Here is a 57,671-nt window from a genome sequence, read left to right as displayed (position 1 = left end):
CTTTTACCTGAAGTAAAAGTTGGTGATTATGTTTTAATCCATGCTGGTTTTGCAATAGAAAAATTAACCGAAGAAGCAGCTAAAGAATCTTTAGAAGCTTGGGAAGAACTTATGGAAATTCTTGAAGAAGAAGATAGGGAAATGGAAAAAGCGAGAAGTGCTAATTTAAATCAATAAATAGACACTCTTGTTACTCCTTTTATTTTTAAAAATTCGTTTATTAAATTACCTTTAACAGGTTTTTCAGTAATTATTGTTAGTATTGGATTTCTTTGAAGTTCGGTGTCTTCAGCATAAGCTTGTCTAATGCTTATACCTTTTTTTGAAATTAAACTAGTAATATTGGCTAGTATGCCTTCATTTTCAGATCCAACTTCAATCTCAATTACGCCTAGTTCAAGGTTTTTGGCAATGTTTTTTAAAAGTGTTCCGGCAGGGGTGATATTACAGAATATATTGTTTAATTCTGGATCTTCTTGAATTACTTCAATTGTAGATTTGATTGCACGTCTGTCAACATTTGCTGCTGTTGCCAATGATTTATCGCTTATTTTTAAATTTCCACAATAAACTTTACCGTCTTCACCTAGAGACAATCCAAGTTCAATCATTTTTTCTGCAACTCTTAGTCTTGCAGGGTATTTTTTAAATTTTTCATTAACTTTTTCCCACATTTTAATCATCATTCCAACTTTTTGTCCATTTAAGTTAATATTTTTAGAATTAGGTATTTAATAATTTCTAAAAAATCACGATAAAACTCTTAAGTTATAAAAAAATTCTAGAAAATCAGTAATTAGTAGGCTAGATGGGATTCGAACCCATGACCTCCCGGTTATCAGCCGAGCGCGCTAACCAAGCTGTGCCACTAGCCTATAAGATTGGTGTGACAGTTAACTGTCAACACTTATATATTTGTTAATTACTATTATATAACTGTTTCGGTTATAAAGGTAATTAATTAAATTTTTTAAAATTTCATCTATTAATCATTTCGTTAATAGAATCTGCCATAGCATGTCCTTCAACATTAATGATAACTTTTTCGATACCTTCCACGTTTTCAGCTCTGATTTTAGCATCAGCAGCAATACGGGTAATGCTCATACAACCTGGATTGGTTGGTTTAAGAATAATTTCTGCTTGGTTGCCGTCAACGGTAATATTTTGTACAATACCCATATCTACAATACTAATTCCCATGTGAGGGTCATTAATTGGAGTGATTGCGTCTTTAATATCCTTTACTAAATCTTCTGACATTTTAAATCTCCTATAATTTATGTATTTATTATTATATAACAATGATATTTATATATGTTTTTATTTTGACTCTTTCAAAAACTTTGTTGATTTTCAAAATCCTTTTTGCGATTGTCATTCCAAATTAAATCTCTGCGATAGATTCGTTTTAAAACACCTCGTTTGGTCTTGAATGTTCTTTTTCTAGATTTTGGCATTGTTTTTTGGAAGGCATTTTCAATTTTGTTACTTGTTTTTTCAATTCGTTTATCTTTTAAGTGATGAATAAAGCTTTTATATCGAGGAGTGATTGATTTTCTGATTATTTTGTAAATAACTGGATGAAAATCATCTTTGCGATAAATTAAAGATTGTACTTCATTTTTGAATTCATCGTAATCATTTAAATCGAATAAATCTTTGATTATTTTCAGTTGTTTGCGGCATTCTTGATATTCTTCGTCAGAAATGAGATTTTTATCTTTAAAAGTTTTTAATTGTTTATTTAAACTTTTTTTAGTATGGAAAATACATAATTGGTGTTTAAAACCTAGTTTTGGTATAATTGAGGCATATTTTTTATCTAAATCTGTTGTGATTGCAATTTTATTTTTATTTACTGTAGATTCTCTTAAAAACTTCTCAACAGTGTTTTCATCTTCAGTATCGTAAATTGCATCGGCTACGATGCAATTTGAAATTGAATCAAGTAATGTGTGTCGATATTTCCATTCTCCATTGATTTTTATCCATTCTACATCAAAGACATAATATCCCGAGCAACGACCTAAATCAAATTCTAAAATGTTTTCATCAACAAAAAGCCAATTTTCAATCGTTTGATGTGAAACTGTTATTCCAAAGAATTTTTTAAAAGATTTACAAACATTTTTCAAGCTTCCCAGATAATCTGAAATTAAATGCTCTGATTTACTTTTCAATTCATTCGTAAAATTACTGTTTTTATCAACAAGACTTGTTAAATCAGTTTGAAAGGTTTTACCACAACGTTTACAAATATAACGCTGAACTTTCACCTTAGTTTTGCCTATTTCTTTAAATACTAATGTTCTTTTTGTAAAACCATATTTAACTACATGACGAGTTCCACAATGAGGGCATCGAGCTAAACTCATTTTAAAATACGGAACATCCTTCTTAAAACTCAAATCAAAAGATTTCAGAGCCTTTTGACAGGATTTAAAAATTTTCACAAAACGAGGATCTGAAAGGACAAATCCATCATTAAAATCACAAAATATATATTGTTTAACATCTAAAATACTATTTGGAGTATTTGTTTTTTGATTAGGCATAATAAAAACTTTTACTCCACCTATTTATTAAATTTAACTATTTTTAGACAAAATTAAAAATTCCAAACTAATTTTCATCAAAAAATTTCAAATCAACAAAGTTTTTGAAAGAGCCCAAAATTAAGTTAATTTTAATAATAATCACTAATATAATTATAAATAGTTATTTTATTTGAGGATTAAATATGATACCAGGTATGAACAAAAAACAAATGAAACAAATGGAAAGACAAATGAGAAAAATGGGTATGAAAATGGAGGATCTTCCAGGTGCTATTGAGGTCATTATCCGTTTTGAAGATAAGGAATTAATTATTGACAATCCTAATGTAAGTTTAATGAATGTAATGGGACAAGAAACTTATCAGATTGATGGTAAAGCTCGTGAAGTTGAATTAGAATATAAAATTGAAATTCCTGATGAAGATATTGAGATGGTAGCCAATAGTGCTAATGTGTCCCAAGATGAAGCAAGAGAGGCTCTTGAAGAATGCAAAGGGGACTTGGCTGAAGCTATTATGAAATTAAACCAATAGATAATATGATAGTAATTGCCCATATTTCTGATTTGCATATATCCAAGGATTCATTTGACGAAAAAGTATTTATGGATGCTGTAACTGAAATCAATCATCTACGGCCAGACATGATTATTTTAACTGGAGATATTACAGATAATGGTTATTATAAGGAGTATCAGCAAGCAACTAAATATTTGGCAATGTTTGATGCTCCATTATTTGCAGTTCCAGGAAACCATGATGCCCGTAATTTAGGTTATCAGACTTTTGAAGAGCTAATCGGTGAGAAAAGTTGGAAATTAACTATGGATGATGATTTTACTGTAATGGGCATTGACAGCAGTTCTCCTGATGAGAATAGTGGTCATATTGGAACGCCTCAGCATATGTGGTTGGAACATCAATTAGATGAATGCGTAATTAATGAGAAATTTTCTATAGTGGCATTACATCATCATGTTGTCTCGATTCCTAAAACCGGCCGTGAACGTAATGTTTTATCCGATGCAGGGGATATATTAAAAACTTTAACAACTCATGAGGTAGATTTAGTTTTATCCGGTCACAAACATGTGCCTAATGTTTGGAAGATAAACAATACTGTGATTGTAAATGCAGGTTCACTATGTTCTACTAAACTCAGAGGTAAAAATAAAAATTCATACAATGTTTACAATATTACAGAAGACGAAATCGAAATTTTCCTTAATGAAGTTAGTGGTGAAAAATTATTATTTGGAAAGTATCCAAGAAATGCAATATAAATTAAATTTAAATATTGAATAAAATAAATATAACAAACTGAATTAAATTAATTGTTTAGGTGATATTATGAAAGTGGTCGTTGATGCTTCTAATGTAGCTCATAATGTTAAAAATGAAAACGGACAACCTCAAATGGCTAATATTCTTGCTGTAGTAAAAGCATTAGAAGAAAGTGAAGATGAATTTGTAATTATTGCCGATGCATCATTACGTCATGATATTGATGATAAAGAAAAATTCTTAAAGTTATTGGAAAGTGAAAATGTGGAAGAGGTTCCCTCTGGAAATGATGCAGACCATTTCATATTAGAAATTGCTACTCGTGAAAAAGCAAAAGTATTGTCAAATGATAAATTCAGAGATTATGCTGCTGAATTTAGGAATATTTCATCAATTAGAATACCTTTCACTATTGATAACGGCAGACTCACCTTTGGAAAACCAAAAAAACCTAAAAAGGATAGGAACATATTACAACATATTTGTGATGAAATCATTAAAGAATTAAACTTCAAAAAATGGGAAATTTACACTGGTAAAGAAGGTTTGGAGATTTCTCCATTAAATATTGCTAAACAATCAATTATACGTATTGATAATGAAAATAATACAGAATCTAGGCTGGAGAATATTTTTGCAAAAATACCAATGTTTAATAAAATTGTAGAAATGGTTGATGATGTTGAAATAGCAGCTCCATATGTGATTTTTGTATTGGTTCATCCTAAAGATTATAAAATCGCTGTTAAAAATGCAGGAAACATTTCTGTTACTGTTGCAGATAGATTAGGGCTTGAGAAAAAACCTTTAATCGCTGTGCGTAATGATTTATTTACAAAACCCGGCACTTTTGAATTGAATATTTTATTAGCAGATGAGGTTACAGAAACCTCTCCATATAACATATTGATTCGCGTAAGTGAAAATGATGAAGTTTTCATTAAAAGAAATTCAAGAAATATTGCAAGCACTATTGCCGGAAGACTTGGATCTTGGAAATTCCCTTTTGTTTCTGTAAAACCAGATATGCTTTTAGAAAAACCGGGGGATTTTGAAATTGAGCTGGAAAAAGGAGGTAATTTAGATGGTTAATTTATTAACCAAATCAATTATCAAATCCGCTGCTAAACTCACTCCAATTGCTATTGGAACTAAGTTTTTCCCAACAAATTCTTTAGAAACAGAATATGTGGAGTTATTTAATTATACTCAAACCATTCTTTTTGAACTTGAAAAAGCAGAAATTACCTCAGATACTATTTTACAAAATCTTGTTCGTGATGTCGGTGCTGAAAATCTTCCAGACAATTATACATTTCATGAATTAAAACCTGCAGAAAATAAAATCGAAGAATATGCATTAGTGAGCAACATTATCATGGGAAGTGATCGCTACTTTTACATTGAACTTCCACATCCTTCCCGTTTAATTGACATTTTTGTTAAGATTATTGAAAATGAGAAGGGTGAAATTGTGGAAAAAACAGCAACGGAACTTGTTGCAAGAATGTTAAGTAAAAATGATGCAATACGTGTAGCTATTGAATTAATCGGCATTGGATTATCAGAAGGAATTCAGGTAATATCCGCTGTTGGAATGACTGGTGCTGCTTCAATAGAACGTGCAATTCACTATACTCAAAATGTTGGAAGTTTTCCAGGTATTGCGTTTACAAAATTAGGTGGGGAATATGCATTGGTATTTGATTCGCCTTTCTTACTTAAAGAATCCCGGCCAGTAGATTTGGAAAATTACTTATTCATCGATTTAATTGATTCTACTAAATTCATCAGTAAAAATGGTAGGAACCGATTGGTTGAGCTGATGACTGGCATTAAAAATTTCATTGAAACAGAATGTGATGGGGAAGTAGAGGGTTATCGTGAAGGTGGGGATGATTTTATTGCAAGATTCCCATCAAAAGATTTAGCAATCCGTGCGGGACTTGATGCAGCTTGGTTTGCATTAGATAATGGTGCTAAAATTAGAGCAGGGATAGGAAGAAGTAGACGTGAAGCTGGTGAAAGAGCTCAACTGGTTGATGATTTAGAATCAACTTCTCCATTATCATTAGTTGTTTTTGAGTTAGCTAATGGATTATATGCTTATAATATTCCATCTGAATTTACAAGAACTTTAATCAATTTAGTTGAAAATGAAAAACCAAAATTAATTGGTGTATTTCTATTTGTGTTTATATTTGCTTACTTATTGTCAATTTTAGGATTAGGAATGTTTAGTTTTATTGGTATTATTCTAGCATTGTTATATGCTTTTGTAGCTTAAATTAAATTTAATATGAGATAATATGAGACGAAAAAAAGAGAATAAAAGGGTATTGCGATCAGGCAATGGTCGCCAGCAAACTTCTGGAGGAAAACTAAGAAGGAATAAAAGTAATACTCGTCAATTTGCTCCGGTTAGACAACATAGTGATAGGGGAAATAGACATAAAAGAAAAACTAACATGTCTCTTGTTTTAATCATGATTATTGCATTGATTGCATTTGTTATCGGTGCTGGAATGGGTGTCTCCTTAAGTTTTGATGATAATGGTGATGCGGATGGACCTCATTTTAAAAATGTTACTAAAGAAATGACAAATAATTTAAATGATACTGATGAGGTTTATTATGATAAAACATTGGATAGTGTTGATTTCAACGAAAATAACACCTCCCCAATGATTAATCAGTATCAAACTAGTGAGAACTAACTTTTTGTGATATTTATGAATTTTATTAAAGAGCTAGATGGCGGATTTTCAGTAATTGAAAATCTAAAGGTATCCGGGGCTCGTGAAGGTAAATATGGCGTCAGTATTATTTTTTGTCCAAACAGTACTGCTTCAGCGGTTTTTACTTCAAATAAAGTAGTTGCGGCTCCTGTTGATTATACTAGAAATGTTTTAAAAAAAGGTATCGTTTCTGCTGTTTTTGTTAATAGTGGCAATGCTAATTGTTTTACAGGAAAACAGGGTTTTAAAGATTGTGAAACATTAGTTGAATTGGTGGCGAAAGATTTGAAATTGCCTAAAGATGAAATAGCTATTTCATCAACTGGAGTTATTGGCCGTGAAATGCCAATTGATATAATTTCTAAAGTTGCTTATGAATCCTTATCTAAATTAGGAAGCAATCCTGAAAATTCTCTAGCCGCTGCAAAAGCTATAATGACAACTGATACTTTTCCTAAAGAATGTGCCGTTGAAGTTACTTTAAAAACAGGTGAAAAAGTTAAAATCGCCGGAATCACTAAAGGAAGCGGAATGATTGCCCCTAATATGGGCACCATGTTGTCTTTTATTGTAACTGATGGAGTAATTGCTTCAGAAGATATTAAAAAAGCTTTAAAAACCTCAGCTGATATCAGTTTTAACATGATTGTTGTTGATGGGGATGAAAGCACTAATGATACTTGTTTAATGATGGCTAACGGCCAATCAGGTGTTGATATTGTTCGCGATGGCGAAATCGATTCAAATTTCCAGGAAGCTTTAAATTATTTATGCATTGATTTGGCTCGTAAAATGGCTCGTGATGGAGAAGGAGCTACTAAATTTATTGAAGCTAATGTAGTGGGCGCTAGAGATGATGAAGATGCACGTCTGGCAGCAAAATCAATTATTTCTTCGAATTTATTTAAATCTGCAGTATTTGGTGGAGATCCTAATTGGGGGAGAATTGTTTCTGCAATTGGATATTCTGGATGTGATTTAAACCCGGATATTGTAACAATAGCCATTGCTGATGGGGAAGATGAGGTTAACTTAGTTAAAAAAGGCGAAATATTAGCTTTTGAAGATACTCCTTATCTCAAAAGGGCTGAAAAGATAATGCAGTCAAAAAATATCAGGGTTAATATTGAGATGTATTTGGGCAATGGTGAAGCTACTGCCTGGGGCTGTGACTTAACATATGATTATGTTAAAATTAATGCAGAATATACCACTTAAAGAAAAGATTTAAATATATTTAAAACTAAATATTTTTTTGTTATAGATTTAATTCTAATACTGTAATTAATAAATTTTTAAGGAGGGGAAAATATGGCAAAAATTAAAGGAACTAACAAAAGAACCAGACAAAAAAGAAGTTATACTAAACCTGGTAGTAAAAGAGGGAGAGGAGTTAAACAAACTTGGAAAAAATAATCCTCTTATAACTTTTTTTTCTTATTATTAACTATTTTTAAGTGTTATTTATATTATTTCATATTGACAATAATTATATACTATTTTTTTCAAATCTATTATTCTAGGTGATAAATGATGATGCTAGAAAATGGACATAGGGCTCATGGATTTTCAAGTGCTAATTTTTTAGATTCCGATGAAATTATCAGGGAATTAAATTTAACTGGTGACGAAGTATTCATGGATGCCGGTTGTGGTGATGGTCATAATGCAATTAAGATAATTGAAGATTATAATCATAAAGGAACTGTTTATGCAGTAGATATTTATGATGCTTCAATTGAGGATATGGAAACATATAAAAAAGAGAATAATGTTGAAAATTTAATCAATATTGAAGCGAATATCACTGAAGGCATTCCCGGAGTTGAAGACGGATCAATTGATGTTGTTTTAATGGTTAATGTATTCCATGGATTTAAAGCTTCAAGAAAACTTGATGAAGTGGTTTCTGAATTAAATAGAATAATTAAAAATGACGGCAAGATTGCAATCATGGATTATAAAGCATGGGATGTTCCAAATGGCCCTCCTACAAAATTCAGATCTTCACCTGAGGATCTGGAAAAATTGTTCTTAAATCACGGGCTTAAAAAGAGTTATTTAAACGAAGAAATTGGTGAGGACATTCCTGAAGGCAAATCTCACTTTTTAATCATGTTTGAAAAGGAATGATTTTTTTAATTGAGAGTTTGAAACTCTCTTAAAACTTTTTTTATTTATTGAAAATCATTAAATACTATTTTTTAAAGATTATTAGTTAGGTGTAATTATGCAACATATACATCATGGTAAATCAAGTGCAAAATTTTTCAATGCTAATGATATTTTAGATGAATTAGAACTCAAAGATAATGATATTTTTAGATGTTGGTTGTGGTGAAGGTTATATTTCTATAAAAGCAGCAAGGGAATATCTTTCAAAAGGAGTTGTTTATGCAGTTGATTCTCATGTTGGATCAATTATGAGTTTAGAGGATTATATTCAAGAATATGATATTAAAAATATAATCAGCATAGAATCTGACATTATTAATGTTTCAGATATCGATGAGGAGTCTATTGATGTTGTTTTAATGGTTAATGTATTCCATGGATTTAAAGCATCTGGTGAGATGGACGAGGTTATTGAAATTCTAAAAAAACTTATCAAATCTGGAGGAAGGATTGTTATTGTTGATTTCAAAGCTATTGAAATGTCTATGGGTCCTCCAGTTGAAATTAGAAGTTCTCCTGAAGAGTTAGAAAACTTATTTTTAAATCATGGTCTTAAAAGGAGTCATTTAAACGAAAATATAGGTAATGAAAACTCTCATTATCTAATAATATTTGAAAAGGAGTAGAATTTCATGATTTTTGCAGCAATTTTGGCAGGTGGGATAGGTTCAAGAATGGGAGGTATGGATACTCCTAAACAATTCTTGACATTAGGAAATAAACCAGTTATTATTCATACCATTGAAAAATTTGTAATAAATAAGAATATTGATAAAACCATTGTGCTAATACCGAAAAAATTTATAAATCACACAAATGATTTGATTAAAGAGTATATTGGTGAAAATGAGGATATTATAGTTATTAAAGGTGGGGAAACAAGAAATGATACCATAATGAATAGCATTAAATATATTGAGGAAAATTTCGGTATTGATGATGAATCCATTATCATTACTCATGATTCAGTACGTCCTTTTGTAACCCATAGGATTATTAATGATAATATTGATGCTGCTAGAAAATATGGTGCTTGCGATACTGTTGTTCCGGCAACCGACACTATCGTTGAAAGTGTAAATGGTGAAACTATTGAAAGCATTCCTGTGAGGGATTATTATTACCAAGGCCAAACTCCACAGAGCTTCAATATAAAGAAACTTTTTAACTTGATTAATAGTTTAACAGAAGCTGAAACTAATATTCTCACTGATGCATGTAAAATATTCACACTTAAGGAAGAAGATGTACATCTAGTTAAGGGTGAACAGACAAATATTAAAATTACATATCCCTATGATTTAAAATTAGCAAATACAATACTTGAGGATGGAAATGATTAATGTTAGTTATAGATTGAAATCTCCAAAATTCTTTGAAGAGGATATTGATGAAATGGAACTTGATGGTGTAATAGTAAGGCCAACATATCTATCAATTTGTCAAGCAGACCAAAGATACTATCAAGGTTTAAGGCCTATTGAGGTTTTAGAAAAAAAATTGCCAATGGCTCTAATTCATGAAGGAATTGGTGAGGTAGTATTTGACTGTTCAAGCAATTTCAATGTTGGAGATAAGGTTGTAATGATTCCAAACACACCTCAGGGTGAAGATGTTTGCAGGGCTAATTATTCATATAAATCCAAATTTAGAGGGAGTGGTTTTGATGGATTCACATCAGATTTAGTTAAATTAGAACCTGATCGTCTTGTTAAATTGCCCGATGATTTTAATATGCATGTTTCTGCATTCATTGAATTGATGAGTGTAGCTTATCAAGGAATAACTAAGTTTTCAGAAATTGCAATTACTCCAAAAGAGGTTTTAGGAGTTTGGGGCGATGGCAATTTGGGTTTTATTACAGCATTATTTTTAAAAGAGAAATTTCCAGAATCTAAAATAATGGTTTTTGGAAAGCATTTGGAAAACTTAAATTCATTCTCCTTTGCAGATGCAATTTACCAGATACATAATGTTCCTCAGGGTTTAGTAATTGATCATGCCTTTGAATGTGTTGGTTCAAGTGCTTCTCAATCAGCTATTGATCAAATCATTGACTTAATCAATCCTCAAGGAACTATAAACTTATTTGGCGTTAGTGAATATCCAGTACCAATTAATACAAGAATGGTTTTAGAAAAAGGATTGACTATTCAGGGAAACAGTAGATCTGATAGGGAAGACTTTGTTGGAGTTGTTAAAACTCTCGAACAAAATTCTCAACTATTTGAATATCTAGAAAAGCTGATAACTAATATTTGCGAAATAAACACGTTAGATGACTTAAAAGATGCATTTAACAAAGATTATATTTCACGCTTTGGTAAAACTATTTTAAAATGGAATAAATAATTCATTGGATTTGATTAAGTATTTTCAATGTTTCCAGTCTAAAATAATTCCTTTCATTTTTTTTACACATCACTGGAAGTATCCGAACAACATCAATATCGTCGCTTTCAAGAGGAATATTGTTTTTAAGTTTATCCTTAACGGTTTCAAGGATGATATGGCATGGATCGAATTTGGAACATGCAAGTTTGATTGTAAATTCAGCTTCTGAAGTTATCTCAATCTCTTTAACACTTACCTCAATGTCATGGTGACATAATAAGTAAATTGCAACATGTTTGTGGTGTTTTTCATATAAACTTTCAGCAAATCCTACATATTTTGCTAGTTCTTCTTCGTCAAAGTCGTTTAACTGAAATTCAAAATCAATAAAATCCCCGTCTTCTGTTGTAAAGATGTCTCCTCCAGGATGGACATTATCATCAAGTTTTTTTATCTCACAAGGGGTTGGGCATTTAATAGGCCTTTCGTCTTTAAACGATTCTTTGATTATTTTTGTTCTTAAAATAAAATCTTTCTTATTCATTTTTAACCTTCTTAAATTTGAATTTGTATTTTCTATTTTGGTTTTAATCTTTTATAAATTTGTAAGTTATGAATTGAAGCAATTTTACAAGGTTAAATCAATATTAATAATGATGACGCCCTAGAAGATATCAATTACTTATCATTTGCTCTCGCTTAACATTTTATTAAATCAAAAAATTAAAGTGTTAAGTAGGAATGACGAGCTACTAGAAAATATTTTTATAACAAACAACTATTCGCACAACATGAAAGGTGAATATGTCAGTAATGGAGAAATATTATGAATTCTATGCTATGAACCTTCAAGAGTTACTTGAAGAGGCATAAAAAGATGAATCCGACAACCTGAAATGGGAATATCTCCGTGTAAAACATAAACTGCTCAAATGCTGGCAATACCTATTGGACAATTATTCCTTGCGCACTGTCAGAATTCATATGTCTGTCGTTTCAAAATTCTATTGACAGCATAACGTGCATTAGCTATTGTCTTATTGATTGCTGGTGGAAGTGTATCTGGCAAGTCAAGGTCCAGTGTTGATCCCATCAGTTCTGGGTTGTCTTTCAGATTCTACCCAATAACTGCACTTGGTGTTATACTGTTCCACACGGTTATTCAATAATCTGGTTTTAATGTAATCATCAATTCCCATAATAATCATTTCAAAATTATCTTTATTATATAAAACAAATAATAAACCTACTGAAATATCAGATCTTTAGCCATAAATTTAATTAACCAACCAACTAAAATATGGTATAGAAATGTTGAGAGAGAAAAAATATATTTTACTGATATTTTGGTGGATATAATGATGATTAAGTTTTAATATTCCTTTAAATAAAAATTAACAAGGTGGTAATTTGGATTATGAATCAATAATTAGTGAAAAGTTTCCCAATTGTAATGTAGAGGTTATTCAACCTGATTTTTTAGAACTTGAAATGCTTGTAGAATACATCTCCGATGACATTATAGTTTATAATCCTCATTCTATATTGGTGTATAGACATTTATTTAGATTTTTAGTGAATGTAGGTGAAAAATGTAAGATTTATTATCTTGAAGGTTTTTCAGATGAAGATTTAAAAACAATACATGCAGGTCTTTTAAAATCCACATGGGAGAGTGATACAAAAATAAATTTACATAAAAATTCTAATCCGGATAAAGAGATTTTAGGATTATAACTGGAAAAATTCATCACAATATTCACAATAATAATTATATTCGCTTTCACAGCAGTTTCCAATTATTATTTCGCCTTTCATCGATTCAATAGCTAGGTCATCTGAGCTGTCATGAAATACTTTTTTCAGTTGTCTTTCACATTTTGGGCATCGTATCATATACTTATTTTATTAATTATAAATTTTAAATATAATTATGGGTGTTATAATGCTTATTAATTTAGGTGCCGAGTTTGGCACACATTTGGAATCAAGTGAAATTGCAATGGAATTAATCAATATTTTAAATAAAATTGATGATGATGATTTTATAATTGATTTTAAAGATGTTTTATTCGTTACTATGAATTTTGCACAGGCATATTATGGCGGTAAACTAGAATCTCCTAAAAAATATCTGAAATCAATTTATCTGATGAAGTAAGTGTTGTTATGGGAGCTGCTGATGAAGCATGTAATCCATAAATCCTACATCTTGATAGATTGTAGGATTTTATAAGCAAAATATTAAATTAATTAAAAGCAATATCTTTAATTGATAATGTTTTTAGGATATGCTTCCATAATTGGAAGCTGATTTCTATAGCTAGTAATCACTAGCAAAATAAGAAAGGTGTTTATGTGAATGAACAAAAATTAGAGATATTTAATGTTTTAAATTTTTTAAATAAGGGTTATGAACTTGTAGATATTTTAAGCGAAGGTCAATTTGGAACCTTTTCATCAGCCGAAGAATGTGTTCATTATTTAATTGATGAGGGTTATTTTGAAAAAGAAAGGTCTGCTGATGGAGGGGAAGAAGTAACTGCCGATGAGGTATCTAAAAAATACACTGTTGCCGAGTTAAAGGATATTTTAAGAGAAAATGATTTGAAAGTTTCAGGTAAAAAACAAGAATTAGTAGAGAGGGCTTTGCCTGTTTTAAATACTGGTAAAGATGAACCTGTAATGTTTAATTTAAAGTTCACAAATAAAGCCAGGGAGTTTTTAAAAGAAAATGAATGGATTGATTTATACATGTTTGCCCTTGTATGTTTCCGCTTTGAAGATTATGAAAATTATGTTAACCAATCATCCTGGGGAAATGTCGAAACCGCTTTAAAATTCTGTGATGAAATTATATCAAGAGCATTGGTGCGCAATCAATTTACAGTATTTATCGATACATTATATGCTAAAGCCCATGTTTATGCATATGATGGTGATTACGAGTCCTTCATTGATTATTATTTGCAACGTTTTATATTAGGTTTAAACCCAATGGTTATGGATGAAATAACTTTTGAAGATTATGAGTTTATTAATGAAACAAGCATTGCTAATTTAAGATTGGTTTTAGAAAAACTTGAAATTGGCAGTTTAAAGAAAAGATTTGATAGGATATGGGATAAATCCCATATTAAACATGTTAATGTGCCTAAAAAATCTGCATTTAAAACATTGAAAAAGGCACTTGATGGTGCAGATATTGAGGAGCTTAACCTTAAATTAAATGAAAGATTTATTAATAATAATTATGGAATTTAAAAATGAAAGATAAAGTTGCTGGAATTGTATTTTTAATAGGAAGTTTGTACTATATTATTGTTGAAGCTGTTTCTGCAACTTTTTTCAATGCTTCTTTTATTAATGCTTATATTTTCCATACTATTTCAGAACTTGGAATCCCAAATGCAAATTCACCTTTATTTTGGTTAATGGATTCGGCTTTTATTTTAATTGGTTTGACATTATTGTCTGGTAATTTTTATAAGTTTAAAGATTTCATTATTAAAAATAAAACTATTTTTTATATTTTTACATTAATCACATCTATCGGAGTCATTATTGTTGGATTAATCCATGGAGGCAATCCCTTAACGTCAGGTTATCACACATTTGGAGCTGTGATGGCAATTTTAGGTGGAAATATGTTGCTTGTTTTAATTTCCAGATCTATGGATGATTTTGGTGTTTTTCAAAAAATAACTATATGTTTGGGAATCATTGGTTTAATTGTTTTTTGGATAATGTTTTTCAGCATGAATAGTATTTACATGCCAGTTTATGAGAGACTTTCAGTTTATACATTAATAATTTGGAGTTTCACGGCTGGAATTTATCTTCTCAGAAATTAAATTATGAGTTGATAATTTAATAGGGTATAATCAGTTTATTTAAAGTTATTTTTAAAATTTTGTGCCGCATCCTTATTTTGACTATACTCCCTTAGAATTATAAAAATTTAAATACTTTATAAATAAATTTACAATTAAGGTGATAAAATGGTTAATTTAGATAAATCTGTTGAAGAAGAAATTTTGGCAATTGTTGAAAAATACCAAAAAGACGAAACAAGACTTTTAAACTACCTTATAATTGATGATATGGTTACATTTTTCTCACCTATCTCAAATGGTAGTCAAATTACAGCAGAAGACTTACAAAAAGTCGCTGATATACTAAATGGGACATTTGAAGGAATGGAAATTGTAAACCAAGAGTACAGATTCAAATTCAAATGCGGATTATAGAGGTATTTTTCCTCTATTCTTTTTTCAAATATTCTTTTGTGAGTTTACATTCGCTCATACATTTTGTACAGCCTGAACCTGCCTTAAATTGATTCATAATATACTTGCTGCATTTTTCAATATCAATTATATCGTCGCGACTTAATCTGTCATTCCATTTTTGAGGATTTATTGCTCCGACGGGGCAAGCTTCCTGACAATTTGTGCAATCATCACATTCTGAGTCAGTAATTGCCTTTCCAAATTCTAAAGGCATATCAGTTAAGATAGCTCCAAGAGCAACTGCCGAACCATATTCTGGAGTTACAAAAAGTGCAGATCTTCCAATCCACCCAAGACCAGATTTAGTAGCAATGGTTTTATAAGGTAAGATACTTAGTAATTTTTTCATATCACATTCGTTGCGTGTCATTGTTAGAGCAAAAGCATCATATCCAATATTTTTAATATATTCTTCCCCTTTAAGAGCAATTTCAGTTAATTTGTCAATGGCTATGAAAACACTTCCAATATTTTTCATAATTTTCATCTTCGATTGATTCAATTGTTTTTTTAGGCAATTTTAAAACAATACTTATTCCATTAGGCAAATCAATAAATTCGCTAGCTAATCCATTAACATCAGCAAAACCAACTTTGCTTGCACCTAATTGGATAAGATATTCTTGAATATTATTGGGCTCAGACATAATACTGAATATAATTTAAAAATATATAAACCTTTAAATTAAATAGTTAATGTAGTGATAAAATGAAGGACATTGATGTTTTAATCGAAGCTTTACCTTATATTAAAAAATTTCATGATAAAAAAATTTTAATCAAATATGGCGGACATGCAATGGTAGATGATGAAGCAAAGTCCTCCACAGCTCGCGATACTGTTTTACTTAAATATGTTGGAATGAAACCATTAATTGTACATGGCGGAGGTCCAGAAATCTCAAGATCCATGGATAAATTAGGAAAAGAACCAAAATTCATCAAAGGATTAAGAATAACTGATGAAGAAACCATGGAAATTATTGAAATGGTGTTAGTTGGAAAAATTTCAACAGAAATTGTATCTGAACTTATTAAACATGATGGTGATGCAATTAGTTTATCTGGAAAAGATTCAAGTTTAATATATGCTCATAAGAAAGGAGCCAGTAAAATAGATGAAGAAATTATTGATTTAGGTCTTGTTGGGGAAGTAGATGAAGTTAACTCTAAATTACTTGAAATGTTTTTAGATAATGATTATATTCCTGTAATTTCTCCTGTGGGCATTGCAAAAGATGGAACAAGCCTTAATTTAAATGCAGATACTGCAGCAGGCGAAGTCGCAAGTGCAGTTAATGCTGAAAAGTTGATTATTTTAACTGATGTTCCAGGGGTTTTAAGAGATCCTAATGACCCATCTTCATTAATTAGAAAAATTAAAATTTCAGAAGTTCCGGATTTAATTGAAAAGGGAGTTATTAGTGGGGGGATGATTCCAAAAGTAGAAACTTGTGTAAAAGCTATTGAAAATGGTGTCAAATCTTGCCATATTATTGATGGACGAAAAAAACACTCTTTACTTTTAGAAATATTCACGACAAATGGTATAGGAACCATGATTTTTTAGTTGTCCACTAAAATCATGGCGAAAATCAATTTTAAAGAGTTTTAAACTAATTGATATTTAAAATTGAAATTCATTCCTTGCTTCATGAAAGTACTGAAAATATTAATTCTCTAAACCTATAAATTATGAAAATTCCCATATAATAAGGATATTGCCCAATATGCACTAAAAATTTAACCTTGTAGAATCCCTTCTAAAAAACTTGTATGGCTCTGTAAATGTTATATAATACATTTTTGAGTTTTGTTTCTTTATTCTGTAGTCTTGTATTTCTACTAAAATTAACGCCATTAAATCCTTCTTTTTATCACGGAAATTACGCTTTCAAAATTCATTCTTCGTGCATAGACATCATGCCAGAAGGATTGTAGCGCTATTTAATCTATAATGTCCGGTTGTCGCACCTTTTTTTTAATGGTATTTGGTCGAATGTTCCTACTTCTTCATTTTATGCATTTTTCTTATTTCTTCGGAAATCATATGCTTTGTCTGCTAGTATGTAATGGGGGTTTGTATGGTATTAATTGTCTAATTGAAGGTAATGTTAATTGTGTATCGTGTTTTGGACTTTTATTTGCTGCGTAATTTAGGATCATTCGTGTGTCAACATTGATTGCAATATTGGTTTTTAATGTAGCTTTTTTAGTGATTTGCCTCTACATAATGATTGCCTGTAATCACAGGAAATACTTTGGAAAAATCCATGTGGAATAGTTATAGGTTAATTCAACAAAATTTAACAGCATATTTTTCATGTTTAGCAATGGAAAATAGTTTTTCTTCTTGAGTTTCATTGTTAATTTTAAGTCCAAAATTCGAAAGGTTTAACTGTCTTGAATTCAAATAATAATATGGAGAATATTTTATTTTTCTGTACATATTAATATATATTCTCCATTTTACTATATATAGTTATTTATCGCATTATTTGGATAATAATAAGTTATATTTCAAGTGTAAAAAAATTAAAGCAATTAAATCGCCTAAAATCAAAATCTAAGTATTTTTTGAAAATTTTTTTGCTAAGTACATGTTCACGTGAAAAATAATAATGAATGAAAAACATGTTAAAATTAAAAATAAAGAATTTATATGACTTATTTAGACGAAACAACTAAATAAATTCGATATTACCATAAATTTTGATATGGTTTCTACAAGGTTATAAATATATTTAATAAGATATAATATGATTAACTAAATAATCATTGGTGGTTTTTTGACAGATTTTATTAGAAAAACCTCTGAAGAAAGAATTAAAGAGATATTGGATGCAGCTCTTAAAGTTTTTTAAAAAAAGGATATTCAAACACTACAATGGAGGATATTATTAATGAAACTTCTCTTTCTAAAGGAGGATTTTATTATTATTTTAATAATAAAGAAGATATTTTTTTAATGATTCTTGAAGAGGATACTAAAAATAACATTGATTTTATTAATAATTTAAATTTAAAAGGATCGAATAAGGAAATTTTAGATTCATTTGTATTTAACGTTTTAGAGATTATTAATAATGTTCAAGAAGAAAATAAGATATATCCAATGTTTTTACTAGAGGCTATGTCCAATCCTAAATTTAAAGAATTTTCTTCAAAAACTCAAAAAAAATATTTGGACATTATAGTTGATAAGTTGTATTTGTCATTATTTGAGGTTGACAAAGCAATCCTTAAGAAAAAATCAGCTTTTTATCTGATATTTTTCATTCAATAAAGTTATATTCAACAATTTTTAATAAAAATGAGTCTTTTGAAGAGAACAATAAATTACTTCAAGAATTTTTTCAATTAATTCTTTCAGAATTTTATTAAAATGCCAATATTTAAATACTATAATAATAAATTATTCATAATAAGTATTAACCGACGATATCGTCTACTTGGTGATTTTATGAATAAAAATAAAAAGTGGTCAACACATGATATAATGATAACAGCAATGTTATCTATTGCATTGGGTGTTTTATACATTCCATTAACTTATTTTGCAGGATGGTCAACGAATTTTCCATTTTTAGACATATATTTAACTGGAACATACTATTTTCCCATAGTTATGGTGGGATATTTAATTAGAAAAAAAGGATCTGCACTTTTTGCAGCAGTCATAATATTTTTAATCCAAATACCATTCACGCCATATGGAGTTTTAATGCTTTATTTTGCATTATTGCTAGGTTTACCTATTGAAATAATGTTTATCATAAAAAAATACAATAATCTAAAATTATGGTATATTATGTTAATTGGGGGAATAGTAGGTATTTTAGGATCTATTAATCGTTATTTTGTAATCGGTCTGGGAGTTGTATCGATTCCTCTTCTCATATACTATTTCACCATTTCTTTTGTCTGTGGTTCAATTTGGGGAGGAGCTCTTGCTAAATTTTTAAGTGATAAAATTTTAAAAACAGGAGTACTTCATAAAAATTGGGAGGAAGAATGATTTTTTATACTGCATGGTACTTTAGCACCATATATCTCTTAGGAATGTTTGCAATCTACTTAAAATTTCCTAAAGAGTCCTGGAAACGCTTTTTTGGAGGATCAAAATCAGATTATACAAAAGATAATAATAAGGTTATTAATTCCCTCAAATTTTCAATAATAACCTTATCATGGTGGGGGATAATAATTTATTCATTTTTTGTCCCTGTGGATTATGAATCCTCATTGTTTTATTTAGGTGCATTTATTTTCATATTAAATATGATAATCTATGAAATTTCTTTATTTAATTATGCAAGCACTCCTGTGGGCAAACCTGTTCAAAAAGGAGTTTATAAAATATCAAGAAATCCTCAGTATATTAGTGATTTTTTCATATGGATAGGTGTTGGTATTATGTGTTCTTCATATTTAATAATAATACTTAAAATAATCGGATGCGTAATACAGCATTGGACTATTGTTGAAGAGGAGCATTTTTGTTTGGAAAAATACGGTGAAGAATATAAAGAATATCTTGATAGAACACCAAGATATTTATTCTTTTAGCATTCTCTTTTTTTTCATTTTTTGAGCTTTAATAGAATATGGGATGTCTTTAATTTATAAACGGTTCATTTAATGTTCAAAATGGGTGAAATATAAATTAATCTAGTTATCCCTTTCAAATTAAAAAAATAAATAGGGCAATGTTCAATAAATAATTATAAATTAACCATTAAATACAAGTGAAAAGTAAAAAATAAATAAAAAATTTATTTATTTATTGATTCAATCGCACTTTGTGCTCCTTTCCTTACAAAACCACTTTCATCAGCAAGTAATTTTTCAAGTGCAGGAATAGCTTTTTCATTGCCTAAGTTTCCAAGTGCCCAAGCAGCTGCTCCTCTTATTCTCCAATTTTCATCATTTAATATTTCAATTAACGGATCAACAGCTGGTTCGCCCATTCTTGAAAGTGAAGTTGATGCTTCTCTTCTAACCAATTTATTGTTATCGTTTAAAGTTTCAATTAAAGCAGGAATTGCTTTAGAATTATTAATTGCACCAAGCAATATTGCTGCATTTAATCTAATTTGTTTTTTTCTACTGGATAATGCATCAATTAATGGGTCAACTGCTTCATCAGCTCTTAATTCTAATTCTCCCATTGCATCTTCAATAACAAATTCGTCATCATCATTTAATAATTGAATTAAATCGTCAATACTTCTTTCCATTTTTATCCCTCTTTTTCAATAAGATATTTAACTACTTTTTACATGTAATTAATATCCTTTATATTCCATATAGTATAAAAGTATTTCGATATTATACGAACAAAATTTATAAATGCATAAATACTATAAATATAAATTATTAATATACAAAAAATTTTAAGGGAGTTAAATGTATAACATAGCAGTAATTGGTGGAGATGGAATAGGTCAAGAAGTTATGAGCTCATGTGAATACTTGCTTGACAAATTAGATTTGGAATTCAGTTTCAAATATGGAAAAGCAGGTTTTGAGTGTTTTAACAAAATAGGAACAACATTGCCTAAAGAAACAATAAAAATAGCAAATAAAAGTGATGCGGTACTATTTGGAGCATCAACATCAACACCCAGACAACCGAGCCCTATTATAAACTTGAGAAAAGCATTAAACGTATATGCAAATATAAGACCTATAAAATCATACAAGGGTGTTAATTGCATATGCGACGATATTGATTTTGTTATTGTAAGAGAAAACACAGAAGGATTATATTCACAAGTGGAATACGGTGATGAGAATAAAATGATTGCTGAACGCCATATTACAAGACACGCTTCTGAGAGAATCTCAAAAGTAGCATTTAACTTATGTATCAAAAGGGAAGAGAAAAAGGTTACCTGTGTTCACAAAAGCAATGTGCTTAAAAAAACAGATGGCGTTTTTAAGGAATCCTTCTATAAAATAGCTGAAGAGTATCCGCAAATCAAAACTGAAGACTGCTATGTTGATGCAATGGCGATGTATTTGGTAACTCAACCTCAAAATTTTGACGTAATTGTTTCAAGTAACTTATTTGGAGATATATTATCTGATGAAGGTGCAGGACTTGTTGGAGGACTAGGTCTAGCACCTTCTGGAAATATTGGAGATCATAATGGATTATTTGAACCAGTACATGGTTCCGCACCAGATATTGCAGGAAAAAATATAGCAAATCCATGTTCAATGATACTGTCTGCTTCCATGATGCTTGATTACTTAGGAGAATGGGACATATCAAATAACATAAAACATGCCGTTGAAAAAGTAATGTCAGACTGTAAAATTAGAACTCCTGATTTAGGTGGAGATTCTTCTACAATGGATGTAACAAAAGCAATTGTTAAGGAGCTGACATAATGTTGAACATTACTACTTTTTTGGATGCAAACTCAAAAAGACTGGATAAAAATGTATTGTACAACCCCACAAGTGGTGAAAAATACACTTCAGGAGAAATATTATCAATAATTTCTGAAATTGGAAGGAATTTAAAAGAATCAGGAATCGAAAAAGGGGATCGTGTTTTAATTTACTTAAATAACTCAGAAAAATACTTGTTTTCATTATTTGCAATATGGAGAATTGGAGCTATTGCCATTCCAACAAATCGTATTTTCACCACTTCTGAACTTAACTATATTGTAAGTGACTCTAAAGCCAAATTAATGATTACTGATGAAAAAGCAAAGGATATGATTAATATAACAACATATGTTCCGGAAAACATAAGTGATTTTAAAAAATGTGATGTGCTTGAAGCGGAAAATACTGATTGGGATGATTTATGCCAATTGCAATACACTTCAGGCACTACTGGTCAACCTAAAGGTGCAATGTTAACTCATGGAAATTATTTTACTGCAATTCACAATGAATGTGACGTATTAACATTAAAACAAGATGATGTTTATTTGGGAATTTATCCGATGGCGCATGTTGGTCTTTCATGGTCAATAGCCGCTTTAAGAGCCGCAGCATATTACATTTTAATGGAACAATTTAACATTGACGAATACCTTGATTTATGCAAAAAAGAAAAAGTAACAGTTTTGACTGGAATGCCTCCTGTAATACACTCTTTAACTACAATGGACAAACGTGAAGAGTTAAAAACTGTTCGTGAAATCATCTCAGGTGGAGGGCCATTACATAAAAAGATCTGGAAAGATTTCCATGAAACTTATGCAGTACCAATTATAAATGCTTATGGATTATCTGAAACAATAGTAATAGGAACAGGAACTGTCATTAGACCTGAAGATTATCGTGAAGCAGATAGATTTGAAAGTGTAGGTCATCCGGTTTGTTTTTCAGAAGTTAAAATTGTAGATGAACACAATAGTGATAAAATCCTTCCACAATATGAACAAGGGGAAATTGCACTTAGAGGTCCTGCAATTGCAAAAGGATACTGGGGAAATGAAGAAAAAACTAAATCCTCATTTTTAGAAGATGGATGGTTTTTAACTGGAGATATTGGATACCTTGATGAAGATAATCGTTTATTCATTACCGATCGTAAAAAAGATATGATTGTAATGAGTGGATGGAAAATTTATCCAACGGAAGTTGAAGAAGTATTAATTAAATATCCTGAAGTTAAAGAAATAGCTATTTTTAGCATAAATGATTGTCACAGAGGAGAACTCCCAGTAGCCGCTGTTGTATGGGAGGGGGAAGCTGATGATGAAGGTTTAATTAATTTTGCTCGTGAAAACTTATCCCGATATAAAGTTCCAAGAAAAATATTTGCACTTGACGAACTTCCAAGAGTGAATGGGTGGAAATTACTTAGAAGAGAATTAAGAAAAATATTTAAAGAGTAATTATTATTCAAATCTATTTTAAAACAACAGATTCATCAATCATTTCAATTAAAATTTTGTTAATTGGATTTTTAAGTGATAACGGATGTTCTTTTTGATATTCCTCTCTAAATGGCATGATTCTAAAACTAGACATGCATTGATCAGTTGACCTGAGTGCAAAATAAGCTTTATAATCACCATCAATAATGTTTATTATAAGTCCAACATCTTCAAGGCGGTCATGCCCAGCAATACCTTCTTCTCCATAAACCTTGAACTTTTTAACGCCATCTGCGGTTATCAAAGCATATTCTATTAAATATTCATATTCATCTTCATCAAGGTCATAATCATCATATTCTATTATTTCAGCACAATCTTCATCTGGGACAATTAAATTGGATGCACAGTAACCTAAGGAAATATAAATTCCATCAAGATCAAGGGCTTTAGATATAATGTCAAAATATAGGTTATCCAAGGGTTGTGATTTATATCTGTTTCCTAAAACTTCAGGAATGGTATGTGTCAAGCCGCCTTCTTCAATGACAGTGCAGTAAAAGTGTTCTTCACCGAGATAACCTGCCGTTATAGCTTTTTCTATTGTTTTTTTAATATCAATATTATTGGCATTTTCTAACTTTCTAGTTAATTTTAAAGTTTCTTCATCACTTATCATTGTTAGCACCCTTTTTTAAATTTTCTAGGCATTGCTGTATTCAATACATCAGCTTCAAATCCAAGAAAACCTGTTAACCTTAATGCAGGTAAACTTTCTTCTAAATGAGTATCGGCAACATTTATCATCTTATCAGTCATAATATATCGAATATTTCTTCAATGGTATTAGCTACTTTGAATATCTCTTCCTGTTTGTATAAAAATCCTTTTTCACCCAGTTCATCAAGCATTTCAAGCATTTTATCATAGAAATGATTAATATTGAATACAATTATCTCTTTGTTGTGTTGTTTTAATTTACGGAGGGTTATTATTTCAAAAAATTCATCTAATGTACCAATTCCTCCAGGAGATATGATAAATGCATCAGAATGTTCTAAAAACTTTTGTTTTCTCTCTTCCATTGTGTCAACATAAAGGAGTTCACTGCATTTTTCACATAACGGTTCAAACTCCCAAATCCATGTTGGAGCAATTCCAATCGATTTTCCATTATTGTCCTGAACTCCTTTCACACATGCTCCCATTACTCCTGTGTCTCCACCACCAAAAACGAGAGTATGTCCTTTTTTAGCCAATTGACAACCTAATTTGTAATTTTCATTGGTGTAAACCGTATCTATAATTCTACTTCCAGATCCATATAAGCAAATATTCATCTAATCACTTTAATTTTCAGGTGTTTGTTCTGCAAGGCATAAATGACAAATCGCATTGGTATTGTCTTTCTGATTATCTTTAACGGGACATAGAAATTTCCCACCTTTTTTTTCAACAAATAAACTTCCGGGAAATTCACTTCCAACTGGATGTATCGGCTCTTCTAAAATAAAAGTTGTGTACAATGCTGTAATGACATAAATTAATGGAAATTTATCTTTTTTGTTATTTGACAATCTTTCTTTTCAAAAGTTCTTTTAAGCATTGGAAAGGAATCATCAAAAGATTTTTTATCAATTGTTGAATCGGTGTAATCTTCTTTTTCTTGACTTCTTTCATACGCATGATAAAATATTTTATGTATACTTTCAGATATTTTTCACGGTAATTGGCCTGAACATATTCACCATCTTTTCTCATATGTGCTGTAGCCATCATTAAATCTTGAACTGAGATAATACGGGCGTATTTTTTAAGAATTGTCATTAATTCTGATTTTTTAACTTTATCATTTTTAGATAATTCTTTAAGTTCAATCAATATGCTTTCAGCTTTCATATGATTATTTATAAAATTTATTATATTTAATAAAAACTATTAATTACTTAAACATATACTAATAGGTAGGAGTTTAAAAATGATTGGCGGTTTTATTGAAATTTCAAAAGAAGATATTGAAAATGTTGAAAATGCTTTAAAAGTAAATAGCGGTTATAAATTAAAAAATTCTAAGTTTAATGTCAAAACATTTGAAAAGGCTCAAGACATCATCATAATTCAATATGTGGATAATGTTGAAAATGAGCTAGTTTTCAATACGCGGGAGAAAAATGCCAAATATTATATTACAGACACTTTCGATTTATTTATGGAGAACATTATAACAGGCAATGCTTCAAGGGATGTTTTCCAATCTGTAAGCAGCTATTTTTATGAGGTAATTGAAAATAATGATAAAGATTTCACTAAAGAAAAAGAAGAGCTGATTAACTTTTTACTCCTTACAGAGGATTACTCTAAAGATTTCCTTGAACTTAATTTAGACCAGGATAAAATCCTCAGCGATTATCAAGATGACCATGATAAGATTTATGCTGATGAATCATTAAACAGAGTTCAAAAGAGTTTGGCCTTAAAAGAACTTGTTCATATGTCAATTTGTCAGGTTGTTGATGATATTGATTTATTTTTTACAAGACCTTCTAATTTAACTCCAGAAGAAATTGCTGAGAAAAACAAACAAGAAGCTGAAGCATTAGAAAAAGAGATGCAATTGTCATAAATATTAAATAATATGTGTTACTATAATTAATTGTTGATTATATGATTAATATTACTCGTAATGAAGAAGTTGTTTTAAATCAGATAAAAATTTTCAATATTGAATATCCTGATGGAATTCCACTTAAACTACTTAAATCGGAATTGGGATTTCATGAATATGATTTAGTTCAGATTCTCGAAGAACTCCAGGATAAGGATTTAATTATTTTTAAAAATAATAAGGCTAGTTTATCTGAGAGTGAAAAGCAAATCAACACTGTTAATTCTAAAAAAGACTTAGAAGAATTGGAATTAAACCAAAAAGAGAAAGATTCATATAAATTAATTAAACATTTGGTTAATGAAAAAAATCTTATTTCCAAATATACTTTAGAGGGTCATTTATTATATGGAGATTTACAACTCACTAATTTTAGAATGTACCATATTATATTGTCTTTTCAGAATAAAGGGCTTTTAAAAACTATTAATAGGGATGATGGAGAATATTATTTGCTTGTCGAATAATATTTTTTACACAATTTTTATTATTTAAGTATTATTATTTTACATTTTCATCATAATATTTATATAAGTTAAAATGTAATATATAGTATAATAATTGAATTTTTGATGTGTTTTTTTATGATGAGAATAAGTATGTCACTACCTAAGAAATTATTAGCTGATTTCGATGAAGTATTAAAAGAGAGAGGTTATCAATCTCGTTCAAAAGGAATCCGTGATGCACTTCAAGATTATATTGTAAGATATCAATGGATGAATTCCATGGAAGGAGAAAGAATAGGGATTATAACTATTATCTACGATCACCACTATACTGGTGTTATGGAAAGCTTGGCAGACATCCAGCATAATTTTAGAAATGAAATCACTGCTAGTATGCATATTCATATGACTGATAAATATTGTATGGAGATTGTAGTTGTAAATGGAGATATTGTTGAGATACGTGATTTGACTGAAAGGATAATGAGACTTAAAGGTGTGGAACACGTAAAACTTACAAGCACTGCTAATGGAGAAGATTTTAAAGAGCCAAGATATTCACACAATCATACTCACAATCATTAAATCTTTTTTTTATTATTTTTTTTCATGAAATTTAAAACCACCCCGTATCATCATGATCTGCTTAAAGATCATAATCGTTTAGCGGTTTTTTTCCAAGCTATAAACGAATATGATTCAGGCACTGATTTAGCATATGATTTAGGTTGCGGAAGTGGTGTTCTATCTTATTTTTTAAGTTCAAAATTTAGTGAAATAATATCACTTGAAATAGAACAGAAAACGTATAATTGTGCAAAAGAAAATTTAGAGGATTTTGAAAATATTCAGGTAGTCAATAGTAATGTTTTGGATTATGATTTTACAAAAAAAGCAGATTTAATAGTTTGTGAAATGTTAGATACAGCATTAATTGATGAAGAAGAAATCCCAGTTTTAAATCATGCTAAAAAATTCCTTAAAAAAGATGGAAGAATAATTCCTCAAGGAATAATCAATACTGTACAATTAGTTAATCTTGAGAGAGAGTATATTCACTGGGATGAATGTGCAAACTATGAAGAACTTTCCGATGAAATTGTTTACTCTCAATTTAACTTCTCAGATGAGATTAACCCTAAATTTATAAAAGAACTAACCTTAAAAGCAAATAGATCAGGTTTGGCAAATGGATTGAAAATTACCACCTACACAAAACTTAATGATAATCTTATTGCAGGACCCTTACCAATGCTCAACCCGCCGTTATTAATCCCTTTAGAAAAACATAAAGTAAAAGTAAATGACTTTATACATGTTGAACTAAAATATATTATGGGAAAAGGGATTAAGACTATTGAAACTAAATATTTGTAGGTGGAATAATGAGCTTTGAATCTCAATTAGATAATTTTTTATCTGATTGTGGAAAATTAATTGTGTTAGGTGTAGGTAATGAGCTTAAAAGTGACGACGGCATAGGCCCATTTATTATAAGGAAGCTTAAAGAAGAAAACATTGAAAATGAAAACCTGTTTTTCATTGATGGCGAAACTGTACCTGAAAACTTCACAGGCAAGATCAGAAAAGAAAATCCCACTCATTTAATAATAGTTGATGCATGTTTGATGGATTCTCATCCTGGAGATATGCAAATTGTTGATAAAGATAACTTTGCAAGCATCGGTATTTCAACTCATTCAATGTCTTTATCATTTTTTGTAAGATATCTTGAGAGAGACACTGAATTTAAAATAATTTTCGTTGGAATTGAACCTGAAACAATGGATTGGGGTGAAAATCCAACATTTGAAGTTAGAAAAGCAGCAGAAGAGTTTATAGAAATATTAAAAGGGATTATATTATGAAAGTATTATTTATTGGTTCAAGATTATATGACGATTTAGATTGGTATGTTAAGTCTAAGGATATTGAAAGTATATTAACAGAATCAAATGAGGAAGCTATCAACCTTGATTTGCCTAATCAGGTGTTTATTGTTCCTCGTGGGATGGATGGTCCAAAACAAGTTGCATTAATGCACAAAGTAGATGCTATTGTGCCATTAATTGGAATAGATCCTCCTTTAATTGATATTGCTCATATGAAAGAAGAAGTTGAAACGGAATATGGAATACCGGTTGTTGCAGCGGGTGTGCGTGCAGTCGAGTTAACTTCTGATAAAATCAAAACAAAAAGATTCTATGAAGAAATTGATGTTGCAACTCCAAATTATCAAATATTGCACAGTCCTGATGAATTGGCCCTTGAATTTCCAGTCGTTTTAAAACAGGGTGAAGGACAGGGTGGAAAAGATATTAAAGTAGCTAAATACATCGATGAGGTGGAGGGATATTTCAACGAATTTGATGAAGCTTTATGCGAAGAATTCATTGAAGGAGCGGAAATATCTGTTGAAGTATTGGGGTTCAATGGTGAATTTGTAGCTTTGCCGCCAATTTATAAAGGTGAAACTACATTAGAAGGAACTCATCCATTAAATAAAATTAAATCTGGCCCTTGCATGGTGGAAGGATTGGATAATAATTTAGTTCAACATACGGCTTATAAAATAGCTAGAAATTTAGATTCAGATGGGATATTTGAAATGGATTTCATGTATTCAAGGAAAAATAATCAATTGTATGCCATTGAAGTAAATACTCGTCCAAATGGAACTAGATATTTAACAACAGCTACTTGTGGCGTAAACTCATTGTGTGAACTTGTAAATATGGCTATTGGTGAGTTTAGCTTGGCTAATATTTCGAATAAACTCCAATATTATTATTCAGCTGAAATTCCGGTAGGTAATTATCAGGGTCCCAAACCTAATGAACCTATAAAATCTTTTGAACATAATGATTTTGTTGTACATGGTCCGGAAGGATATCAGAGAGTTACTGCAAGAGCTAATTCAAAAGAAGAACTTGATGAATTAGTTGATAAATTGACTTAAATCTGTGTTATAAGTTATAATTATATACTATTATGGATATATATTTTAATAATGTAAAAATATGTAGAATGTGGTATAATAATGAATAATACAGATATGTTAATTCTTTTTTTAATAACTTTGTGTGCCACAATATTCTTTACTTGGTATGTTAAAAGGATATTGTTGAAAGCAAGGATAGCAGATAATCCTATAGTTAGTGAACATAGACATAAAAGTGGTACTCCCACAATGGGAGGTATAGCATTTTTATTCACAATTTCTCTAATAATTGCACTTTATTATCAAAATACACCAATATTAATAGTATCATTCATCATGCTCGCTGGAGGAATTGTTGGTTTAGTCGATGACTTAATAGGTTTAAAAGTTAAAGAAATTCAAAAGATTGTTGTCAATACGTCTAATGAGGTTATAACTTTAGGAAGATTGGATGTCGAACCTCATGAAGAAGTTCGTGTTGCAACTCCTAAAGCAAAAGCCGAAGTTGATGATTTGCTTAAATCAGGTAAAGTTGAGGTAATTGGTGAAGTTCCAATTAAAACAGAACCTGAAGAATCAGAAAAAATCCTCTGTCAAATTGTTTTAGGATTATTTTTAGGACTAACTGGTGTCGTAACTACATTGGGTGGTTTTGAATTAGGTATATTTGCTATTCCTGTCGTGGTTATTGCAGTTTTAGGATCTATCAATTCTGTTAATCTGATTGATGGTATGGACGGTCTTGCCGCAGGTATTGTTGGAATTGCATCAATTGCATGTTGTGTTTATGGTTATTTATTTGGACCGGCTACAATCATACCTCTGTTTTTAATAATTGCAGGGTTATGTTTAGGATTTTTAGTATTTAACAAACATCCTGCATCAATATTCATGGGTGATGTTGGATCATTTGTGTTAGGTACTGGCTATGCCGCGGCTGTTTTAGTATGTGATATACCGTACTTCAGTGTTCTTGCATTAGGCGTGCCGGTTATTTCAGTTGTAGTTAGTTTGCTGCACAGAGCACATATTATTAAATTACCAGTTGAGCCTCTTCATCATACTTTAAATCATTACGGTATGTCTGAGGTAAAAATTGTATCAAGTTATTTAGGTTTTACAGTATTATTATGTATCTTAGGTATTCTTTTAAAGATGTACTTATTCTAATTTATTTAGGTGATTTTTATGAATATTCAAGATTTGACCAATTCTATAAATGGAAAACTTTATGGAAATGATGCGTTTTTTTCAATTGATGGATTTACAGGCAAATTTACTTTTTTACATGAGGCACATACTGGTGACATTGTCATAAGGGAATGGATCGATCAGGTTGGTGTTGAAATGGCATTCGATAGAAATATTGCCTGCCTTGTAACTCCTGAACCTAGAAATGGAGCTATTGAAGTTGCTGAAAGATTAAATTTCCCATTAATTGTTATAAAAGATATGGAAGTCGCTAAAAACTTTGTACTGAAGATTACAAGAAGTGAAGAGTTAAAATATATTAAAGATTTAGCGGATTATGTTGATGGTAAAATCATAGGCAATAATGAATTCTTTTCTATAGATGGTTTTACCGGTAAATTTACTTTCTTAAATGAAGCACATACTGGAGACATTGTCATACGCCATTGGATTAATGCAGTTGGTGTTGAAATGGCATTTAATAAAAATATTGCATGTCTCATTACACAAACTCCAAAGGACGGTGCTATTGAATTGGCAGAACGACTTAATTTCCCATTAATCATTACTGATAAAATAGAACTTGCAAATGCTTATGCACTTGCACATACTATTGGAAAATATTCTCCGGGTTCCACAAATATTATAATAACCGGAACCAATGGAAAATCAACAACTTCACATTTAATTTATCATATTTTAAATAATGCTGGTTATCATGTACTCACTAATACTGATAGTGAATCGGAATTCAATACTCTAATTGATCCAATGGTATCTAAATTGGTATATGATGAAGTATCTAAAAATGGTGATTTGGATTATCTAGTTATTGAGGTGTCTGAAGTTCAGGGTTGGTTAAATAATTTAATGAAAAGTCATGCTGCATTAATGAGTGAAGCCATTAGCCCTCAGGTAGGTGTGATAACTAATGTTGCAATGGATCATATCGGTCTTGTAAACTCAATTGATGATGTTTTTGAAGAAATTAAAGCAGTTCCGAAAGCTATTGGGGATGGAATTACTATTTTAAATCATGATGATGAACTTGTTAGAAGTTTAGAGGTTCAAAATCCATTTTATACTTCAATGTCTAAAATTGATGATGAGAATGCAGTTTACTTTGATGGTGAAGATATAGTTTACAGGAATAATTCAATTTTATCCATAGATGAATTGCCATTCAAAGGCAATCATTTCATACAAAATATTTTATCAGCTATTGGTGCCTGCATATCTTTAAATATTGATATGGATGATATTGTTGAGGGAGTTAAAACTTATAAGGCATTAAACAGACGTTTTGCTAAATTAAATGATGCACCATTGATTTATGATGATTTTGCACATAATCCTGATGGGATTAAGGCAACAATTTCAGAAACTCTTAAATTACTGCCTCAAAACCAAAAACTACATTTAGTTTGTGCAATAAGAGGTTCAAGAGGAGTTGAAATCAATCAGTTAAATGCCGATGCATTAGTCGAGTCAATGACTGGAAATATCAATGTGTACTTGTCTTCCAGTAATGATGTAGTAAATGAATCGAATTTTGTCAAACCAAAAGAGAGAGAAGTTTTTTTCAATACTTTAAATAAAAATAACATTGAATTTACTCATTTTGATAATTTAAATGATTGTTTATTGGAAGTTTATAAAAAAGCAGATAAAAAAGATATTATTTTATTAATTGGCGCTCAAGGAATGGACCCGGCTAAGTCACTTTTAGACAATATAATATAAATTTAAATATCATATCAATTAATATAATAAATGTATAATTTATTCTTTTATTGAGAATATTGATACAAGAGGAAATAATCATGTTTATAAAGATTAGGAGAGACACATTAATAATTTTATTATTGGCGTTTATTTTGATTCTTTGTGGTCGTTTAATCACATATGTTGCATTCGCATCATCTGAGGATATTAATGACGGAATTCCTATTTCTGGTGTAATTATCAAAGGTAATGATATTGTACCTGTAGATACGATTAGATATAATGTTATGCAAGCTGGTTTTAGGGATGGTAGTGTAATTTATGGTGATATTTTAAAAACTTCTAAAAGAGAAGTTTCGCTGCAGGATGCGATACAAACGGCGCAGGAATTTGCAACACGGTCAACAGTGCCCGGAACATCTGTACAACCAATTACTGCTGCAGATGTTCAAGTAGATAAAAATACGGGTGTTGTTACAGTAACAGTTATAGAAGACTTTTCTTCTGTTGAATTAGAAAATAAAACAACTGGGGTGAGTGGATGAATTATAAGGCATTTCATGTATCGATTGTTTTTTTAATTATTGCATTAATGACTATGAGTAGTGTCGCGGCTACTTGTAACATTATTGTTATCACTGACCCTTCAGGTGAAGATCCAAATGGTGCTGCTGCAGGAAGTATGTCTTTTGCAGACAACATGTTTCAGTCAACATTTTTAATGTCTAAAAATAATCATTTTGCAGTACTTTCTGGAGGTACTGGTAGTTCTGATACAAGGTTGGACTCTATTGTGGATGCTGTAGCAAGTTTAGAAAACAATGCATCTGCAGCTTCAGCAGCTTCATTAGCATCTCAATACAAAGGTGCTCGTTTGTTAGTTGGCGGTCCAAGTATGGGGGCGGCTATTGGCGGATCATTTAATGCATACGTTATCACAGTAGATGATTCAAGTAATGAAATTAAAGTAACTCCTTATACTAGTGGTGTAGCTACACTACAGCCTGGTGAAAAAGGAGCTATTATTCACTTAAGGAATACTGCAGGAAACCCATTATACGGTACTGCAGATAGCGTTAGAAAAGAAACTGCAATGAATATTGGAAAGATGATTCGAGATGGATATCCTGCCACTACAATTCTTTCTGAAGCTATGGGGGAAGTAGCTAAAGATTCTGGTGAAAAATATGGTGGTGGTGGAGTAAACTTAGTATCTGGAATTTCGACTTCAGATATGTTCACTCCTAAAGATTTGAACACATCAGGTTATCCGATGGATGAAAAATACTCCAAGGTTTGTGATGACTGTGGATGGGCTATGGGGTTTCCTGCAGCGGAAGCTTATGATAAGTGTCCGGTTTGTGGTGGAGAATTAAGAACTGTTTATGCATATGAAGCACTAGGTTCTGCCTTAACCGTAAGTCAAAATTCAGTTAGTGTGTCAGTTTATGGAAGTGATAAGCCGGGATTAGCATCTACTACTACTGAAATTGTAGAGGCATCTGTTGCAAAATATGGTTATGATGCATCTGCTATTGCAGGATCTATTAATAGAGGTATTAATAATGGTCTTTTAATGGGCGTTGATCATGTGGAACCTAAAGATATTAATGTAAAACAAGGATCTAAAGCAGTTGGTGTTTACTATACTGCACTTCCAGGAGACCGGTCTGCTCCGGTTTGGGACCTGCCAATTGATGGTAATATATTAAATATTCTTGGAAGCATTCAAACTGCAGTAGGTATTATTTTAATATTGTTAGTGGTATTCAGATCAAGGTTGTTGAAATCTTTCCAAAATAGGTGATTATTATGGCGTTAATATTGATTCGTGGTGAAAATAATTCTAAATTACTTAATGCAATTGCAGATATAGAACGTCATGGTAATTTGAATTTAACATCAAAGCCTAAAGTAGTTGATGCTGCTTTTGCAGATTCATTAGTAGAAGGAATTTTAAATTCAAAACTTAAAACAACCTCTAATGTTGCCGCTGCATTTTTTGTAAAAGAAGATACTACTTTAAGCATTATACAAGTTAAAAAAATCCATCCTCCCGCTCATGTCGTAGTTGTAAGTCATGAATATGGTGCTTATTCTAAATTGGAATATGTTTTGAATAATGCTCAAGATTTCCATGGATATCATTCACACAAAGCCGTTAATGATGGGATGATTGATTATAAAGTAAATAAAAAAGAAAGGCACATTAAAAATGATAAATTAAATAGCTATAAATAGCTATTTTCTTTTAATTTTCATAATATTTCCTAAACTTCTTTCTCCAGATGAACTGTTAATAAATTGATTTAAATCGATATTGTCTATTTTTTCAAGTAATTTTATATCCAATGTTTTTTCTAGTTTTTTAGTTAGTTTATTATCAGGAGTCATTTTGCCGGTTTCAATTCTTGAAATAACAGAAACTCTTTCATTGATTTTTTTACCTAAATCCTCACGAGACCAATTTTTTGATTCTCTGGCCTTTCTAATTTCAATACTAAAGTCTTCAATTAACTCTTCAGTGGGTTCTTCACTTTTAGCATATGATTTATTTCTATTTTTTGCAGGTCTTTTTGCTTTATTTTGTTTTGCAAATTTTGGTTTAGGAGGTGTTTTTTGGATTTTACCAAGTTTCGCACACTCTTTACAAACAATCATAACTGATCCTTCAATTTTTGCTTTTATCGGATTGTTTTCAGGTACAGGTTTGCCACAGATTTCACATTCCATCTTAATCAGTTCCTCATATTTTTTAATTAATTATATATTAATTGTCTTATATAATGATTGTTAGTATCAGTAAAAATGAATACCTTTAAATACTTTAAAGTTACTAATTGTTATTAAAGTAACATGTTGTATAAAAATTAAACTAACTGGAGATGATTCACATGGATGATTTTAATGATTTGGAAAATTCGTCAAAAGAACAATTAATCGAAAAAGTAGAATCTCTACAAGAGGAGATAGTTTCTTTAAGAGAAGATAAATCCAAAGCTAAAAGTAACTTAATGTGGAAAGTTAGGAAATTAGAAAAGGATAAAGTCCTAATTGAAAATGAAAAAATTAGACTAGAACGAGAAACTAAATCATTACGTTCTGAAGTAGATAGATTTAGATCTCCCCCTTTAGTGCTGGCTACTATAACTGAAGTTTTAGATGATAATAGAATGACTGTAAAAAGCAGTACTGGACCTAGTTTTCTTGTTAACTACTCAAAATTCTTAGATGAAAAATTATTAGTACCGGGTTCTAGAGTAGCATTAAATCAACAAACTTTCGGTATTGTTGAAGTTTTACCGTCTGAAAAAGATGCAAATGTTTCTGGAATGGAAATTGAAACTAAACCTGATATAACTTATGAAAAAATCGGTGGTTTAGAGGAACAGATTATTGAAGTAAAAGAGACTGTTGAACTTCCTTTAACAGAACCTGAACTATTTGAAAAAATCGGTATTGAACCGCCTAAAGGAATTTTATTATATGGACCTCCTGGAACAGGTAAGACTTTGCTTGCAAAAGCAGTAGCCAATGAAACCAATGCTACTTTTATTAAGATTGTAGCTTCCGAATTTGTCAAAAAATACATTGGAGAAGGGGCAAGACTTGTTCGTGAAGTCTTTGAACTTGCAAAAGAAAAAGCTCCTGCAATCATATTCATAGACGAATTAGATGCTGTTGCAGCTAAAAGACTTAAAAGTTCCACTAGTGGAGACAGAGAAGTTCAAAGAACTCTAATGCAACTTTTAGCAGAACTTGACGGATTTGAATCCAGAGGAGATATCGGAATTATTGGTGCAACCAACAGACCGGATATCCTGGACCCTGCATTATTACGTCCTGGCCGTTTTGACAGATTCATTGAAGTTCCCCTTCCAAATATTGATGGAAGACGTGAAATTCTTAAAATTCATACTAAAAACATGTCGTTAGATGATGAAGCAGAAATTGACTTGCTTGCTGAGTTAACTGATGAATTATCTGGTGCAGATTTAAAGGCAGTATGTACTGAAGCAGGTATGTTTGCAATTCGTGAAAAACGTGATAAAGTTACTATAGATGATTTTATGGATGCTATCGATAAGGTCATGAGTAAAACTAAAGAAGACGAATTGTTCAAAACAGAAGCTGGCGTAATGTTCGGATAACTTTAATTAAAAATAATAGGCCTATGATGAACCCTATGAGCTCTGATATGTGATGAATGATGGGCGAGCTGAGGCTTATTTTAAAATCTTTTTTTCACTAGCGGTATTAGGTATTCTGAATTTCAGCATAATATTTTTCCAATTTTTTGAGCATTAAAGGAATATTAAATCTTTTCATGCTAAATTGCTCAATAAACATTATTCTGCAATTAAATTTTGACAGACCCTAAACATTTATTTAAAATAAATTATAATCTATAATTATGTTATTTAATAATGATGGACAATCTGGTGATAGGGTCCTTTATAAAACTAAACCTAATATGATTTTAGGTTGTAAAAAGCTATTTATGGGATTATCATACTAGTTTTAATTTTAATCATTTCACCGGCAGTTATTGAGTTTATAGGGGGAATGCAAGTATATTTAATATCCTATGTTAAGCTTTCCTTAACTAGATATGCAGCCATTGCATTTTTTCTTCTTATTCTTATTGATGTTATTTATATTATTTGGCAATTAGTTGGATGGTACTCAAAGGAATATATTTTAACCGATAGCAAAATCATTATTAAATCTGGAGTATTGTCCACTAAAAAAAATTACATGCCTTATGGAACCATTCAGGACTTAAATACTTCTCAAAGCATTTTTGCAAAAATTTTCAATATTGGATCAATAAAGGTATTCAGTGCTTATGATAACAACTTATTGGAGTTAAAAAATATCTCAAACCCTTCAGAAGTTGAAGATATAATATTTTCCCAAATCAATGAGGCAAGAAATTTCCAAGCTCCACCACAAAGATTTCCTCAACAGGAACATTATGAAGACTATTATTATGATGAATACGAACCGATTACTCCGATAACTCATGAGAGAAATGTTTCTCCTAGAAGGGAATATGACTATTACCCAGAAGATTTTCAAAACAATGAGCCTTTGCCGCATAGGTATGAATATGAACCTTATGATACAGGATATGGCAAACCTCTAAACACTTCTCAACAAGATGATTATTATAATCAAATAAGAGATGATTATTCTTATAGTAGTCAAGATTACTACCAAAACAATGAAAACGAAATTCATTATGATGAAGTTGTTGAAGAACCTGCTACAAATGATGCAGAAGATGCAGACTCTTCCGAAAAAGTCATCCGAAGACATTTTGATAAATTTAAGAAATAAGGCATTATAATGAATTTCGATTTTGATGTAGTGGTAGTTGGAGCAGGGCCTGTAGGTTCAACAATAGCATATTGCCTAGCTAAAAACGGATTAAATGTAGCTATTTTAGATAAGAAAAAACAAATTGGTTATCCTCTACAATGTGCAGGAATCTTAAGCATGCATATTTTTGAGTATAATGAATTACCTGATGAAGTAATATTAAACACAGTTAAGGGAGCATTTCTTCACTCTCAAAATCATATTTTAAATGTTAAAAAAGATGAAAATGTTGCATATATAATTGACAGGATTGCTTATGACCAATTTTTATTAAAAAGAGCTATAGAAAATGGTGCAAAATTAGTCACTCGAAAAGTGGTTGATGGAGATATTGAAAATGGAATAGTATATTTTTCAAAAAAAGATTGCATAACTTCAAAAATCATCATTGGTTGCGATGGATATGACTCCAAAATATCTGAAATTATAGGAAATAAACAAGAAAGCTATCCCGCATCACAGATGCTTGTTAGAATAGACGATGAGAATATGAATAATTTCAGAAAATCAGATAAAAAGATAAATGATTATGTAGATACTTATTTGCTGGAAAATATTCTGCCGGGATTTTTATGGATTATTCCGCTAAAGAATAATCTCTATCGTGTAGGTTTATTTTTCAGTCAATCTCACAAGAGGCAGGATGAAATTCTATATGAGTTTTTAAATGAAAATTTTGAAGAATTTGAAATAATTGAAAAATATAAAGGTTTTATTCCAATATATGATCATAAAAATCGATTAGTTAAATCTAGATCACTTTTAATAGGTGATGCAGCATCTCAGATAAAACCCACCTCCGGAGGAGGATTACTGATGGCATTTGACAGCTGCAAAATAGCCAGCAAATATATTGTCGATGCCATTTTAAAAGATGACCTTAGTATATTAAAAGGATATGAAGATGAATTTAGAAAAAAATACTCAAAAGAATTTAACTATCAGTTTAAAGTGCAAAAGACACTTAATTTATTAGATGTTAAGGACATTGACTACTTTTTTGATAAACTAAAAAAAAATGATTGTGAAAGAATAATATCTGAATATGGGGATATGGACAATCAGTCTGTGCTTGTTCGGGAATTTATTAAAAGAGGTTTAATATTTAAGATTATTCCAAAATTTCTTTTTAAAAAAGTAGTGAATATATTTGGATTTAGGTGAATTTTAATGGAATTATTATGTATACAATCACAAGAACATCCTGAATTGCCATTGGCTGAATTAAAAGCGGTAATGGAATGTGAAAATATTGAAGCTAAAGTTGATGATGTAACTGAAGGAATAGTAATCTTAAGAAATATTCCTTGCGAAAAGCTATATGGCTACTATGAAATCTTAACAAGAAGATTAGGTTATACTCATGAAATCCATGAAATGATTATTAAATCTCATGCAGCTACTTTAGGCAGTGACGTTGAAAGTATTGATTGGTCTGAATATATTGACGAAACATTTGCAGTGCGTGTTAAAAGAATTCGTTCCGAAGTAGACACTGTAGGTTGTGAAAGGGAACTTGGAACATTGATTTTAGATAATTGTGAAAATATTAAAGTATCATTATCCAAACCTAAAACACTTATAAGAGTAGTTGCCCATGGCGATGATTTATATATTGCTATTGAGAGAATGAAATTAAATAAAAAACATTTTGAAAATAGTAAACCTCATAAAAGACCATTTTTCTATCCAGGTTCAATGAATCCGAAATTAGCTAGGTGTATGGTTAATCTATCTAGAATTAAACCAGGTCAATTATTATTAGATCCATTCTGTGGAACTGGAGGGATATTAATTGAAGCAGGATTAATCGGATGTAAACTGGTAGGATCCGATGTTTACTGGAAAATGCAAAATGGGACTGCTGTTAATTTAGATTATTATGGGATTGCTGATTATAAGACCTTTCATTTAGATGTTCGTGAACTTAAAATGTATGAAAAGGTAGATAGTGTAGTTACTGACCCTCCTTATGGAATTTCTACTTCCACAGGCGATGTCGATGGTGAAGAAATTTTTAAAGAATTTTTCCATGCAATTTATGATAATATGAAAGACGACGCTTATTTGTGTATGGCATCTCCACACTATGTTGACTTAAAACCAATGATTGATAAGGTTGGTTTTGAAATCGTTGAGGAGTATAGGATTAAAATGCATAGAAGTTTGACAAGAATTATATCAGTTATAAGGAAAAAATTAGATTAAGAGATACATTTATATATTACTTAGTTATTTTTTTTTATTTTTTTTAATCAAATGTTATTAATCCGCTTTATTTTTATTTTTTAATCCATTATGATTTTTTATTTCAATTTTTTAGAGTTTTGAAAAATTTTATTTTATTTTATTTTTAAATTATCTTTTTAGGTATTTTTCCATACATCTTTGAGTTTTGTTTCTTTATTCTGTAGTCTTGTACTTCTACTAAAATTAACACCATTAAATCTTCATTTTATTACAGAAATCACGTTTTCAACATTCATTCTTCGTGCATAGACATCATGCCAGAAGATTGTAGCACTATTTAATCTATAATGTATACCTATCCAACATACTAATAGCCCTAAAAAATGACACAGAACAACAAATAAAAAGAAAACCGAAAGAAAAAACAAAACACACATACAAATACAAAACCAATATCAACACACTAATCGGAAACATCAAAGAAGAAATGCCACGACTACTAACAGACGATAAACAAGAAATACAACACACAATACAAGAAATAATAAACATAGTCAAAAAAGACCTAGTATACACAAAAATAAAAGCACCCACAAATGAAGAAAGAGATGAAAAGAAATATTATCATAAAAAATGCAAATCCAATCTAAAGACAGGTTTTAAAAAATTAAAAAAAACCTTAGATTGACAGCATTGAGACTTTTACAAAACTTTAAATATTAATTATAATTAATTTATAATTTAGATAAATATGAGTCAAGTGAAATCAATTTTTAATAATATGGGTTGGCTATTTATCCCACAAATACTAAGTAGCATTTGTGCTTTTATATGGACTGTTTTAATAGCTAATTACCTTGGAGTTAATGGAAATGGTATTTTAGGATTTGCAATTTCACTAAGTGGAATTTTAACAGTTACAACCGATTTTGGCATAAGTACCCATATTGTTCGTCATGTTTCAACAGACTACTCACAAGCACCTAAGTATTTAGGTAATGCAATTCCTTTAAAAAGTTTATTTGGAATAGGAACATTTATCCTAACATTAATAATTTTAATAATTCTAAAAACTGATGAACTTACAATTACAATCACATTACTATTCACTATAGAAATGATTATCAATTCATTCAAAGGACTGTTTAACGGGTGTTTTCAAGCTTTTGAAGAAGGAAAATACCAAGGAATTGGAAATATTCTAACAACAGCATTATTATTTATTTTCATATTAATAGCAATCTTCACAGATTTAGGAATATATGGAATAACACTAGCATACGTTATTTCCAATTTAATAGTACTATTATACACTTATGGTGCTTTAAGAAAACATATTGCCAAACCTAAATTTGAAATTAACATTGTTTTTTGGAAAAAACTTACATTAGTTGCCCTGCCTTTTGCCGCTACTGGAATACTCTACTCCATATATTATTCAATCGATGTAATCATGTTAAAATCACTTGTTGGAAACTACGCAACAGGGATTTATAATGCAACATATAAACTAGTTTCTGTTTTAACACTCTTTTATTCAATTTACACAGCAGCAATATTTCCAGTCATGAGCAAATTCTTTAAAAATGATGAAACTCTTTTAATTGTAAGTTTTGAAAAATCAATCAAATACTTAATGTTTATCATAATTCCACTTGCTTTTGCAACAGTGTATTACTCTGCAGATGTTATTCATCTAATTTATCCAAGCGGAGAATTTTCTAATGCATCCTCTGTTTTAGACATACTTATCTGGACAGTTTGTTTATTATTCTTAAGTGGAGCATGCAACATATTATTAAATGCGTCACATAAAGAAGTAGCAGTTACAAGAATCTATTTAATTGCAGCTACTTTTAATGTAGTTTTGAATTTGTTTATGATTCCCAAGTATTCATACAATGGAGCTGCAATAACAACAGTATTAAGTGACATTATTATTGTATTATTACAGTCATATGTAATTTACAAGTTAGGATTCAGACCCAATAAAAGATTATATAAGGATTTAGTTAAAATTGTAATAGGATCTATATTTATAAGTATTATTCTTAACATTTTGCACATGGATATGTTTTTAGCAATACCTGTGAGCATAACAATCTATTTAACAATCATGTATTTATTAAATATCTTAGATAATGATGATAGATATATTATAAAAGAAATCATTGGCAAAAATTAAAATATAGTTCTTTTGTGAAAGTTTTACCATATCATTCAACCAATTTTTCATAAAGTGAGTTTAACCCTAAAAATCTCCTTTAAATATTGAAATAAGGAGACTCATGTCATAATAGCTTGCATACTTTTTAGGCAATGATTGTATATTTTACGAGTCCCAATCGAATGATTGCTAGTCATGCATATGTTGTTTATCAGTGACTCGTCGTTCATATTATCACTTTTTATATTTAGATTATATAAAAAGTAGAGAGATCATTTGAAATGTATCTTGTTAAAGTACTATTGATAATTTAGAACGACTCCATAATAATCACTTAATTATCAGTTACTTATACTGTTTCTCTCGTAACATTTCTATAATAATTTTTAGAACACAGTTCAATATAATGAAGCTATTATTAAACAATACATAAGTAGAATGCAAATAATAAAGATTCAAAATCATGATGTTTTGAGCAACCCCACAATAACATCCCAATTTCAAATCAACAAAGTTTTTGAAAGAATCCATTACAATCAAAATTAAACATTTAAAAAGTTTAAAATATAAAAAAATAAACCAAGTTTAAAGAGGTTAAAAATGTCAAATTCAATTGGTGAAAAATTTCAAATAACAAGCTTTGGGTCAAGCCATGGAAAAGCGGTTGGAGCTGTTGTTGATGGATGCCCCGCAAATCTTGAATTAACACAAGAGGACATTCAAAAAGAGCTTGATAAAAGAAAACCCGGAACAAGCAGCATAACCACCTCCAGAAAAGAGGCAGATGAAGTTCAAATTTTATCTGGTATTTTTAATGGTAAAACAGATGGAACTCCAATTACTGGAGTTGTTTTTAATAAAAATCAACATTCAAAAGATTATTCAATGTTTGAAAATACACCACGCCCATCTCATGGAGATTTTGCTTGGATGATGAAATATGGCAACTATGACTATAACGGCGGAGGTCGTGGAAGCGGCAGAGTTACTATTGGACATGTGATTGGTGGAGCAATAGCTAAAAAACTTTTAAAAACCCAAAATATTGAAATTATTTCACATGTTGCTCAAATTGGAGATATTAAAGCTGAAATTAATGATCTTGAAATTATCAAAGAAAATGTCGAGAAAAATCCTGTTCGTTGCGGAGATTTAAAGGCAGCCCGGAAAATGGAAGAATTAATCTTGGCTAAAAAACAAGAAGGAGACTCTATTGGAGGGATTGTTGAAACAATAGCTATTGGAGTGCCTGCAGGATTAGGAGAACCTGTATTTGGAAGACTTGATGGGGACTTAGCAAGAATTTTAATGAACATTGGGGCAATAAAAGGAGTTGAAATCGGTCTTGGATTTGACATGGCGACTAAAAGTGGTTCGCAAACAAATGATGAATATCAAATAAATGAAAATAAAGCAACAGCAAAAACAAACAATTCCGGTGGAATCATTGGAGGTATGAGCAATGGCATGGAAATTGTTTCAAGAATTGCAGTGAAACCTACTCCCTCCATTTCCAAATGTCAAAATTCTGTTGATTTAGAAAAAATGGAAAATAAAAAAATAGAAATAGAAGGTCGCCATGACCCATGCATATGTCCCAGAGTTAGCGTTGTTGCCGAATCAAGCACTGCAATTGTTCTTGCAGATCATATGATTCGCTCAGGTTTTATCCACCCCAGCAATCTAGAAAAATGATCCTAATCTTTTCTTGCCATTAAAACTTCATCAAACTCATTATGTTTGAAGGACAATTGGTAAGAATTTTTTCTTTCATTTTCAAACAAGGCATGACTGGTGCTGTGAATTGAAGACTGTGTGTCTTTAAGTGAAATTAGCCTGAATCTTTTAGGATTATTATAATTCACATTGAATGATAAACCGTCATATGCAGCAATAGTTTTAACACCTGTTTGTTTATAAACTTTTCTAGCTTCTGTAACAGGATTGCTTGAAATCATTTTTAGACCCAAATGTGTCATTACTGCAACCTTCGGTTTAACTTCATTGATCAAATCAACGAAATTGCGGGAACACATATGTCCATTAATCGACCTGTTTCCCGGCCTCAACACGCTAGCTATTAAGATATCAGCACCCTCATGGTCTTGGGCCAGACCATCAAAATAACCTGTATCGGAAGTGTAAGAAATTTTAAAGCCATTGCAATCTATCTGAAATCCGACACCTGTTGGATCGCCATGTGAGGTTTCAGTACCTTTAATTGAAACATTATCTAATCTATTCCACTCCCCAGGCTTTAAGACTATTTTGTCAGACTTCGATTTATGATAATCAGAAATGCATGGCCCCCATCTTTCATATCCTTCCAAAACACTTTCCCCACCAACGATAGTTCCTTGTCTTTTAGTCATTCCTTTAGTCATTGCTTCAATGAGAATTTCTGCATCATTGTAGTGGTCTGTATGAGAATGTGAAACAATGACTCCACTTAAATTACGAGGGTCAAACCCGAACTGGTAAGTTCTTATTAGTGCTCCAGGACCTGGGTCAATGTGATAATTTTTTCCGCCGAGATTGTCCAATCTGAAACCCCCGGTCATCCTTCGTTGGCTGATAGCGGAAAATCTTCCTCCGCCACTACCTAAAAATGTAATTTTCATTTAAACCCCAACTATAAGGAACATAAAATTATATCACAGGACAAAGAGGACTTGTCTTTTTTTAGGCACAAATCCTCATTTTCAATGACCACCTTGTCTCCAGTTTTAACGTTATCACTGTCTGTAAACATCAATACGTTTTGACCCGGACCTGCAAGCTGTTTCCAATTTCCATCAACTGCCTGGGTTTTATTATTTAACTGTACAAACAGCATGTTTCCATCAATGTCAACAACTTTACCAATGTCCCCTTTGCTAATGATTTTGCTGGCCATTTCAATTTCCAAATTTTGTTGAACCAATCTTTCTGTTAAGTCTTGCCTGAATTTAATTAGAACCTTAATATCATGGTCAATTGTAACGTCCAGATGTTTTTGAGCGGCACTTTTATCAAACTTGGGCTGTCTCATCAATACATCTATTTTATTGCCTACAGTGGGAGTTTTTGAAGCAACCTCCTCTAAAATTCCCTTGAAAATCTCCCCCATGTATCTTAAGCTTTGAGAAGCTTTCCATTCCCGTTTAATCAATGTTTCAGCCATACGTTTTGCGTAATCATTTCCAAATATAATGACTCCTCCACTTCCGGCTTTACGGGATTCGGTATCAGAACCTAACAATTCAATTATTTGATATCCGTTAGTGGTTCCGTAAATGCGCCTTCTTCTTGTTTCCATAGTTCCTTTAGTACTTACTTCACCGCGAATGGTATTGCCGATTATTTTAAGTTTGTTAGCATCGTCTGTAATTTTAATTGAAATGCCAAGCTCGTTTGCCCTAGTTAAAAAGTCTTCATCATTATCAATGCTTCCGCTATATAATTCTTCCTCTAATGTAGCTAAATTTTTTTATCACCGAAATATCCTATTTTTCTTTTATCACTTGCCATTACACATCCTTTTTTCCAACATAAGCGATAATCAAGCTCATAATATCTCCTAATTTGATATTTTTAAAAATATTGTAATATCAATAATTTATTATTTATATTTAATTTTTGTTATCATATATTATAAATGTTAATAACTATATAAACAAAAATAGATTTTCACCTAAAAATTAATTAAAAAGAAAAATAAACCTTTTTTTAATGATTAAAGAAAATATTTAAATAATAATATAACAATAAATATGGGTATATTAAATGTTAATTATTTATCATTATAAATTATTGACATCATTAATATAAAACAACAGGAGAGAAACTAATGATAGATCTCAGTAAAATGTTTAAACCTGAATCCGTAGCTGTTATTGGAGCTTCAAATACACCAGGGAAAGTAGGATATATCATTGTAGATAATCTTATCAACGATGGATTTGTAGGAGAAATATATCCTGTAAACCCTAAAGGTGGGAAAATCCTTGGAAAACAAGCTTACGCAAATATAAAAGACGTACCTGGAAAAGTAGACTTAGTAATTATAACTATCCCTTCCCCATTCGTGAATACTGCTGTTAAAGAATGTGGTGAAGTTGGCATTGAAAACATGGTTGTTATTACTGCTGGTTTTAAAGAAGTTGGAGGAGAAGGTGCTAAACTGGAAGCGGAATTAACTGCTCTTGGTAAAGAATATGGTATAAACATTATTGGACCAAATAGTTTAGGAATTACAGATTCTCACACTCCATTAAACGGATCGTTTTCACAGATGATGCCGCCTACTGGAAATATGGCATTTATATCACAAAGTGGAGCCATGATGGTAGCTATCATCGATTGGAGCGTAACTTCAGGAATTGGATTTAGTAAAGTTATCAGTTTAGGCAACAAAGCAGGAGCAAATGAAATTGAACTGCTGCAATATTTAGCTGACGATGATGAAACAAATGTAATCATTTGTTATCTTGAATCTATTTCTGATGATGACGATTTTGTAAGAACTATGAGAGAAACTGCACATAAAAAACCTATTATTGTTCTCAAATCAGGTTCAAGTTCAGCAGGAGCAGAAGCAGCATCTTCACACACCGGAGCATTAGCCGGCAGTGATTTGGCATTTGACACCGCATTCCATCAATCCGGAATTATGCGTGTTGAAACTATGGCGGAATTGTTCGATTTAGGATTAGCATTCTCTAAAGCGCCGCTTCCAAAAGGAGACAAAGTGGCCATTATCACTAATGCCGGTGGTGGAGGAGTGCTTACCGTGGACGCTATGGAAAAGGCAGGACTCCAACTTGCCCAATTCGATGAAAAGACCACTGCTAAACTAAAAGAATGTGTAACTGATGAAGGAAGTGCTAAAAACCCTATTGACGTATTAGGAGATGCACCAGTGCACAGATACAAAGAATCATTAGAACTTGTCTTAGGTTATGAGGACGTTGACAGTTTAATCGTGATGGTTTGCCCTACAGCATCAGCTGATCCTGATGGAATTGCAGATGCAATCGTAGAAGAGAAAAAGAAATTTGACAAACCGGTCATTGTTGTTAATATGGGAGGACCGTCCTTTGAAAATGCAAATGATGTTTTAAGAGAAAACGGCATTCCAACTTATGTATTCCCTGAAACTGCAGTTAATGCTGTAGAGGCCATGGTTAAATTTGCAAGATTGAAAGAGAGAAACTATGATGACGTCATTGATAAAATTGATGATGTCGACAGAGATACAGTAACTGGAATATTTGACAAAGTAAAAGCAGATGGCAGAGACACATTACTTGGCAGTGAAGCATATGCAGTAGCTGAAGCTTATGGAATTTCAGCAGCGCCGATTAAATTATCAACAAGTGCTGATGAAGCAGGCAAACTTGCAGAAGAAATGGAATTCCCGGTTGTACTTAAAATCGCATCCGATAAAATTTTGCACAAATCCGATATTGGCGGCGTGAAAGTAGGAATTAATAGCGTTGAAGAGGCAAAAGCAACTTATGATGAGATCATTGCTAATGCTAAAGCCGCACACCCAGATATTGTTCCTGATGGTGTGGAAGTGCAGAAAATGATGGATTCAGGTGAAGAAGTCATTGTCGGTATGATTCGCGACAGACAATTCGGTCCTATGATTGCATTTGGTATGGGTGGAATCTATGTTAACCTTATTGAGGATGTATCATTCAACCTTGCAAAAGGCATGAGTTCTGAAGAGATTGAAGAACAAATTGCATCAACCAAAGTATCCCAATTACTTGAAGGATACAGGGGAGAAGCACCTTGTGATGTTGAAGAAGTTAAAGAAGCAATTAAAAGAGTAGCTAGATTAACCCTAGACTTCCCAGAAATATCAGAACTTGACATTAACCCCATCTTTGTCTACGAAGAAGGTTCAAGCGCACTTGACATTAAAATTAAATTATAATTTCTCTTTTGAGAAATTAACTATTTTTTTATATTTTAAAATCCCATGAAGATGATTATATAGATGGGAAAATCGACTTATAACTATACCCTATTTCCATAATCAGGCTTGATAAAATGAATTACAATTTAAGCGAAATCGGAATTGAAAAAAATATCCAATATGAATGCATTACAACAACCATTAATAAAGAGGGTGTAAAAAATGCAGGTGCCTTTGCATTTACCTACCTTGGAGAGGATAAAGTATTCTGCAGGATATTTGACGGATCAAAGACACTGAAGAATATATTAGATACTAATGAATATGTAGTCAATATTACACAGGATTCCTTAGTTTTTACCTATTCGACACTAAACTGCTTAAGCGATGAATATTATACTGACGATACAGACATTGCCATTATTAAAAATACTCCCGCTTACATTATTGTGGATGTTGAAAATATTGATAAAAAAGAAACACCTAAGGATTTTCCAATAAAAGGAAGTGATATTTATTATATAACCGGCAAAATCAGAAAAGTCATGAAAAATGATGAAAATGCAATGCCGTTTAATAGAGGATTATCTGCACTAATTGAATGCCTCGTTAACTTTTCAAGGTATAAAATGGTTGATGGGGAAAAAAGAAAGGAATATATAAACATATTAATTGAAAATCAAAGGATCATAAATAAAGTATCCGATGAAAAAACTAAAAAGGCTATCGCCGATTTAAGAGAGGAATATGAAAAAACCAGGCATCCCCATTAAAAAAAAAAATGAAGCATAGCTAATTAACTATGCTTCCCAATACAAATCATCATGTGCAATAGTTTCGTTTAAGATACCTAATTGAACTTCTAATTTTTGAAATGCATCTACATTAGATTTATATGTTTCATTTATTCCGGATATGAATGGGAAACTTTCTAAAGATTTTACTTCCGCATCCTTGTCAGCAACGATATCTTTAGGCAATAATTTAACTATTTCACCAGTCTCACCAGCCGCTATTTTTTCATTAATGAAATTAGTTGAATTTTCATGAATTGCAATAATTTCTTTAGCAGTGTCTTTATTATTATTTAAAAAATCATCAGAAGCCGCTACAACACAGCATGGATGATTTGGCATGATTTCAGAAGAATCAACTAATTCTTCAATACCCTCATCACTTACACCAAGACTTACATATGGCTGGAATGTAATGGCCGCTGGAAGATTTTTAGTTTTTAAAGCATCGTTAATAGATGGCACTTTCATTGCGGATTCATTAATGTCATCCAAAGACATTTCATGTTTATTCAAATAAGCAGAAAGCAATACATGTTGAATGGATGATTCACCGGGAGTTGCGACAACTTTTCCTTTTAAATCTTTAGCATCATCAATATTGGAATCAGAAGTCACCATAATTCCACTGCCTTCATTTTGAACGGCAGAAATAATTTTTACAGGAACCCCTGCAGAAACAGAAGACAATACCGGTGCAATACCTACATAACCTACATCAACATCCCCGCTAGCCATGGCAGTCATTAAATCTCCACCATTGTTAAACTGAACAAGTTCAGTAGTGATTCCCTTTTTTTCATATAAACCCTGAGCGTCTGCCACAAATAATGCAGCATCATGATCTGAAGGCAAATATCCTATTTTTACAGTACTGTTAGATTCTCCTCCTAAAAAATCAAAAAAACCTGCACTAGCTGAACCCGCTACAAGGAATACTGCAAGTGCCAACACTAAAACAAATATAATCTTTTTATTCATTTTTTCACCAAAAATTAATTTAAATTAAATGCAGTAATATATTTAATCGGCATGTTATAAATAAATTAACATGAATTGTTATAACAATTAATCAAAAAATCTGTTTTAGATCATATATCTTTATTTTGAATTAAAACAGAAAGATTGCCATCATATTGCCCATCAACCGTTGTTCATCACAAAGGTAATTTCAATAACAATCAACAATCAAGAAAAAAATAAAAAGTAGTTTAATCAACTACTTTGATAAAAAATTTCATCTTCTGACAATGGCTTTTTTAAAACACCCAAATCAACTTCCAACTTCATAAAATCCATGACTTTTTGTTTATAAGTATCATTCAAACCAGAAATAAATGGAAAACCGGACATGGCCACCTTTTCAACTTCAACATCACTTACAATATCACTTGGTAAAAGACTTGCGGCTTCATCGGTGTTATTGTTGATGTAATTAGTTGCATTCTCATGAATGTCCAATATTGTTTGAGTTTCATTAGGATGTTCGTCAATAAACTTATCAGAAGCCACTACAACACAGCATGGATGATCAGGTATAATTTCAGAGGAATCCACAAATACTTTCGCACCGTTTTTCTCGGCAATAGATACGTACGGTTCAAAAGTAATCATTCCATCTATTTTACCAGTTTTTAAAGCATCATTCATTGATGGAACTTTCATAGAGGAAACCTTCAGGTCACTTAAAGACATGTCGTTTTGTTTTAAATAGTATGTAAGCAGCATATGCTGAATTGAAGATTCACCGGGAGTTGCTATTTTTTTACCATTTAAATCAGACACTGAGTTAATTCCCGAATCTTTTGCAACAACAATTCCAGATCCTTCAGTTTGAGCGGCGGAAATTACTTTAACTGGAACCCCATTAGCAATTGAAGACAGTACTGGAGTTATTCCAACATAACCCACATCAACATCCCCACTAGCCATGGCAGTCATTAAATCTCCACCATTATTAAACTGAACCAATTTTGTGTTAATTCCGTTAGCCTTGTATTGTCCTTGCGCATCAGCAACAAACAGTGCTGCATCATGGTCTGATGGCAAGTACCCAATAGTTACTTCATTACTTCCACTTCCTAAAAGGAAATATGCACCTGCAGCAATAACGACTATTGCTATAATAATTACGATAACTTTATTATCCATTGAATCACCAATATTAAATATATTTAAAAAATTATTAAAGGTTTTGATTATGGCTGCAAAAAAGATTGATCAGTACATGAAACCTCACGGTGAAGAGGGAATAAAAACCATCAAAGATATGAATGAAGAACATAGACACATCTCTGAATTTGCATTTGAAAGTGTTGATGTTGGCAAAAATGATAAAATATTAGATATCGGCTGTGGCGGAGGAGCCAATATTGAAAAATTCCTTAAACTGACAGAAAATAATGTTGACGGCCTTGATTATTCCGACATTTCAGTTCAGGAATCCATTAAAAGAAATCAGAAGGCCATTGATGGGGGAAGATGCAGTGTTATTCAAGGGGACGTTAGTGATATGCCAATAGATGATGAAAGTTACGATTTAATAAGTGCTTTTTCAACAATTTACTTCTGGCCCGAACTCGATGAAACATTTAAAGAAGTGGCAAGAGTTATCAAACCTAAGGGGCGATTTATGATTGCTCAGGGAACTGATGGCAATCATCCCGATGATGAAAAATGGATATCAACCATTGAAGGAATGAGAATTTATAATGCTGGTGAATTAAATGAATACCTGCTTAATGCAGGATTTAACAGCATTGAAAACTATAAAAAAAAGAATGAACATCTTTTAGTGATTATTGCTCAAAAATAATCATTTGAATCCTCATACATTCACCGTTTTTTCATTATCTATCAAAACATGATATATCCCAAATACGTTTCAAACATGCTTGATAGATAAATAACCTTTTCATCCGAAACTGGCAACTTTGATGCTCTCAATATATTTAAATATTAGAATAGAAACTTAAAACTGATAGAAATGAATTTAGAAGATAAAATCAATATTGTAAAAAATATTTTAAAAGATAAGAAGGTTGCCATAGGTTTTTCAGGCGGTGCCGATTCAACATTAATAGCTTATTTATCCGCACAAACAGCAAAGGACACATTGGTAATCACCATAAACAACCATTTGTTGCCTACCGGTTTTGTCGAAAATACTAAAAAAGCAACCGAAACCTTTGGAATAAAACAGGAAATAATCAGTATTGACTTTTATGAAGATGAACTTTTCTTATCAAATAACTCTAAGAGATGCTATACCTGTAGAAAGCTAATGTATGATGAAATTGAAAAGATAGCCAATGAAAAAGGTTTTGATTTTATTTGTGATGGGAACAACATTAGCGACTTGACTGTTGACCGGCCCGGAATTTTGATTACTTATGAAAAAGGATTCAAAACACCTTTTATTGAAGCAAAATTAACTTCTAGAGAAATCCATGAATATTTAGATAAAAAAAATATCCCATATTCAAGATCAACTACCTGTCTTGCAACCAGAATTCCAACAAACACCCGGACAACAGCAGAAAAGATCAATAGGATTAGCTACTGTGAAGACTATATCCTAAAAAACACTGATTGCGAAATTGTAAAAGTCAGAGACTTTGAGGAAACCTGTATAGTTGAAGTGGACAATATCCGTGAATTAGTTTGCAGGGATAAATATATTCAAATCAACGATGAATTAAAAGCACAAGGTTATAAAAAAGTTGCTTTAAATTTATCGGAAATTGATGATAATGAAAGCATCTCTCTCGACTATGCTGAGGGATCATTTTCGTATAAACTGCCATATACAATAAACATTGAAAATACAGAAAAACAACTTAAAAACGAAATAATCAAAGATTCACATGACAAGCTAGAATTAAACAACATTACAATCAATGAGAATGGATTAATTACTGGTAAAAACTTTAAAACATATGAAACCGCATTATACGGATTTATGGATGTTCTTAAAAAATTAAGAAGAAATATTTAGATTAAAACGCCATCAATATCTGGTGATGAATGCTGGGAAGTCTCATCCCACCAAGGAATATGCTAAGTAAAATTGAACAAACGTCAAAGATGCCAAAATCACAATTATCTGGTGAGAATATCTCTACAAGGCTAAAATTTAAAAAAAAATGAAATGTATTTCCACAATGTGAAAACAAAATTTGTTGGCAGTTTCCGATTTGGTACTGATGCTTAGTTTTTGTTGATTGTTACACATCGTTTAATCCATCTGATGTTGTTGAGTGTTATTATGAGGAGTAGTCCTCTGTATGTTTTGAATGTTCTTTTAATTTTTCCGGGAAGTGTTGTTTTGTAAAAATCCTTCAATTAAATTATTGGTACTTTGTATTCTCCGGTTTATCGTGTGTTGTATTGCTTTATCCAGATATTTGGATAGGTTTCTTATGAATGCTTTGATTTCTTTTGGTAGTTTATCTATTTGGTCATTATAATTTTTGGAATCTTTTTCTTGCTGTTTTTTCAGTTTTGGATTTAAAAATTAGGCTTATTTTTTTCACTAGATCATCATCAACTTTTAATTCATTGGTGTATTTTTTTCTTTCGGTTTTCTTTTCACTTAATTTTTTATTTAACTCCCTCTTTTTTTCATTATCTTTTTGCCTTTCTGTGTCGTCTTTTTGTCTTTTGTATTTTTCACTTATTTCTTTTATTTCTTTTTCTAAAATCATTTATCTCTTTGTTTAATTTTTTTATTCTTTTATTTAAGCCATTTTATGTTTCTTTATTATTTTGTCCATTAGATTTTTCATTGCAATGAAAAGTGCATCTTTGATGATTAAATCCTAAATCATCAATTATTACTGCGTATGCTCTGTATCCATCAGTAAATTATTGTTTTTAATTCTAAATTTTCAAGTGATGTTTCTAAAAAAGATTTTATGAAATCTTTTGGAAAAAATTCTCTTGGAATTACTGTATCTTCAATTATTAACTTGTTTTCTGCATCTAATAATGTTAATCTGACGTTATGGTTGATGTTTGATCTAGAGAAATTTCTCATCATAACGGTATTTTGCACAGGAATATTGATTTAGATTATCCAAACATATGCCATGGGTTCCATTACAGCAAATTCCATCAACAAACAAGTTATTTTCTTGATTGACATTTAATTAAATAATAATATATTAATAATACAAAAAATAAGAATTTTTAGAAAAAATTAAGTTGACGACATTTAGAATTTTTCTAAAATTCTGGCATATACGGCTTTTAATTCATCATCTGATTTTTCATAAATTCTTTTTAGGATTAATTCAGGGGTACTTTTTGCAAGGAAGTTCATTTTAGGTGTTCTGTCAACTATTAAATTATAGTCTTCATCTAATCCTTTAGCTTCAATTCCATCTACTCTAATATCTGTGTAGTTCATTAATTCTCTTGCCATGTGAGTAACAATCACTCCATAAGAATTAGATTCTTTAATCATATCAATAAATGTGGATATAATTTTAACAGCTGCTTCAAGTTCTGTTATTCCTTCAAGTTCATCTAATAATACTAACTTTTCACTATTTGTGGTAACGATTGGTATGAACACATTTAGGAATGATTCAAATGCTCCAGCATCTAGAGATCTTTTCTTTGAGAAGTGGTAAATCTCATGGAATAATTTTATTTTAGCTTTATCCGCACTTACAGGAAGCCCCATTTGCGCCATTATTGATATTTGAGTTAGGGTTTCTAAAAGTGTTGTTTTACCTCCACTGTTTGCTCCTGTTAGAAGTGCAATATTTTCTTTTTTGCTTAATTCATAATCAATATTTTGCACATGATCTTTATCTTTTTTAAGTGCCAATTCTAAGTGTATTGCTCCTGTTAATTTTATTTCATCACTGAATTCTGGCTTACATAAATCATATTCGTATGCAAAGCTTCCTAAACTGAATTCATAGTCAAATTTGATTGTATCGTTTACTTCTTTGATAGCTTTTTCTTTTATAGAATTTAATTCAATTGCGGCTGTTTTTTTAATGTCGAATATGTCGTTTTCTTTTTTAGATGCCTGTTCAATGGTTACTCTTTGAATTTCTGTTTCATCAATTTGAATTGGATATGTTCTAAGGTATGGATCAAAACTTAAACCAGTTTTCTCGCGGATAATTTCCTTACGTTTGTTTATAATTTCATCGAATATTTTGCTAATTTTTGGTGGGAAGTTATTGTTTAATAAGTTGAGAATTTCACCTCCTTCAAGGTCAACTTGTTTGATGGATTTTTCTAATTCTTCATCCATCTCCTCTTTTAGAGAAAGTACAAGTTTTTCAATATCCACTTCACGCTTATCAATAATGTTCAATTCATCAATTAGTGGAATTATTTCTCCTAAAACACTTTCATTATTTCTAATCTTTTGTATTTCATAAACTTTGGAGAATAATTCTTTATTTTGGATAAAAAAGTTTATGATTTTTTCAGGAATAATTTCATAATCATTTTCATCAATGTTTATCATAATAAGGTTTGGCATTCCTTCAAAATCAAGTATTCCTTGAGAATAAACATAAAATACTAGATCATAATTCAATAATTCCTCTTTTAGTAGTGGGGAATCACTAGCAGTTATGATTGGGTAATATTGATTCAATCCTAAGTCTGTAAGATATGAATTGTCTTCTTCACTTTCAACAATAATGGCTTTACTTGGGTCATATTCCGGTTTTGCTTCTTCAACTTCTTTTAAATTTTTCATTAATCCTCTTAATTTAATAATTGGAAGTTGTGAAACATGCTCCTTTGCGGTCATTACAAAATTAAGGTTTGAATTAATTTTATCAATATTTTTTGACGGTGAGAGTAATAGGATTCTATTTTTAGAATAAGAAGTATTAGAATATGCCAAAATCTTGTTTATAATATCTTCATAAATCTCCATTGCCCTATCACTTTTTATAAACTGATATTCAGGGTTATTCAGTAGTTGATTCATTATTTCAATAGCTTTTCTTTGGCTTATGCCTTCAATATTCGCTATTTTTTCAACATCAATATCTTCAACTATTTTTTGGAGTTCCTCTTCTCCTCCAACACTATTGATTATTTTTTCAGAGATTTTATCTCCAACGCCTTTAATATTTTGCAATGTAATTCTTTCTCCACACATTTTACCAAACCTTTTTTGTAAATATAGTATAAAGTTGATATGTTATTCTAATTTGCCAAGAGCATTTGAAAAGTATGTGCGACGGGATAGGGTCTCCTTTTTCCCTACTCTTGTATCAGTGAAACACTTCTTGTATGAAGTTGTTTTAATCCCTGTTGTGTTGGGATTTCCTCCTGTGAAATTCTTAGCTTGGTAACGAGCCTAAGAAGTTGCATGAGCAAAATGTCTAATGAAACACTAGTATCCAGTGTTGTCAGGGCTAGAGGAAGAATAAGAATGGTTAATTAAAGTGAACGAATGCAAGCATCGTGACAAATGACGATAGGTAGGATACAAAGCACTATAAAGAGTACTACTATCGATTGCAATTAGGAAATAAGTACTTTACTTATGCTTATAACGCACAACCCGTAGAATTGCCGGTGTAAAGTTCGGACCTTACCTTATTCGTATCTGATGGGAGATTAACCCGGTAAGCCATTTGAAGTCCTAAAAGAAGACTCTTTTTTTTTAGGTAAGCGGATTGCGAATGAAGTGGAATTCTTCAGGTGGTAGAGGATTTTGAAAAAAAGCGAAAGCCGTTAATTATCGAAAGATAGCAGGAAAACAGGGAAATTATTAACTGTGAACGGATACCTGCCCTTTTGTGGTAGGCATGGAAACATGGCTAACTTTCAAAGAGTAGACAACGTGTAAATAAAACTATTAATGTTTGTTTGTTAAAAGGATGGTGATAAAGTTGAGTTATGCTCAAAACAACATTGTTTTAGAGTCCACAACACCATACGCTACGCTATGGTCTGATACTGATTGGAAGAAGACCTATAAGTATGTAAATAAACAAAGATTTAGGATATTTCGTGCCGAAAGTGAAGGTGATAGTCGAAAAGTTAGAGATTTACAGCGAATGTTAGTTCGTAGCCCTGCCGCATTAAAAGTAGCAATTAAAAGGGTTACACAGACAAATAAAGGTAAAAGAACTCCTGGTGTGGATAGATATATTGCATTAAGCGATGCTGAACGAGGAAAATTGTTTATTAAGATAATAAATAGAAATATAAACAAACATAACCCCAAGCCTGTGTATAGGACTCAAATTCCGAAAAGTAATGGTAAAACTCGTTCTCTTGGTATTCCTACCATTATTGACAGAGTTTATCAGGAATTACTTCGTTTAGTCTTGGAGCCGCAATGGGAAGCTCGTTTTGAACCTATAAGTTATGGTTTTAGGCCTGCAAGACGAGTTCATGATGCAATGGAAAGAATTTTCCATGACATACATTATCGCAGATTCAATTATGTATTCAAGGGCGATTTCAAGGCATGCTTCGATACATTAAGCCATGAATTCATCATGGAACAATTAAAAGGATTTCCGTATGTCGGATTGGTTGAAAAGTTTCTTAAAGCTGGATATGTGGAAAATGGAGAATTTTTCTCCACCAATCAAGGAACTCCACAAGGAGGGTTGTTATCGCCATTGCTAGCAAATATTGCCTTACATGGATTAGAAAACTGTTTAAATATTTCATATTATGAATACCATAGCAGTAAAGGTTATATGACTTTTATTACTCGTGGAAAATATCGGGTTGTGAGGTATGCCGATGATTTTCTTATATTTGCAAGAAATAAGGAAGATATAGAAGCAATACCTAACATTCTTAAAGAATATTTGGATAGGAGAGGTTTAATCCTCTCTGAAGACAAAACTTGTTTCACAACCATCTTTAAAGGATTTGATTTCCTAGGTTTTAATGTTAAAATCGAAAGAGATAATAAATGCATTATTAAACCATCAAAAGACTCTGTTAAAAAGGCTAAAGCCAAAATTAAAGATATCTTCGAATATGCTAAGGGACAGAATGTGGAATATCTCATT

General features: G+C 31.0%; 63 protein-coding genes, 1 tRNA gene and 2 pseudogenes (2 of these 66 cut by a window edge). 44 read left to right on the top strand and 22 right to left on the bottom strand.

From position 1 onward, the window contains the following. Positions 1–177, top strand: partial view of a HypC/HybG/HupF family hydrogenase formation chaperone gene (locus tag Q9968_RS00640; RefSeq protein WP_305512441.1) — the 3' portion only. Its footprint begins 99 nt before the window's first position; only the last 177 of its 276 coding nucleotides appear in the window; its start codon lies beyond the left edge, outside the window; the stop codon is at positions 175–177. On the opposite strand, the gene Q9968_RS00635 is transcribed toward Q9968_RS00640, so the two are convergent. The 4 genes from Q9968_RS00635 to Q9968_RS00620 all read right to left on the bottom strand — a co-directional run bounded on the left by Q9968_RS00635 (position 171) and on the right by Q9968_RS00620 (position 2,558). Then, positions 171–686, bottom strand: a complete 516-nt coding sequence (locus Q9968_RS00635) for an amino acid-binding protein (RefSeq protein ID WP_305512439.1) — start codon at positions 684–686, stop codon at positions 171–173. The two genes, Q9968_RS00640 and Q9968_RS00635, sit on opposite strands and share 7 nt — an antisense overlap. Before the next feature lie 114 nt (positions 687–800). Next, positions 801–875: transfer RNA gene (locus Q9968_RS00630), tRNA-Ile, on the bottom strand. A 103-nt stretch (positions 876–978) separates the two neighbouring features. After that, positions 979–1,263 carry a metal-sulfur cluster assembly factor gene (locus Q9968_RS00625; RefSeq protein WP_305512437.1) on the bottom strand — a complete coding sequence of 95 codons (285 nt, stop codon included), beginning with the start codon at positions 1,261–1,263 and terminating at the stop codon, positions 979–981. A 74-nt stretch (positions 1,264–1,337) separates the two neighbouring features. Next, positions 1,338–2,558, bottom strand: a complete 1,221-nt coding sequence (locus Q9968_RS00620) for a hypothetical protein (protein WP_305512435.1) — start codon at positions 2,556–2,558, stop codon at positions 1,338–1,340. A 185-nt stretch (positions 2,559–2,743) separates the two neighbouring features. Here Q9968_RS00620 and Q9968_RS00615 point away from each other — a divergent pair, with 185 nt between their 5' ends. The 10 genes from Q9968_RS00615 to Q9968_RS00570 all read left to right on the top strand — a co-directional run bounded on the left by Q9968_RS00615 (position 2,744) and on the right by Q9968_RS00570 (position 11,109). Next, positions 2,744–3,094, top strand: coding sequence for a nascent polypeptide-associated complex protein (locus Q9968_RS00615; RefSeq protein WP_305512433.1), 351 nt, complete (start codon positions 2,744–2,746; stop codon positions 3,092–3,094). A gap of 5 nt (positions 3,095–3,099) precedes the next feature. Continuing rightward, positions 3,100–3,843: a metallophosphoesterase gene (locus Q9968_RS00610; protein WP_305512432.1), complete on the top strand. Its 744-nt coding sequence runs from the start codon at positions 3,100–3,102 to the stop codon at positions 3,841–3,843. Between the two features lie 67 nt (positions 3,844–3,910). Next, positions 3,911–4,936, top strand: a complete 1,026-nt coding sequence (locus tag Q9968_RS00605) for a Zc3h12a-like ribonuclease (protein ID WP_305512430.1) — start codon at positions 3,911–3,913, stop codon at positions 4,934–4,936. Continuing rightward, positions 4,929–6,131: a hypothetical protein gene (locus tag Q9968_RS00600; RefSeq protein ID WP_305512427.1), complete on the top strand. Its 1,203-nt coding sequence runs from the start codon at positions 4,929–4,931 to the stop codon at positions 6,129–6,131. Before Q9968_RS00605 ends, Q9968_RS00600 begins: the two co-directional genes overlap by 8 nt. Positions 6,132–6,153: 22 nt before the next feature. Continuing rightward, complete coding sequence (locus Q9968_RS00595) at positions 6,154–6,561, top strand: hypothetical protein (RefSeq protein ID WP_305512425.1); 408 nt, start codon at positions 6,154–6,156, stop codon at positions 6,559–6,561. A 15-nt stretch (positions 6,562–6,576) separates the two neighbouring features. Further along, positions 6,577–7,800, top strand: coding sequence for a bifunctional ornithine acetyltransferase/N-acetylglutamate synthase (gene argJ, locus Q9968_RS00590; RefSeq protein WP_305512423.1), 1,224 nt, complete (start codon positions 6,577–6,579; stop codon positions 7,798–7,800). A 312-nt stretch (positions 7,801–8,112) separates the two neighbouring features. Next, on the top strand, positions 8,113–8,715 hold the full coding sequence (locus tag Q9968_RS00585) for a class I SAM-dependent methyltransferase (protein ID WP_305512421.1): 603 nt from the start codon (positions 8,113–8,115) through the stop codon (positions 8,713–8,715). A gap of 179 nt (positions 8,716–8,894) precedes the next feature. Beyond that, positions 8,895–9,383, top strand: a complete 489-nt coding sequence (locus Q9968_RS00580) for a class I SAM-dependent methyltransferase (RefSeq protein ID WP_305512419.1) — start codon at positions 8,895–8,897, stop codon at positions 9,381–9,383. A 6-nt stretch (positions 9,384–9,389) separates the two neighbouring features. Beyond that, positions 9,390–10,100 carry a 2-C-methyl-D-erythritol 4-phosphate cytidylyltransferase gene (locus Q9968_RS00575; protein WP_305512416.1) on the top strand — a complete coding sequence of 237 codons (711 nt, stop codon included), beginning with the start codon at positions 9,390–9,392 and terminating at the stop codon, positions 10,098–10,100. Continuing rightward, positions 10,087–11,109 carry an alcohol dehydrogenase catalytic domain-containing protein gene (locus tag Q9968_RS00570; RefSeq protein ID WP_342765928.1) on the top strand — a complete coding sequence of 341 codons (1,023 nt, stop codon included), beginning with the start codon at positions 10,087–10,089 and terminating at the stop codon, positions 11,107–11,109. The genes Q9968_RS00575 and Q9968_RS00570 overlap by 14 nt, the downstream gene beginning before the upstream one ends. 1 nt (position 11,110) lies before the next feature. Here Q9968_RS00570 and Q9968_RS00565 read toward each other — a convergent pair whose 3' ends face one another. Together Q9968_RS00565 and Q9968_RS00560 are read right to left on the bottom strand one after the other, a co-directional pair. After that, a complete protein-coding gene (locus Q9968_RS00565) occupies positions 11,111–11,635 on the bottom strand; it encodes a hypothetical protein (RefSeq protein ID WP_305512412.1) in 525 nt (174 codons plus the stop codon). 526 nt (positions 11,636–12,161) lie between these two features. Continuing rightward, a complete protein-coding gene (locus Q9968_RS00560; RefSeq protein WP_305512409.1) occupies positions 12,162–12,299 on the bottom strand; it encodes a hypothetical protein in 138 nt (45 codons plus the stop codon). A 202-nt stretch (positions 12,300–12,501) separates the two neighbouring features. Here Q9968_RS00560 and Q9968_RS00555 point away from each other — a divergent pair, with 202 nt between their 5' ends. Next, the gene (locus Q9968_RS00555; RefSeq protein WP_305512403.1) at positions 12,502–12,828 is read left to right on the top strand and encodes a hypothetical protein; all 327 of its coding nucleotides are present in this window, start codon (positions 12,502–12,504) and stop codon (positions 12,826–12,828) included. Here the strand turns inward: Q9968_RS00555 and Q9968_RS00550 are convergent. Next, a complete protein-coding gene (locus Q9968_RS00550; RefSeq protein WP_305512401.1) occupies positions 12,823–12,987 on the bottom strand; it encodes a hypothetical protein in 165 nt (54 codons plus the stop codon). The genes Q9968_RS00555 and Q9968_RS00550 overlap by 6 nt on opposite strands. A gap of 49 nt (positions 12,988–13,036) precedes the next feature. On the opposite strand from Q9968_RS00550, the gene Q9968_RS00545 reads away from it, so the two are divergent. The 4 genes from Q9968_RS00545 to Q9968_RS00530 all read left to right on the top strand — a co-directional run bounded on the left by Q9968_RS00545 (position 13,037) and on the right by Q9968_RS00530 (position 15,341). Further along, on the top strand, positions 13,037–13,252 hold the full coding sequence (locus Q9968_RS00545; RefSeq protein WP_305512399.1) for a hypothetical protein: 216 nt from the start codon (positions 13,037–13,039) through the stop codon (positions 13,250–13,252). A gap of 197 nt (positions 13,253–13,449) precedes the next feature. Then, entirely contained in the window at positions 13,450–14,355 is a 906-nt protein-coding gene (locus Q9968_RS00540; protein WP_305512398.1) for an SAP domain-containing protein, read from the top strand. A gap of 2 nt (positions 14,356–14,357) precedes the next feature. Beyond that, positions 14,358–14,945, top strand: coding sequence for a DUF998 domain-containing protein (locus Q9968_RS00535; RefSeq protein ID WP_305512396.1), 588 nt, complete (start codon positions 14,358–14,360; stop codon positions 14,943–14,945). Between the two features lie 147 nt (positions 14,946–15,092). Beyond that, entirely contained in the window at positions 15,093–15,341 is a 249-nt protein-coding gene (locus tag Q9968_RS00530; RefSeq protein ID WP_305512395.1) for a hypothetical protein, read from the top strand. A 13-nt stretch (positions 15,342–15,354) separates the two neighbouring features. Here Q9968_RS00530 and Q9968_RS00525 read toward each other — a convergent pair whose 3' ends face one another. Continuing rightward, positions 15,355–15,861, bottom strand: coding sequence for a reductive dehalogenase domain-containing protein (locus Q9968_RS00525; RefSeq protein ID WP_305512393.1), 507 nt, complete (start codon positions 15,859–15,861; stop codon positions 15,355–15,357). Then, positions 15,827–16,030: a hypothetical protein gene (locus Q9968_RS00520; RefSeq protein WP_305512391.1), complete on the bottom strand. Its 204-nt coding sequence runs from the start codon at positions 16,028–16,030 to the stop codon at positions 15,827–15,829. The genes Q9968_RS00525 and Q9968_RS00520 overlap by 35 nt, the downstream gene beginning before the upstream one ends. A 62-nt stretch (positions 16,031–16,092) precedes the next feature. Here Q9968_RS00520 and argB point away from each other — a divergent pair, with 62 nt between their 5' ends. The 4 genes and pseudogenes from argB to Q9968_RS00500 all read left to right on the top strand — a co-directional run bounded on the left by argB (position 16,093) and on the right by Q9968_RS00500 (position 19,952). After that, positions 16,093–16,953, top strand: a complete 861-nt coding sequence (argB, locus tag Q9968_RS00515; RefSeq protein WP_305512389.1) for an acetylglutamate kinase — start codon at positions 16,093–16,095, stop codon at positions 16,951–16,953. A 1,299-nt stretch (positions 16,954–18,252) separates the two neighbouring features. Next, positions 18,253–18,669 (top strand): annotated as a pseudogene (locus Q9968_RS00510) (TetR/AcrR family transcriptional regulator); the annotation flags it as partial. A gap of 177 nt (positions 18,670–18,846) precedes the next feature. Continuing rightward, positions 18,847–19,401, top strand: a complete 555-nt coding sequence (locus tag Q9968_RS00505) for an ECF transporter S component (protein WP_305512387.1) — start codon at positions 18,847–18,849, stop codon at positions 19,399–19,401. Next, positions 19,398–19,952 (top strand): isoprenylcysteine carboxylmethyltransferase family protein, encoded by a 555-nt coding sequence (locus tag Q9968_RS00500; protein ID WP_305512385.1) that lies wholly within the window; start codon positions 19,398–19,400, stop codon positions 19,950–19,952. The genes Q9968_RS00505 and Q9968_RS00500 overlap by 4 nt, the downstream gene beginning before the upstream one ends. A 206-nt stretch (positions 19,953–20,158) precedes the next feature. Here Q9968_RS00500 and Q9968_RS00495 read toward each other — a convergent pair whose 3' ends face one another. Next, positions 20,159–20,623 (bottom strand): HEAT repeat domain-containing protein, encoded by a 465-nt coding sequence (locus Q9968_RS00495; protein ID WP_305512383.1) that lies wholly within the window; start codon positions 20,621–20,623, stop codon positions 20,159–20,161. Positions 20,624–20,792: 169 nt separating this feature from the next. On the opposite strand from Q9968_RS00495, the gene aksF reads away from it, so the two are divergent. Together aksF and Q9968_RS00485 are read left to right on the top strand one after the other, a co-directional pair. Then, entirely contained in the window at positions 20,793–21,782 is a 990-nt protein-coding gene (gene aksF / locus Q9968_RS00490) for a homoisocitrate dehydrogenase (protein ID WP_305512381.1), read from the top strand. After that, positions 21,782–23,251 carry a class I adenylate-forming enzyme family protein gene (locus Q9968_RS00485; RefSeq protein ID WP_305512380.1) on the top strand — a complete coding sequence of 490 codons (1,470 nt, stop codon included), beginning with the start codon at positions 21,782–21,784 and terminating at the stop codon, positions 23,249–23,251. The genes aksF and Q9968_RS00485 overlap by 1 nt, the downstream gene beginning before the upstream one ends. A 13-nt stretch (positions 23,252–23,264) precedes the next feature. Here the strand turns inward: Q9968_RS00485 and Q9968_RS00480 are convergent, their stop codons facing one another. From Q9968_RS00480 to Q9968_RS09640, 4 genes and pseudogenes are all read right to left on the bottom strand, one after another. Next, positions 23,265–23,912: a hypothetical protein gene (locus Q9968_RS00480; protein WP_305512378.1), complete on the bottom strand. Its 648-nt coding sequence runs from the start codon at positions 23,910–23,912 to the stop codon at positions 23,265–23,267. 2 nt (positions 23,913–23,914) lie between these two features. Continuing rightward, positions 23,915–24,052, bottom strand: a complete 138-nt coding sequence (locus Q9968_RS00475; protein ID WP_305512376.1) for a hypothetical protein — start codon at positions 24,050–24,052, stop codon at positions 23,915–23,917. Continuing rightward, positions 24,049–24,573: a TIGR00730 family Rossman fold protein gene (locus tag Q9968_RS00470; protein WP_305512374.1), complete on the bottom strand. Its 525-nt coding sequence runs from the start codon at positions 24,571–24,573 to the stop codon at positions 24,049–24,051. Before Q9968_RS00470 ends, Q9968_RS00475 begins: the two co-directional genes overlap by 4 nt. Positions 24,574–24,582: 9 nt before the next feature. Continuing rightward, positions 24,583–25,132: pseudogene (locus Q9968_RS09640) on the bottom strand (DUF2115 domain-containing protein). A gap of 79 nt (positions 25,133–25,211) precedes the next feature. On the opposite strand from Q9968_RS09640, the gene Q9968_RS00455 reads away from it, so the two are divergent. The 11 genes from Q9968_RS00455 (at position 25,212) to Q9968_RS00405 (ending at position 34,445) form a co-directional block, all read left to right on the top strand. Next, complete coding sequence (locus tag Q9968_RS00455; protein ID WP_305512368.1) at positions 25,212–25,856, top strand: hypothetical protein; 645 nt, start codon at positions 25,212–25,214, stop codon at positions 25,854–25,856. A 41-nt stretch (positions 25,857–25,897) separates the two neighbouring features. After that, a complete protein-coding gene (locus tag Q9968_RS00450) occupies positions 25,898–26,365 on the top strand; it encodes a hypothetical protein (RefSeq protein WP_305512366.1) in 468 nt (155 codons plus the stop codon). Between the two features lie 117 nt (positions 26,366–26,482). After that, positions 26,483–26,932, top strand: a complete 450-nt coding sequence (nikR, locus tag Q9968_RS00445; protein ID WP_305512364.1) for a nickel-responsive transcriptional regulator NikR — start codon at positions 26,483–26,485, stop codon at positions 26,930–26,932. A 24-nt stretch (positions 26,933–26,956) separates the two neighbouring features. After that, on the top strand, positions 26,957–27,724 hold the full coding sequence (locus Q9968_RS00440; RefSeq protein WP_305512362.1) for a methyltransferase domain-containing protein: 768 nt from the start codon (positions 26,957–26,959) through the stop codon (positions 27,722–27,724). A gap of 8 nt (positions 27,725–27,732) precedes the next feature. Continuing rightward, positions 27,733–28,215 carry a hydrogenase maturation peptidase HycI gene (hycI, locus tag Q9968_RS00435; protein WP_305512360.1) on the top strand — a complete coding sequence of 161 codons (483 nt, stop codon included), beginning with the start codon at positions 27,733–27,735 and terminating at the stop codon, positions 28,213–28,215. Continuing rightward, a complete protein-coding gene (locus Q9968_RS00430) occupies positions 28,212–29,306 on the top strand; it encodes an acetyl-CoA carboxylase biotin carboxylase subunit family protein (protein ID WP_305512358.1) in 1,095 nt (364 codons plus the stop codon). The genes hycI and Q9968_RS00430 overlap by 4 nt, the downstream gene beginning before the upstream one ends. 81 nt (positions 29,307–29,387) lie before the next feature. Continuing rightward, the gene (locus Q9968_RS00425; RefSeq protein WP_305512356.1) at positions 29,388–30,458 is read left to right on the top strand and encodes a glycosyltransferase family 4 protein; all 1,071 of its coding nucleotides are present in this window, start codon (positions 29,388–29,390) and stop codon (positions 30,456–30,458) included. A gap of 282 nt (positions 30,459–30,740) precedes the next feature. Then, entirely contained in the window at positions 30,741–32,222 is a 1,482-nt protein-coding gene (locus tag Q9968_RS00420; RefSeq protein ID WP_342765932.1) for a Mur ligase family protein, read from the top strand. Positions 32,223–32,302: 80 nt separating this feature from the next. Then, complete coding sequence (locus Q9968_RS00415; protein ID WP_305512352.1) at positions 32,303–32,749, top strand: hypothetical protein; 447 nt, start codon at positions 32,303–32,305, stop codon at positions 32,747–32,749. Continuing rightward, the gene (locus tag Q9968_RS00410) at positions 32,746–34,011 is read left to right on the top strand and encodes a hypothetical protein (RefSeq protein WP_305512350.1); all 1,266 of its coding nucleotides are present in this window, start codon (positions 32,746–32,748) and stop codon (positions 34,009–34,011) included. Before Q9968_RS00415 ends, Q9968_RS00410 begins: the two co-directional genes overlap by 4 nt. Positions 34,012–34,016: 5 nt before the next feature. After that, on the top strand, positions 34,017–34,445 hold the full coding sequence (locus Q9968_RS00405) for a DUF356 domain-containing protein (protein WP_305512348.1): 429 nt from the start codon (positions 34,017–34,019) through the stop codon (positions 34,443–34,445). Here the strand turns inward: Q9968_RS00405 and Q9968_RS00400 are convergent, their stop codons facing one another. Further along, a complete protein-coding gene (locus Q9968_RS00400; RefSeq protein WP_305512346.1) occupies positions 34,446–34,937 on the bottom strand; it encodes a multiprotein bridging factor aMBF1 in 492 nt (163 codons plus the stop codon). It lies immediately after the preceding gene. Between the two features lie 179 nt (positions 34,938–35,116). Here Q9968_RS00400 and Q9968_RS00395 point away from each other — a divergent pair, with 179 nt between their 5' ends. The 6 genes from Q9968_RS00395 (at position 35,117) to aroC (ending at position 43,641) form a co-directional block, all read left to right on the top strand. After that, positions 35,117–36,355, top strand: a complete 1,239-nt coding sequence (locus Q9968_RS00395) for a proteasome-activating nucleotidase (protein WP_305512588.1) — start codon at positions 35,117–35,119, stop codon at positions 36,353–36,355. Between the two features lie 415 nt (positions 36,356–36,770). Then, positions 36,771–37,547 (top strand): PH domain-containing protein, encoded by a 777-nt coding sequence (locus Q9968_RS00390; RefSeq protein WP_305512341.1) that lies wholly within the window; start codon positions 36,771–36,773, stop codon positions 37,545–37,547. 9 nt (positions 37,548–37,556) lie between these two features. Further along, positions 37,557–38,753, top strand: a complete 1,197-nt coding sequence (locus Q9968_RS00385; protein WP_305512338.1) for an NAD(P)/FAD-dependent oxidoreductase — start codon at positions 37,557–37,559, stop codon at positions 38,751–38,753. Between the two features lie 6 nt (positions 38,754–38,759). Then, a complete protein-coding gene (locus tag Q9968_RS00380; RefSeq protein ID WP_305512337.1) occupies positions 38,760–39,797 on the top strand; it encodes a TIGR01177 family methyltransferase in 1,038 nt (345 codons plus the stop codon). A 733-nt stretch (positions 39,798–40,530) separates the two neighbouring features. Continuing rightward, positions 40,531–41,964: a flippase gene (locus Q9968_RS00375; protein ID WP_305512335.1), complete on the top strand. Its 1,434-nt coding sequence runs from the start codon at positions 40,531–40,533 to the stop codon at positions 41,962–41,964. Between the two features lie 582 nt (positions 41,965–42,546). After that, positions 42,547–43,641: a chorismate synthase gene (aroC, locus tag Q9968_RS00370; protein WP_305512333.1), complete on the top strand. Its 1,095-nt coding sequence runs from the start codon at positions 42,547–42,549 to the stop codon at positions 43,639–43,641. A 2-nt stretch (positions 43,642–43,643) separates the two neighbouring features. On the opposite strand, the gene Q9968_RS00365 is transcribed toward aroC, so the two are convergent. Then, positions 43,644–44,567: an MBL fold metallo-hydrolase gene (locus tag Q9968_RS00365; protein WP_305512331.1), complete on the bottom strand. Its 924-nt coding sequence runs from the start codon at positions 44,565–44,567 to the stop codon at positions 43,644–43,646. Positions 44,568–44,578: 11 nt separating this feature from the next. Further along, entirely contained in the window at positions 44,579–45,373 is a 795-nt protein-coding gene (locus Q9968_RS00360; protein ID WP_305512586.1) for a DUF2121 domain-containing protein, read from the bottom strand. Between the two features lie 402 nt (positions 45,374–45,775). Between Q9968_RS00360 and acs the strand changes: the two genes are divergently transcribed. Beyond that, positions 45,776–47,872, top strand: a complete 2,097-nt coding sequence (acs, locus tag Q9968_RS00355) for an acetate--CoA ligase alpha subunit (protein ID WP_305512329.1) — start codon at positions 45,776–45,778, stop codon at positions 47,870–47,872. 116 nt (positions 47,873–47,988) lie between these two features. Further along, complete coding sequence (locus Q9968_RS00350) at positions 47,989–48,627, top strand: DUF447 domain-containing protein (RefSeq protein ID WP_305512328.1); 639 nt, start codon at positions 47,989–47,991, stop codon at positions 48,625–48,627. Between the two features lie 27 nt (positions 48,628–48,654). On the opposite strand, the gene Q9968_RS00345 is transcribed toward Q9968_RS00350, so the two are convergent. Continuing rightward, positions 48,655–49,629, bottom strand: a complete 975-nt coding sequence (locus tag Q9968_RS00345; protein ID WP_305512326.1) for an ABC transporter substrate-binding protein — start codon at positions 49,627–49,629, stop codon at positions 48,655–48,657. A gap of 234 nt (positions 49,630–49,863) precedes the next feature. Then, complete coding sequence (locus tag Q9968_RS00340) at positions 49,864–50,799, bottom strand: ABC transporter substrate-binding protein (RefSeq protein ID WP_305512325.1); 936 nt, start codon at positions 50,797–50,799, stop codon at positions 49,864–49,866. Between the two features lie 49 nt (positions 50,800–50,848). Here Q9968_RS00340 and Q9968_RS00335 point away from each other — a divergent pair, with 49 nt between their 5' ends. Together Q9968_RS00335 and Q9968_RS00330 are read left to right on the top strand one after the other, a co-directional pair. Beyond that, the gene (locus Q9968_RS00335) at positions 50,849–51,463 is read left to right on the top strand and encodes a class I SAM-dependent methyltransferase (RefSeq protein WP_305512324.1); all 615 of its coding nucleotides are present in this window, start codon (positions 50,849–50,851) and stop codon (positions 51,461–51,463) included. Between the two features lie 171 nt (positions 51,464–51,634). Next, the gene (locus Q9968_RS00330) at positions 51,635–52,645 is read left to right on the top strand and encodes an ATP-binding protein (protein ID WP_305512321.1); all 1,011 of its coding nucleotides are present in this window, start codon (positions 51,635–51,637) and stop codon (positions 52,643–52,645) included. Positions 52,646–53,111: 466 nt separating this feature from the next. Here the strand turns inward: Q9968_RS00330 and Q9968_RS00325 are convergent, their stop codons facing one another. The 3 genes from Q9968_RS00325 to Q9968_RS00315 all read right to left on the bottom strand — a co-directional run bounded on the left by Q9968_RS00325 (position 53,112) and on the right by Q9968_RS00315 (position 55,789). Continuing rightward, the gene (locus Q9968_RS00325) at positions 53,112–53,354 is read right to left on the bottom strand and encodes a hypothetical protein (RefSeq protein WP_305512319.1); all 243 of its coding nucleotides are present in this window, start codon (positions 53,352–53,354) and stop codon (positions 53,112–53,114) included. A 152-nt stretch (positions 53,355–53,506) separates the two neighbouring features. Beyond that, a complete protein-coding gene (locus Q9968_RS00320; RefSeq protein WP_305512317.1) occupies positions 53,507–53,689 on the bottom strand; it encodes a hypothetical protein in 183 nt (60 codons plus the stop codon). Between the two features lie 174 nt (positions 53,690–53,863). Beyond that, entirely contained in the window at positions 53,864–55,789 is a 1,926-nt protein-coding gene (locus Q9968_RS00315) for an endonuclease MutS2 (protein ID WP_305512315.1), read from the bottom strand. Positions 55,790–56,528: 739 nt separating this feature from the next. On the opposite strand from Q9968_RS00315, the gene ltrA reads away from it, so the two are divergent. Beyond that, positions 56,529–57,671, top strand: partial view of a group II intron reverse transcriptase/maturase gene (gene ltrA / locus Q9968_RS00310; RefSeq protein WP_305512314.1) — the 5' portion only. The gene runs 363 nt beyond the window's last position; 1,143 of the gene's 1,506 nt are visible here — the first part of the coding sequence; it begins with the start codon at positions 56,529–56,531; its stop codon lies off the right edge, out of view.

It is taken from the genome of Methanobrevibacter sp. V14 (assembly GCF_963082475.1).
GTDB lineage: Archaea > Methanobacteriota > Methanobacteria > Methanobacteriales > Methanobacteriaceae > Methanocatella.
This window is presented reverse-complemented; position numbering and strand designations above follow the sequence as displayed.

Coding starts and splice junctions, on each gene's coding strand:
- Q9968_RS00635 (WP_305512439.1), bottom strand. CDS start 686: ATGATGATTAAAATGTGGGAAAAAGTTAATGAAAAATTTAAAAAATAC.
- Q9968_RS00625 (WP_305512437.1), bottom strand. CDS start 1,263: ATGTCAGAAGATTTAGTAAAGGATATTAAAGACGCAATCACTCCAATT.
- Q9968_RS00620 (WP_305512435.1), bottom strand. CDS start 2,558: ATGCCTAATCAAAAAACAAATACTCCAAATAGTATTTTAGATGTTAAA.
- Q9968_RS00615 (WP_305512433.1), top strand. CDS start 2,744: ATGATACCAGGTATGAACAAAAAACAAATGAAACAAATGGAAAGACAA.
- Q9968_RS00610 (WP_305512432.1), top strand. CDS start 3,100: ATGATAGTAATTGCCCATATTTCTGATTTGCATATATCCAAGGATTCA.
- Q9968_RS00605 (WP_305512430.1), top strand. CDS start 3,911: ATGAAAGTGGTCGTTGATGCTTCTAATGTAGCTCATAATGTTAAAAAT.
- Q9968_RS00600 (WP_305512427.1), top strand. CDS start 4,929: ATGGTTAATTTATTAACCAAATCAATTATCAAATCCGCTGCTAAACTC.
- Q9968_RS00595 (WP_305512425.1), top strand. CDS start 6,154: ATGAGACGAAAAAAAGAGAATAAAAGGGTATTGCGATCAGGCAATGGT.
- argJ (WP_305512423.1), top strand. CDS start 6,577: ATGAATTTTATTAAAGAGCTAGATGGCGGATTTTCAGTAATTGAAAAT.
- Q9968_RS00585 (WP_305512421.1), top strand. CDS start 8,113: ATGATGATGCTAGAAAATGGACATAGGGCTCATGGATTTTCAAGTGCT.
- Q9968_RS00580 (WP_305512419.1), top strand. CDS start 8,895: ATGATATTTTTAGATGTTGGTTGTGGTGAAGGTTATATTTCTATAAAA.
- Q9968_RS00575 (WP_305512416.1), top strand. CDS start 9,390: ATGATTTTTGCAGCAATTTTGGCAGGTGGGATAGGTTCAAGAATGGGA.
- Q9968_RS00570 (WP_342765928.1), top strand. CDS start 10,087: ATGGAAATGATTAATGTTAGTTATAGATTGAAATCTCCAAAATTCTTT.
- Q9968_RS00565 (WP_305512412.1), bottom strand. CDS start 11,635: ATGAATAAGAAAGATTTTATTTTAAGAACAAAAATAATCAAAGAATCG.
- Q9968_RS00560 (WP_305512409.1), bottom strand. CDS start 12,299: ATGATTATTATGGGAATTGATGATTACATTAAAACCAGATTATTGAAT.
- Q9968_RS00550 (WP_305512401.1), bottom strand. CDS start 12,987: ATGATACGATGCCCAAAATGTGAAAGACAACTGAAAAAAGTATTTCAT.
- Q9968_RS00545 (WP_305512399.1), top strand. CDS start 13,037: ATGCTTATTAATTTAGGTGCCGAGTTTGGCACACATTTGGAATCAAGT.
- Q9968_RS00535 (WP_305512396.1), top strand. CDS start 14,358: ATGAAAGATAAAGTTGCTGGAATTGTATTTTTAATAGGAAGTTTGTAC.
- Q9968_RS00530 (WP_305512395.1), top strand. CDS start 15,093: ATGGTTAATTTAGATAAATCTGTTGAAGAAGAAATTTTGGCAATTGTT.
- Q9968_RS00525 (WP_305512393.1), bottom strand. CDS start 15,861: ATGAAAAATATTGGAAGTGTTTTCATAGCCATTGACAAATTAACTGAA.
- Q9968_RS00520 (WP_305512391.1), bottom strand. CDS start 16,030: ATGTCTGAGCCCAATAATATTCAAGAATATCTTATCCAATTAGGTGCA.
- argB (WP_305512389.1), top strand. CDS start 16,093: ATGAAGGACATTGATGTTTTAATCGAAGCTTTACCTTATATTAAAAAA.
- Q9968_RS00505 (WP_305512387.1), top strand. CDS start 18,847: ATGAATAAAAATAAAAAGTGGTCAACACATGATATAATGATAACAGCA.
- Q9968_RS00500 (WP_305512385.1), top strand. CDS start 19,398: ATGATTTTTTATACTGCATGGTACTTTAGCACCATATATCTCTTAGGA.
- Q9968_RS00495 (WP_305512383.1), bottom strand. CDS start 20,623: ATGGAAAGAAGTATTGACGATTTAATTCAATTATTAAATGATGATGAC.
- aksF (WP_305512381.1), top strand. CDS start 20,793: ATGTATAACATAGCAGTAATTGGTGGAGATGGAATAGGTCAAGAAGTT.
- Q9968_RS00485 (WP_305512380.1), top strand. CDS start 21,782: ATGTTGAACATTACTACTTTTTTGGATGCAAACTCAAAAAGACTGGAT.
- Q9968_RS00480 (WP_305512378.1), bottom strand. CDS start 23,912: ATGATAAGTGATGAAGAAACTTTAAAATTAACTAGAAAGTTAGAAAAT.
- Q9968_RS00475 (WP_305512376.1), bottom strand. CDS start 24,052: ATGACTGATAAGATGATAAATGTTGCCGATACTCATTTAGAAGAAAGT.
- Q9968_RS00470 (WP_305512374.1), bottom strand. CDS start 24,573: ATGAATATTTGCTTATATGGATCTGGAAGTAGAATTATAGATACGGTT.
- Q9968_RS00455 (WP_305512368.1), top strand. CDS start 25,212: ATGATTGGCGGTTTTATTGAAATTTCAAAAGAAGATATTGAAAATGTT.
- Q9968_RS00450 (WP_305512366.1), top strand. CDS start 25,898: ATGATTAATATTACTCGTAATGAAGAAGTTGTTTTAAATCAGATAAAA.
- nikR (WP_305512364.1), top strand. CDS start 26,483: ATGATGAGAATAAGTATGTCACTACCTAAGAAATTATTAGCTGATTTC.
- Q9968_RS00440 (WP_305512362.1), top strand. CDS start 26,957: ATGAAATTTAAAACCACCCCGTATCATCATGATCTGCTTAAAGATCAT.
- hycI (WP_305512360.1), top strand. CDS start 27,733: ATGAGCTTTGAATCTCAATTAGATAATTTTTTATCTGATTGTGGAAAA.
- Q9968_RS00430 (WP_305512358.1), top strand. CDS start 28,212: ATGAAAGTATTATTTATTGGTTCAAGATTATATGACGATTTAGATTGG.
- Q9968_RS00425 (WP_305512356.1), top strand. CDS start 29,388: ATGAATAATACAGATATGTTAATTCTTTTTTTAATAACTTTGTGTGCC.
- Q9968_RS00420 (WP_342765932.1), top strand. CDS start 30,741: ATGGAAGTCGCTAAAAACTTTGTACTGAAGATTACAAGAAGTGAAGAG.
- Q9968_RS00415 (WP_305512352.1), top strand. CDS start 32,303: ATGTTTATAAAGATTAGGAGAGACACATTAATAATTTTATTATTGGCG.
- Q9968_RS00410 (WP_305512350.1), top strand. CDS start 32,746: ATGAATTATAAGGCATTTCATGTATCGATTGTTTTTTTAATTATTGCA.
- Q9968_RS00405 (WP_305512348.1), top strand. CDS start 34,017: ATGGCGTTAATATTGATTCGTGGTGAAAATAATTCTAAATTACTTAAT.
- Q9968_RS00400 (WP_305512346.1), bottom strand. CDS start 34,937: ATGGAATGTGAAATCTGTGGCAAACCTGTACCTGAAAACAATCCGATA.
- Q9968_RS00390 (WP_305512341.1), top strand. CDS start 36,771: ATGCAAGTATATTTAATATCCTATGTTAAGCTTTCCTTAACTAGATAT.
- Q9968_RS00385 (WP_305512338.1), top strand. CDS start 37,557: ATGAATTTCGATTTTGATGTAGTGGTAGTTGGAGCAGGGCCTGTAGGT.
- Q9968_RS00380 (WP_305512337.1), top strand. CDS start 38,760: ATGGAATTATTATGTATACAATCACAAGAACATCCTGAATTGCCATTG.
- Q9968_RS00375 (WP_305512335.1), top strand. CDS start 40,531: ATGAGTCAAGTGAAATCAATTTTTAATAATATGGGTTGGCTATTTATC.
- aroC (WP_305512333.1), top strand. CDS start 42,547: ATGTCAAATTCAATTGGTGAAAAATTTCAAATAACAAGCTTTGGGTCA.
- Q9968_RS00365 (WP_305512331.1), bottom strand. CDS start 44,567: ATGAAAATTACATTTTTAGGTAGTGGCGGAGGAAGATTTTCCGCTATC.
- acs (WP_305512329.1), top strand. CDS start 45,776: ATGATAGATCTCAGTAAAATGTTTAAACCTGAATCCGTAGCTGTTATT.
- Q9968_RS00350 (WP_305512328.1), top strand. CDS start 47,989: ATGAATTACAATTTAAGCGAAATCGGAATTGAAAAAAATATCCAATAT.
- Q9968_RS00345 (WP_305512326.1), bottom strand. CDS start 49,629: ATGAATAAAAAGATTATATTTGTTTTAGTGTTGGCACTTGCAGTATTC.
- Q9968_RS00340 (WP_305512325.1), bottom strand. CDS start 50,799: ATGGATAATAAAGTTATCGTAATTATTATAGCAATAGTCGTTATTGCT.
- Q9968_RS00335 (WP_305512324.1), top strand. CDS start 50,849: ATGGCTGCAAAAAAGATTGATCAGTACATGAAACCTCACGGTGAAGAG.
- Q9968_RS00330 (WP_305512321.1), top strand. CDS start 51,635: ATGAATTTAGAAGATAAAATCAATATTGTAAAAAATATTTTAAAAGAT.
- Q9968_RS00325 (WP_305512319.1), bottom strand. CDS start 53,354: ATGATTTTAGAAAAAGAAATAAAAGAAATAAGTGAAAAATACAAAAGA.
- Q9968_RS00320 (WP_305512317.1), bottom strand. CDS start 53,689: ATGATGAGAAATTTCTCTAGATCAAACATCAACCATAACGTCAGATTA.
- Q9968_RS00315 (WP_305512315.1), bottom strand. CDS start 55,789: ATGTGTGGAGAAAGAATTACATTGCAAAATATTAAAGGCGTTGGAGAT.